At 71.1% G+C, this 57551-nt stretch carries 47 protein-coding genes and 1 pseudogene (1 of these 48 running past the window's edge); 17 read left to right on the plus strand and 31 right to left on the minus strand.

Features of this window, described 5'->3' with window-relative positions; genetic code table 11:
* The 3 genes from Air01nite_RS06345 to Air01nite_RS06355 all read right to left on the minus strand — a co-directional run.
* Positions 1-1909, minus strand: a 1909-nt coding sequence (locus tag Air01nite_RS06345; protein WP_203700930.1) for an ATP-binding protein, incomplete at its 3' end; no start/stop codon positions are given.
* A gap of 76 nt (positions 1910-1985) precedes the next feature.
* Positions 1986-2966 carry a tryptophan--tRNA ligase gene (gene trpS, locus Air01nite_RS06350; RefSeq protein ID WP_203700933.1) on the minus strand — a complete coding sequence of 327 codons (981 nt, stop codon included), beginning with the start codon at positions 2964-2966 and terminating at the stop codon, positions 1986-1988.
* Between the two features lie 175 nt (positions 2967-3141).
* Positions 3142-3771, minus strand: a complete 630-nt coding sequence (locus Air01nite_RS06355; protein ID WP_203700935.1) for a CGNR zinc finger domain-containing protein — start codon at positions 3769-3771, stop codon at positions 3142-3144.
* Between the two features lie 79 nt (positions 3772-3850).
* Between Air01nite_RS06355 and Air01nite_RS06360 the strand changes: the two genes are divergently transcribed.
* The 4 genes from Air01nite_RS06360 to Air01nite_RS06375 are packed head-to-tail and all read left to right on the plus strand — an operon-like array spanning position 3851 to position 7939.
* Positions 3851-5056 carry an MFS transporter gene (locus Air01nite_RS06360; RefSeq protein ID WP_203700937.1) on the plus strand — a complete coding sequence of 402 codons (1206 nt, stop codon included), beginning with the start codon at positions 3851-3853 and terminating at the stop codon, positions 5054-5056.
* A 29-nt stretch (positions 5057-5085) separates the two neighbouring features.
* Positions 5086-6363 (plus strand): sensor domain-containing phosphodiesterase, encoded by a 1278-nt coding sequence (locus Air01nite_RS06365; protein ID WP_203700939.1) that lies wholly within the window; start codon positions 5086-5088, stop codon positions 6361-6363.
* Between the two features lie 51 nt (positions 6364-6414).
* The gene (locus Air01nite_RS06370) at positions 6415-7227 is read left to right on the plus strand and encodes a hypothetical protein (RefSeq protein ID WP_203700941.1); all 813 of its coding nucleotides are present in this window, start codon (positions 6415-6417) and stop codon (positions 7225-7227) included.
* Positions 7208-7939: a hypothetical protein gene (locus Air01nite_RS06375; RefSeq protein WP_203700943.1), complete on the plus strand. Its 732-nt coding sequence runs from the start codon at positions 7208-7210 to the stop codon at positions 7937-7939. The genes Air01nite_RS06370 and Air01nite_RS06375 overlap by 20 nt, the downstream gene beginning before the upstream one ends.
* Before the next feature lie 7 nt (positions 7940-7946).
* On the opposite strand, the gene Air01nite_RS06380 is transcribed toward Air01nite_RS06375, so the two are convergent.
* A complete protein-coding gene (locus Air01nite_RS06380) occupies positions 7947-8891 on the minus strand; it encodes a hypothetical protein (RefSeq protein WP_203700945.1) in 945 nt (314 codons plus the stop codon).
* 18 nt (positions 8892-8909) lie between these two features.
* Complete coding sequence (locus Air01nite_RS06385; protein ID WP_203700947.1) at positions 8910-10697, minus strand: AfsR/SARP family transcriptional regulator; 1788 nt, start codon at positions 10695-10697, stop codon at positions 8910-8912.
* Between the two features lie 297 nt (positions 10698-10994).
* Here Air01nite_RS06385 and Air01nite_RS06390 point away from each other — a divergent pair, with 297 nt between their 5' ends.
* The 4 genes and pseudogenes from Air01nite_RS06390 to Air01nite_RS41850 form a co-directional block, all read left to right on the plus strand.
* Positions 10995-19580: a golvesin C-terminal-like domain-containing protein gene (locus Air01nite_RS06390; RefSeq protein ID WP_203700949.1), complete on the plus strand. Its 8586-nt coding sequence runs from the start codon at positions 10995-10997 to the stop codon at positions 19578-19580.
* Between the two features lie 17 nt (positions 19581-19597).
* Entirely contained in the window at positions 19598-20218 is a 621-nt protein-coding gene (locus Air01nite_RS06395) for a hypothetical protein (protein WP_203700950.1), read from the plus strand.
* 126 nt (positions 20219-20344) lie between these two features.
* Positions 20345-20770 carry a hypothetical protein gene (locus tag Air01nite_RS06400; protein WP_203700951.1) on the plus strand — a complete coding sequence of 142 codons (426 nt, stop codon included), beginning with the start codon at positions 20345-20347 and terminating at the stop codon, positions 20768-20770.
* A 142-nt stretch (positions 20771-20912) separates the two neighbouring features.
* A pseudogene (locus Air01nite_RS41850) lies at positions 20913-21245 on the plus strand (Imm7 family immunity protein); the annotation flags it as partial.
* A 94-nt stretch (positions 21246-21339) separates the two neighbouring features.
* On the opposite strand, the gene Air01nite_RS06410 reads toward Air01nite_RS41850, so the two are convergent.
* Positions 21340-22584 carry an endonuclease/exonuclease/phosphatase family protein gene (locus tag Air01nite_RS06410; protein ID WP_239090532.1) on the minus strand — a complete coding sequence of 415 codons (1245 nt, stop codon included), beginning with the start codon at positions 22582-22584 and terminating at the stop codon, positions 21340-21342.
* Between the two features lie 293 nt (positions 22585-22877).
* On the opposite strand from Air01nite_RS06410, the gene Air01nite_RS06415 reads away from it, so the two are divergent.
* Positions 22878-23624 carry an endonuclease/exonuclease/phosphatase family protein gene (locus tag Air01nite_RS06415; protein ID WP_203700952.1) on the plus strand — a complete coding sequence of 249 codons (747 nt, stop codon included), beginning with the start codon at positions 22878-22880 and terminating at the stop codon, positions 23622-23624.
* 419 nt (positions 23625-24043) lie between these two features.
* On the opposite strand, the gene Air01nite_RS06420 is transcribed toward Air01nite_RS06415, so the two are convergent.
* Entirely contained in the window at positions 24044-24439 is a 396-nt protein-coding gene (locus Air01nite_RS06420) for a nitroreductase/quinone reductase family protein (RefSeq protein WP_239090533.1), read from the minus strand.
* Positions 24440-24535: 96 nt separating this feature from the next.
* Here Air01nite_RS06420 and Air01nite_RS06425 point away from each other — a divergent pair, with 96 nt between their 5' ends.
* Positions 24536-25087: a DUF899 family protein gene (locus tag Air01nite_RS06425; RefSeq protein ID WP_203700955.1), complete on the plus strand. Its 552-nt coding sequence runs from the start codon at positions 24536-24538 to the stop codon at positions 25085-25087.
* Here Air01nite_RS06425 and iolD read toward each other — a convergent pair.
* The 7 genes from iolD to Air01nite_RS06460 form a co-directional block, all read right to left on the minus strand.
* Entirely contained in the window at positions 24999-26879 is a 1881-nt protein-coding gene (iolD, locus tag Air01nite_RS06430) for a 3D-(3,5/4)-trihydroxycyclohexane-1,2-dione acylhydrolase (decyclizing) (protein WP_203700956.1), read from the minus strand. The genes Air01nite_RS06425 and iolD overlap by 89 nt on opposite strands.
* The gene (gene iolB / locus Air01nite_RS06435) at positions 26876-27754 is read right to left on the minus strand and encodes a 5-deoxy-glucuronate isomerase (protein ID WP_203700957.1); all 879 of its coding nucleotides are present in this window, start codon (positions 27752-27754) and stop codon (positions 26876-26878) included. The genes iolD and iolB overlap by 4 nt, the downstream gene beginning before the upstream one ends.
* Positions 27751-28623, minus strand: coding sequence for a Cgl0159 family (beta/alpha)8-fold protein (locus Air01nite_RS06440; RefSeq protein ID WP_203700958.1), 873 nt, complete (start codon positions 28621-28623; stop codon positions 27751-27753). The genes iolB and Air01nite_RS06440 overlap by 4 nt, the downstream gene beginning before the upstream one ends.
* Positions 28623-29570: a 5-dehydro-2-deoxygluconokinase gene (gene iolC / locus Air01nite_RS06445; protein ID WP_203700959.1), complete on the minus strand. Its 948-nt coding sequence runs from the start codon at positions 29568-29570 to the stop codon at positions 28623-28625. Before iolC ends, Air01nite_RS06440 begins: the two co-directional genes overlap by 1 nt.
* Complete coding sequence (locus Air01nite_RS06450) at positions 29567-30448, minus strand: TIM barrel protein (RefSeq protein ID WP_203700960.1); 882 nt, start codon at positions 30446-30448, stop codon at positions 29567-29569. Before Air01nite_RS06450 ends, iolC begins: the two co-directional genes overlap by 4 nt.
* Before the next feature lie 5 nt (positions 30449-30453).
* Entirely contained in the window at positions 30454-31500 is a 1047-nt protein-coding gene (locus Air01nite_RS06455; RefSeq protein WP_239090534.1) for a Gfo/Idh/MocA family protein, read from the minus strand.
* Between the two features lie 97 nt (positions 31501-31597).
* Positions 31598-32551, minus strand: a complete 954-nt coding sequence (locus Air01nite_RS06460) for a sigma-70 family RNA polymerase sigma factor (RefSeq protein WP_203700961.1) — start codon at positions 32549-32551, stop codon at positions 31598-31600.
* A 107-nt stretch (positions 32552-32658) separates the two neighbouring features.
* On the opposite strand from Air01nite_RS06460, the gene Air01nite_RS06465 reads away from it, so the two are divergent.
* The 3 genes from Air01nite_RS06465 (at position 32659) to Air01nite_RS06475 (ending at position 35137) form a co-directional block, all read left to right on the plus strand.
* Positions 32659-33204 carry a dihydrofolate reductase family protein gene (locus tag Air01nite_RS06465; protein WP_203700962.1) on the plus strand — a complete coding sequence of 182 codons (546 nt, stop codon included), beginning with the start codon at positions 32659-32661 and terminating at the stop codon, positions 33202-33204.
* Positions 33205-33301: 97 nt separating this feature from the next.
* Positions 33302-34276, plus strand: coding sequence for a hypothetical protein (locus Air01nite_RS06470; protein ID WP_203700964.1), 975 nt, complete (start codon positions 33302-33304; stop codon positions 34274-34276).
* 9 nt (positions 34277-34285) lie between these two features.
* Complete coding sequence (locus Air01nite_RS06475) at positions 34286-35137, plus strand: hypothetical protein (protein ID WP_203700966.1); 852 nt, start codon at positions 34286-34288, stop codon at positions 35135-35137.
* Here Air01nite_RS06475 and Air01nite_RS06480 read toward each other — a convergent pair whose 3' ends face one another.
* The 4 genes from Air01nite_RS06480 to Air01nite_RS06495 all read right to left on the minus strand — a co-directional run bounded on the left by Air01nite_RS06480 (position 35138) and on the right by Air01nite_RS06495 (position 39206).
* Positions 35138-35428: a ScoMcrA-related endonuclease gene (locus Air01nite_RS06480; protein ID WP_239090536.1), complete on the minus strand. Its 291-nt coding sequence runs from the start codon at positions 35426-35428 to the stop codon at positions 35138-35140.
* A 58-nt stretch (positions 35429-35486) separates the two neighbouring features.
* On the minus strand, positions 35487-36410 hold the full coding sequence (gene egtD, locus Air01nite_RS06485) for an L-histidine N(alpha)-methyltransferase (protein WP_203700968.1): 924 nt from the start codon (positions 36408-36410) through the stop codon (positions 35487-35489).
* Positions 36410-37651: an ergothioneine biosynthesis protein EgtB gene (gene egtB / locus Air01nite_RS06490; RefSeq protein ID WP_275408184.1), complete on the minus strand. Its 1242-nt coding sequence runs from the start codon at positions 37649-37651 to the stop codon at positions 36410-36412. Before egtB ends, egtD begins: the two co-directional genes overlap by 1 nt.
* Positions 37652-37814: 163 nt before the next feature.
* Entirely contained in the window at positions 37815-39206 is a 1392-nt protein-coding gene (locus tag Air01nite_RS06495) for an FAD-binding oxidoreductase (RefSeq protein ID WP_203700972.1), read from the minus strand.
* Between the two features lie 113 nt (positions 39207-39319).
* Here Air01nite_RS06495 and Air01nite_RS06500 point away from each other — a divergent pair, with 113 nt between their 5' ends.
* On the plus strand, positions 39320-40285 hold the full coding sequence (locus Air01nite_RS06500) for a LysR family transcriptional regulator (protein ID WP_203700974.1): 966 nt from the start codon (positions 39320-39322) through the stop codon (positions 40283-40285).
* Between the two features lie 92 nt (positions 40286-40377).
* Here Air01nite_RS06500 and Air01nite_RS06505 read toward each other — a convergent pair whose 3' ends face one another.
* From Air01nite_RS06505 to Air01nite_RS06540, 8 genes are all read right to left on the minus strand, one after another.
* On the minus strand, positions 40378-41109 hold the full coding sequence (locus Air01nite_RS06505; protein ID WP_239090537.1) for a DUF3159 domain-containing protein: 732 nt from the start codon (positions 41107-41109) through the stop codon (positions 40378-40380).
* Positions 41110-41361: 252 nt separating this feature from the next.
* Positions 41362-43446 carry a PQQ-dependent sugar dehydrogenase gene (locus tag Air01nite_RS06510; RefSeq protein ID WP_203700976.1) on the minus strand — a complete coding sequence of 695 codons (2085 nt, stop codon included), beginning with the start codon at positions 43444-43446 and terminating at the stop codon, positions 41362-41364.
* 35 nt (positions 43447-43481) lie between these two features.
* A complete protein-coding gene (locus Air01nite_RS06515) occupies positions 43482-44435 on the minus strand; it encodes a LamG-like jellyroll fold domain-containing protein (RefSeq protein ID WP_203700978.1) in 954 nt (317 codons plus the stop codon).
* 78 nt (positions 44436-44513) lie between these two features.
* Positions 44514-45248 (minus strand): ABC transporter ATP-binding protein, encoded by a 735-nt coding sequence (locus Air01nite_RS06520; protein WP_239090538.1) that lies wholly within the window; start codon positions 45246-45248, stop codon positions 44514-44516.
* The gene (locus Air01nite_RS06525) at positions 45241-45963 is read right to left on the minus strand and encodes an ABC transporter ATP-binding protein (RefSeq protein WP_203700981.1); all 723 of its coding nucleotides are present in this window, start codon (positions 45961-45963) and stop codon (positions 45241-45243) included. Before Air01nite_RS06525 ends, Air01nite_RS06520 begins: the two co-directional genes overlap by 8 nt.
* Positions 45941-47011 carry a branched-chain amino acid ABC transporter permease gene (locus Air01nite_RS06530; protein WP_239090539.1) on the minus strand — a complete coding sequence of 357 codons (1071 nt, stop codon included), beginning with the start codon at positions 47009-47011 and terminating at the stop codon, positions 45941-45943. The genes Air01nite_RS06525 and Air01nite_RS06530 overlap by 23 nt, the downstream gene beginning before the upstream one ends.
* The gene (locus Air01nite_RS06535) at positions 46995-47882 is read right to left on the minus strand and encodes a branched-chain amino acid ABC transporter permease (protein ID WP_203700983.1); all 888 of its coding nucleotides are present in this window, start codon (positions 47880-47882) and stop codon (positions 46995-46997) included. Before Air01nite_RS06535 ends, Air01nite_RS06530 begins: the two co-directional genes overlap by 17 nt.
* A 5-nt stretch (positions 47883-47887) precedes the next feature.
* Positions 47888-49114 carry an amino acid ABC transporter substrate-binding protein gene (locus Air01nite_RS06540; protein WP_203700985.1) on the minus strand — a complete coding sequence of 409 codons (1227 nt, stop codon included), beginning with the start codon at positions 49112-49114 and terminating at the stop codon, positions 47888-47890.
* 125 nt (positions 49115-49239) lie between these two features.
* On the opposite strand from Air01nite_RS06540, the gene Air01nite_RS06545 reads away from it, so the two are divergent.
* Positions 49240-50271 carry a LacI family DNA-binding transcriptional regulator gene (locus Air01nite_RS06545; protein WP_203700986.1) on the plus strand — a complete coding sequence of 344 codons (1032 nt, stop codon included), beginning with the start codon at positions 49240-49242 and terminating at the stop codon, positions 50269-50271.
* Here Air01nite_RS06545 and Air01nite_RS06550 read toward each other — a convergent pair.
* The gene (locus Air01nite_RS06550; protein ID WP_203700987.1) at positions 50268-51977 is read right to left on the minus strand and encodes an Hsp70 family protein; all 1710 of its coding nucleotides are present in this window, start codon (positions 51975-51977) and stop codon (positions 50268-50270) included. The two genes, Air01nite_RS06545 and Air01nite_RS06550, sit on opposite strands and share 4 nt — an antisense overlap.
* A 23-nt stretch (positions 51978-52000) precedes the next feature.
* Positions 52001-53047, minus strand: coding sequence for an L-glyceraldehyde 3-phosphate reductase (gene mgrA, locus Air01nite_RS06555; RefSeq protein WP_203700989.1), 1047 nt, complete (start codon positions 53045-53047; stop codon positions 52001-52003).
* Between the two features lie 93 nt (positions 53048-53140).
* Between mgrA and Air01nite_RS06560 the strand changes: the two genes are divergently transcribed.
* The gene (locus tag Air01nite_RS06560; protein WP_203700990.1) at positions 53141-55009 is read left to right on the plus strand and encodes a diguanylate cyclase domain-containing protein; all 1869 of its coding nucleotides are present in this window, start codon (positions 53141-53143) and stop codon (positions 55007-55009) included.
* Here the strand turns inward: Air01nite_RS06560 and Air01nite_RS06565 are convergent.
* Together Air01nite_RS06565 and Air01nite_RS06570 are read right to left on the minus strand one after the other, a co-directional pair.
* Complete coding sequence (locus tag Air01nite_RS06565; RefSeq protein ID WP_203700992.1) at positions 55006-55980, minus strand: LCP family protein; 975 nt, start codon at positions 55978-55980, stop codon at positions 55006-55008. The two genes, Air01nite_RS06560 and Air01nite_RS06565, sit on opposite strands and share 4 nt — an antisense overlap.
* A 54-nt stretch (positions 55981-56034) precedes the next feature.
* Complete coding sequence (locus Air01nite_RS06570; RefSeq protein ID WP_203700993.1) at positions 56035-56730, minus strand: DUF4386 domain-containing protein; 696 nt, start codon at positions 56728-56730, stop codon at positions 56035-56037.
* Between the two features lie 82 nt (positions 56731-56812).
* On the opposite strand from Air01nite_RS06570, the gene Air01nite_RS06575 reads away from it, so the two are divergent.
* Positions 56813-57475, plus strand: a complete 663-nt coding sequence (locus Air01nite_RS06575; RefSeq protein ID WP_203700994.1) for a TetR/AcrR family transcriptional regulator — start codon at positions 56813-56815, stop codon at positions 57473-57475.
* Positions 57476-57493: 18 nt separating this feature from the next.
* On the opposite strand, the gene Air01nite_RS06580 is transcribed toward Air01nite_RS06575, so the two are convergent.
* A protein-coding gene (locus tag Air01nite_RS06580; protein ID WP_203700995.1) for a hypothetical protein crosses the window boundary here: on the minus strand, positions 57494-57551 show its 3' end. 1043 nt of this gene lie beyond the right edge of the window; the window shows 58 of its 1101 coding nt (coding positions 1044-1101); its start codon lies beyond the right edge, outside the window — the gene reads right to left on this strand; its stop codon occupies positions 57494-57496.

Consider the following 57551-nt stretch of genomic DNA (forward strand, 5'->3'; position numbering starts at 1 on the left):
GCGCGCCCTGGTCGTCGCCGACCTCCCGGGCCGTGACCGCCGCCGTCCACAACAGCTCGGCCTGGGCCTGGGTGTCGAGGCCATCGACGGTCGGCAGGAGCGCGTCGATCCAGTCCCGCGCCTCGCCGAGGTGGTCCCGCTGCGACCAGAACGGCCACAGCACGCGGAACAGGTGGGGCAGCGGCTGGGGGTCGTGGTCCAGGTACCAGCGCACGGCGGCGGCCAGGTTGCCCGCCTCGGCCTGCAGCCGCTCGACCCACTCGCGCTGGCCGGCACCGCGCAGCCGGCGGTCCGCCTGCCGCGCCACCGACTGGTAGTGGTCGGCGTGCCGGTGCCGGATGCGCGCGACGTCGGAGCGGGCCGTCAGCCGCTCGGCGACGAACGCGCGGACGGTCTCCAGCATCCGGCACCGGGTGCCGAGCTCGGTGTGGTCGAGCTGGATCAGGCTGTGCCGGGCCAGCGCGTCCGTCAGGTCCAGGGTCTGTGTCTCGCCGAGGTTGGCGACGTCGGCGGCGGCTTCGACGGTCCAGCCGTCCACGAACACGGCGGTGGTCTCCAGCAGCGAGCGCTCGGAACCGTCGAGCAGGTCGATGCTCCACTCGACCGTGGCCCGCAGGGTGCGCTGCCGCCGCGGGACGTCCGCAGCGCCGGTGCCCAGCGCGTCGAGCGACGTGGTCAGCCGGCTCAGCAGGGACGCCGGGTCCAGCAGCCGGGTGCGCGCGGCCGCCAGCTCGATGGCCAGCGGCAACCCTTCGAGGCGGCGGCAGATCTCGGCCACCGCGGCGGAGTTGCGGTCGGTGAGCGTGAAGTCGTAGCGCACCGCCCGGGCGCGGTCGACGAACAGCGCCACCGCCGGTGTCGCGGCGAGCTCCTCGATGGACATCGTGCTGGGTTCGGCCGGCAGCGGCAGCGGCGGCACCGGATATTCCCGCTCGGCCCGCAGCTCCAGCACCGTGCGGCTGGTGGCCAGGATCGTCACGCCGGGGCAGCGGGCGAGCAGCTCGCCGAGGTCGGCGGCGGCGTCGAGCGCCTGCTCCATGTTGTCGAGGATCAGCAGCCAGCGTTCGTCGCCGAGGTGCCCGGTCAGCGCGCGCAGCGGGGTGTCCGTGCCGGCCAGGTCGGCGCCACACTGGCGGGCGATCCCGGCGATGACCTGGTCGGGTTCGGTCGCACCGGCCAGCGGGACGAACACGACGCCGGCTGGGAAGCGGTCGCGCGACCGTTCGGCGGCGGCGATCGCGAGCCGGGTCTTGCCGACACCGCCGGGACCCGTCAGCGTCACCAGCCGCTCGTCGGTGCGGGTGAGCAGGCCGGCCACCTCCTGGATGGCCCAGCCGCGGCCGACCAGCGAGGTCCGGCCCACGGGCAGCGGTGCCGTGGTGCGCGGCGGCGGCTCGCCGGCCGGTGCGGGGCGCCCGGCGGCGAACCGTTCGCTGAGCAGTGTGGCGAGGTCGTGGCTGACCAGCCGGCTCAGCTCGGCGGCGTCGCGGAACTGCCGGTAGGAGGACGGCGCCGCGTCGCGGATGTGCGCGAGCAGGTCGGCCAGGCGGGAGTCGCGCTCCGGTGCCGGTTCCTTGACGTACACGAGCCGGGGCAGGGCGCGGGCCAGGTCGAACTCGTCCTCGAGACCGGAGATCTCCATGCCGGAGCCGATCCAGCCGTACTCCTGCCAGTAGAGGCCGACGAAGATGTCGCTCTGCGCCAGGTAGGCGCGGTAGACCGCCTGCGGCGGATGGGGTCGGGCGCCCTGCTCGAACATCACGGGCGTGAGCCGCAGCGCGTTGATGGCCTGCGCGACCGCCATCCGCTCGTCGGCCAGCTCCCGCAGCGTCGAGCTGACGAAAACCCGCAAACGTTGATCCGGGGTACGGATCACCGCGTCGAACTCCTGTGCTGCTGGCCTCCCCACGGCACCAGTGTCGTGCGAACCCGGCGCCGGTGGGCACGGATCGGCGGTGACACGATGCGTATGTGACCACTGCGACTCACGTGGGCAGCAGACCGATCGCCGCCCGGGTCCGGCGCACCGTTTCGCCGGCTCGTTCCCGTGCGCGGCCGGCGCCGGCGCGCAGCACGTCGCGGACGTGGTCGGGGCGCGCGGCCAGCTCTCGGTAGCGCTCCTGGATCGGGGCGAGGGTGTCGACCACGGCGTCGGCGACGGCCGTCTTGAGCTCGCCGTAGCGGTCGAACGTCTTCGCCAGGTCGCGCGGGTCGTGGTGCGTGCAGCCGCCCAGGATGTCGAGGAGGTTGGCGACGCCGGGTGAGCGCTCCGGGTCGTAGGTGACCGTGGTGCCGGCGTCCGTGACTGCCCGCATGATCTTGCGGCGGAGCTGGTCGGGTTCGTCGAGCAGGCGCAGCGCGCCGGCCGCCGACGACGTCGACTTGCTCATCTTCTCCTTCGGCGCCGACAGGTCCATCACCCGCGCGGCGACGGCCGGGTTCACCGCGCGGGGCACGGTGAACGTCTCGCCGTAGCGGGCGTTGAACCGGGTGGCCAGGTCCCGGGCCAGCTCGACGTGCTGGCGCTGGTCTTCGCCGACCGGCACCTCGTCGATGTCGTACAACAGGATGTCGGCGGCCATCAGGATCGGGTACGTCAGCAGCGAGGTGCGGATGTGTTCCTGGCGGCGGGACTTCTCCTTGAACTGGATCATGCGCTGGGCCTCGCCGTACCCGGTGACGCACTCCAGCAGGTAGTGCAGTTCGGTGTGCTCGGGCACGTGCGACTGGACCATGAACAGGCACGCGTCGGGGTCGACGCCGGCGGCCAGGAGCAGCGTGGCGAACTCGAGCGTGCGTCGTCGCACGTCGGCGGGCTCGTGGTCGAGGGTCAGCGCGTGCAGGTCGGAGACGAACACGACCGTGTCGGCGTCGTGCTGCGGTCCGATGATCGGGCGCATGGCGCCGAGGTAGTTGCCCAGGTGGAGGTCGCCGGAGGGGGTGAATCCGGTGATTCGTCGTGGCATCGGTTGGCTCCCGTCGTGCGGTGGGTGCCGCCGTGCTCGGGGTGACCGAGGCGCTGGATAGCGCGAAAACGGCCGCCCGAACCGGGCGGCCGCGTGGTGAGTGCGCGGATGGTCTGTGCCGCCCCGGTCAGGAGCGCCACCAGCCATTGAGGGTCATCCGCATGCCACGACGATATCAGGCGGGCCGCGTCGCCCGCGTCCGTCGGGCGGTCACGTAGCGGCGCATCTTCTCGGCGGTGCCGCAGTCGTCCATGCTGCACCAGCGGCGGCTGCGGTTCTTGCTCTCGTCGTGGAACAGGAAGCGGCAGCCGCCGCAGCCCTTGATCCGGTCGAGGGTGCCGGTCCGCAGCAGCGCGACCGCGGCGTGGATCACGGGTCGCAGCGGGCGGGCGAGGGTGTGGTCGTCGCGCCAGGTCCAGCCGAACGTGTCGGTCGTGCGCACGAGTCGGGCGTGGCCGAGGGCGTCGGCGGCGTCGTCGCGCAGGCGGATCAGCGCCTCGCCGTCGGGGCTGCCGCCGTCGGCGAGCGCGCGGAAGAGGTGGTCGAGGTAGTCGCGGGTGTCGTGCGCGCGCGCCAGCGCGTCCCGGGCGGCGTCGGGGTCGTCGCCGGCTGTTCGCAGCAGCGTCGCGGCGTCGGGTTCGTCGAGCGCGCCGGCGTGGACGGCCCAGGCGGCGAGGCTCGCGTAGTCGGTGAGCAGGTCGTCGTCCGGCGGCCCGACCGGTGGGCCGCTGCGGCTGTTGACGAAGTCCAGCGCGAGGTTGCCGCCCACCAGGCGCATCCGGGTCACGTCGCCGACTGTTTCCATCAAAACTCACTTTACCAGTTGACCCCTGTCGCGCGCGCCTCTAGCGTTTCTCCCATAACCTGTTTAGGAGGAAACAGCTATGCGGCGAGCAGTCGGAGCGCTGGTCGGCCTGGCCGGCGGGACCTTCCTCTACACCGTGGCCGAGGCGCTGCCGATCGGGCTGCTCCTCCCGATGGCCGCCGACCTGTCGGTCGCGCCGGCGCGGGTCGGCATGCTGATCACGGTGTACGGCGCCGTCGTCGTGATCGCGTCGATCCCCTTGACGGCGCTGGCCCGCCGAGTCCCGCGCCGGCTCCTGCTGTCGGCGCTGCTGGCGGGCTTCGTCGTCAGCACCGCCGCGATGGCCGTCGCGGACACGTTCGCGCTGCTCGTGGCGGCCAGGGTCGCGACCGCTGCGACGCACGCGCTGTTCTGGGCGGTCGTGGTGCCGGCGGCCGCGGAACTGTTCCGGCCCGGGCTGCGCGGCCGGGTGGTCGCGGTCGTCTTCGCCGGCGGCAACGTCGCACTCGTGCTGGGTGTGCCCGCCGGCACCTGGCTGGGGGAGCGCGCGGGCTGGCGCGCGTCGTTCCTCGCGGTGGCCGGGCTGGGCGCGCTGGTGCTGGTCACGGTGGCGGCGCTGCTGCCGTCGACGCGCCCCGACGAGGGCCACGCCGCCCGCGGTTCGGCACCCGACGCGCGCCGGTTCTGGCTGCTGGTCGGCGTCGCCGTGCTGACGACCGCGGGCGCCATCGCGGCGTACACCTATGTCGCCCTGTTCGTCACCGAGATCAGCGGGCTGCCCGCGCCGTCGGTCGGCGCGATCCTGCTGGTCCGCGGCATCGCCAGTGTGCTGGGCATCCTGGCGTTCGGTGCGGTGGTCGACCGCGACCCCTGGCGCGCCCTGGTCTGGACCGTCGGGCTGCAGGCGGCGGCCCTGATCGGGCTGTTCGCCCTGGGCCACCAGCCCGCCGCGGCGGTCGTCCTGCTGTCGGTGTCCGGCCTGGCGTTCGCCGCGTTCACGGCGGCGCTCGGCGGCCTGGTGCTGCGGGTCGCACCCGGCCGGTCGGACCTGGCCGCCGCGACACTCTCGGCCGCGGTCAACGTCGGCATCACCGCGGGCGCCTTGTGCGGGAGCCTGGCGCTGCCGGCGCACGGTGTGCGCAGCACGGTCCTGATCGGCGCGGCCTTCGCGGTCGTCGCGCTGGTGCTGGCGCTGGCGGAACGCGTGGTACCGCGCCCGGTATCGGGCCGGGGCGCCGTGTTTGCGGCCGATGAGCGGATTGCCTGTGCGCGAAGTCGTGGGTGAAGGACGCGCTTTTCGCGCATTGTTGAGGTATGGCCGTCGACGAAGAGTTTCTGCCCGATGCCGAGTTCGAGGCCATCATGCGCGATGAGCTCATCGAGACGGTGTTCCAGCCCGTGGTGTCGCTTGTGGACGAACGACCCGTGGGGTTCGAGGCGTTCGCGCGCGGGCCCGAGGGGCGCTATCACAGCGCGGCCGCGCTGTTCCAGGCCGCTGCCGACGCCGGGCGGGCGATCGAGCTCGACGAGCTGTGCGCGCATCTGTCCACAAGGGAGTTCCGGGCCGCCGGGATGACCGGGCTCGCGCTGTTCGTCAACCTCAACCCCGAGACGCTCAGCAGCGAGCCGGGCGACAGCGTCGCACCCGCGTACGCCGATCTCATGGACGAGGCCGACGTGGTCGTGGAGATCACCGAGCACGCGGTGACCCGCCGCCCGGCCGGGTTGCTCGACGCGGTGCTGGACGCGCGGCGGCGCACCGCCCGGATCGCGCTGGACGACATCGGCGTCGACCCGGCGAGCCTGGCCGCGATGCCGCTGATCAACCCGGACGTCGTCAAGCTCGACCCCAGCATCATCCGGGGGACCACCGGCTCCGTCTCGCACGTCATCAACGCCGTGCTCGACGACGCGAAGCGGCGGGGTGCGCAGATCGTGGCCGAGGGCGTGGAGAAGCCCGAGCACGTGAAGACCGCGCGGGCGCTGGGCGCGACCTTCGCACAGGGTTTTCTGTTCGGCCGGCCCGGACCCCTGCCGGAGATGATCCGCCCGTCCGACCAGCGACTGGCCCGGGTGGAGCCGCGCAGCATCGCCCGGGCGACGCCGTACGACGTGCTGGTGCGCACCGAGGCCGTGCACCCGACCTCGGCCGGGCAGCTCAACGCGATGTCGGCGCAGATCGAGGACAGGGCGCTGGAGGCGACCGACCCCGCGATCCTCGTCGTCAACATCGGCGACCTGGTCAACCTGACCGACGACAGCCTGATCCGGTACGCGTACCTGAACAGCATCGGTGTCGAGGTCTTCCTGCTCGGCCACGGCATCCCGTTCACGCCGGGCGGCCGGGTGCGCGGCATCCCGCTCGCCGAGGACGACCCGCTGCGCCGGGAGCGGGCGACGCTGCTGGTCGGCACCCGCTACGGCAGCGGCGTGTTCGCCCGCCGGCGGCGTGGCGGCGACGGTCCCACCTATGACGCGGGCACCTGCTACGACTGGGACCGGGTCATCGAAGCCACTCTGCCTCTGGTCAGCCGCGTGAAGAACGAGCTCGCCTCGCGCGGTGACGACGCGCCGCCCGGTGACGCTAGGTAAGCGGGCGCCACCCCAGCCCTGGGGCGCCGTCGCGCCCAGAGGGAAGGGGTCATGGAGGGGTTCCTGCACGCCCTGGCGTCGTTCGGGCCCGGTGGCGCCGGTGAGGTGGGGCGGACCTGGCTGCGGTCGGGCGCCGAGCGCCTGCTGGGCAACCTGGCCGAGCTCGACGGGAAGACACCGGGCGTCGCGGGCCGGATCATGGTGGCGGCACGACCGTCGGATCCGCTGCGTTCCCGCCCCTTCTCGCGGACCGGTTGGGAGGCGGCCCTGGCGGCGTCGGCCACGGACCCGGTCCACGTCTCCGTGGGCCTGTTCTCGCGAAGCCCCGACGCCGTCTACACGTCGATCACCGTGGGCGTCGCGGCGGCGCGGTTGTTCGTCTCCGCCAACCCCGGGCCGGGCTTCGACCCCGCGGTGCACGCCGGGCAGTGGGTTGACTTCCTGTGCGCCGTGCTCGACACCGCGGACCCGGCGTACGCCCAGATCAGCGACCGGGTCGGCAGCGAGGTCGACACCGCGCTGGAGATGTTCCTGAGCCGCTCACGGATCTCCGCGGCGGAGAGCCGGAAGGCCTTGCGCGGGTACGCGTGGGTGACGGTGGTGCCGAAAGAGCTCGTGGACCATCTCGGCGGCGCGGCCGCGCTGGCCCGTTCGGACGCGGTGGTGCTGGCCCGCCCCTTGTCGGCCGGCGGGGTGCTGTTGCAGGCGACACCTACGGCGGCGGACTTCGACGACGACGCCCTGCACCGCCTGTTCCGCCTGCTCGCACCGGTCCTCCCGGCGGGCCTCCCGCGCCCGCTGCCCGGCTGGGAAGGCCTGCCGGTCGTCATCGAGGACGCGCGTCGTGTTGACGCTGCTGGATGAGCAATACGCCCCGATCACCAAGCGGATCGGGTTTCTCCGGGTGCCGCTGGACGTTGCAGCTGAGGGGTTGGCCGCCTGGCGGCACGAACTGCACGGGAAGGCCGCCGCCGAGCCGGTCGACGGAGACCTGCCCAGCGCCCTGCGCACCCTGGAACCACTGACTCTCACCGTCCGGCCGCGCGAGCTTCTCGTGGCGACGCGGTCGGACTGGACGGCGTACTTCGACTGCGGTGCGAACGGCTCGGACCCGATCAGCGCGGTGGGCTACCTGTCGCGGCGGTTGAAATGTTCCGGCCTGGCCATCTGCAGCGCGCCGCACACGCTGGGCACCGGCCTCGAGGTGGGTGGACGCTACGGCGCCGTGCAGTTCGAGCTCTTCGGACCGGAGTGGACCGACTTCATCAACTACGTCCGCACGGTGTCGGTCGCGCACGACGGTGACAGCCGCTGGAGGTTCGATGCCGCGGGACAGGTGCAGGAGTTCGAGGACGTCGAGAGATACGCCCTGCGGCGGGTCCGCGATCGGTTCACCAGCGAGATGTTGGCCAGCTACTGCGCCGCGCTCGGGATCCGGCCTTTCGACCCTGACTTCTACGCCGGGCCGGGCGTGCTGGTGACCAGCCCCGCACCCGACGCCCCCGAGCTCACGCTCCAAGACGCCCAGGAACGGCTGGGCATCAAGCCGGGGGTGGCCGCGCAGATCCCGGGTTGACCGGGCGCTACGGCACCGGGATTGCCGGCCTGATCAGCACGCGGTCGAGCAGGTCGCTGTCCGTGCGCAGAAACTGCTCGTAGTAGGGGTCCCGGTAGGCCGTGGCGAGGGTCAACCACGCGGGGAACCCACCGATTCCCGAGTGCGCCATGGCCCCGCCGTCACCGCCGCGGGCCACGGCCGGCTCGGCCGTCCATTCGTCGTCGTACGGGTTCTGGCCGATCTGGAGCCCGAACAGGTTGGGCTCCCGGTGCGGGCCGACCGACAGCGTGTCCGATGCCCCTCGAGGTGCGGTGTCACCCCACCGGAACAGCGTGGTCGCGCCGGCACCGCACGCGTGCTCCCACTCGTCCGCGGTCAACAGGCGCCGCCCTTCGCGGGCCAGCCGCTCGACGACCTCCGCGTGGGTCGGTGTCCGGATGAACCACGCCCGTTCGATCGTCCAGTCGTCGCGGACGACGGCGGCGGCGCGGCCCGCCGACTTAACGTGGTAGTGCCTCTGACCGCCCAGGTCGCCGCGCACGGCGCGCGCCTCGGTGACCAGCTTGACGATCATGGGATCGTCGACCGGTGCCGGCACCGCCGCGGCGTCGACGGCGCTCACGGCGACGAGCAGCGACGGCACCACGACCTGGCGCGCGGGCGAGGTCCTCGCGGCGACATAGGCCTGAATGTCGTCAACGACGTTGAGTTGATCGGCCACCGCCGCGAAACTGCGTCGCTGCCGCTGGTCGGGTGCGAAGCGCCCCGCGTCGAAGCCGACGGTTGTCGGCCCACCTGGAACGAACGCGAATGGCGTGCCGTCGACGTCGAAGAGCGCGACCTTTCCACGCCGTCCGGCGAACGCGTGGGACCGGACGCCGAGCAGCCGGATCCCGACCTCGTCAGCGATCGCGGACGCACGCCGCAGGGCCGCGGCGTGGTCGAGCGCCGACCATTCCGCCGAATCCATCGTGTGCTCTTCCTTCGGTCAGGCGACTCGCTCCCGGCGGGTGGGAGTCGGCGCTGTGGACACGAGGCGGGGCTGTCGGCTGCTGGGGCCCAGGGCGGACAGTTCGCGCGCGTAGTCGTGGACGAGGTCCGGCAGGACGTAGGCCGACGGGCCGCACAGCACCGCCAGGTGGCCGTCCACCAGGGTGTCGAGGGCGCGGACGGCGTGCATGGTCGGCATCGACAGGCGGGCCGCCAGCCGGTGTGCCGGCGTGGGCGTCGGCCGTTCGGATTCGCCCAGCACCGCGAACGCGCGGGCGGCCTGGTGGTCGTGGCGCAGGGTGGCGTAAGCGGTGGCCAGGCGGTCGCGCACCGACAGGTCCTCGTAGACGAGCCAGTCGAGCCGCTGCCGCTGGTCGCCCAGGATCGCGACCACGGCGCCGATCGACAGTGCCGGGCGTTCGGCGAGGCGGGCGGCGGCGATCCGGAGCGCGAGGGGTGATCCGCCGCAGGCGCGGGCGAGCTCGTGCGGCACCGACGGGTCGACCCCGATCCGGCCGGCGGCGGTCACGAGGGCGCCGGCCTCCGCCGTGGACAGTGGGCCGAGGACCACCCGGCGGGCGCCCTCCAGGCTGCCCAGGCCGCGTTGGGAGACCACGATCAGGGCGGGGCCCGCGGTCGCGGGCAGCAGTTGGCGCACCTGCGCGGCCTCGGTCACGCCGTCGACGACCGTCAGCAGCCGGCGGTCCGCGACGAGCGAGCGGAAGGCGCCGGCCTTCTCGTCGAACCTCGCGGGCACGTCGTCGGCCGGCACGCCCAGCGCGCGCAGGGCACGGGCGATCAACCCGTCCGGCTTCTCCTCCCTGTATCCGGCGTCGATGTAGATCTGGCCGTCCGGGAAGTCCGCTTCGAGCAGGTGCGCGGCCCGCACCGCCAACGCCGTCTTGCCCGCGCCGGGACCGCCGGTGACCACCACCGCGGCAGGATGGGCCGTCCGCGCGGCATCGACCACGCGATCGAGCTCGTCCGCCCGGCCGACGAACGTCGTCGGGTTGGCCGGCAGCTCGCGCGGCACGGCTCGCCGGCTCCGGACCGCGCCGGCCCGCCGGCCGGCGGGCGCACCGCGCGCCAGCTCCGGTGCCCGCGCGAGCATGGCCTGGTGCAGGCGGGCGAGCTCCGCACCCGGCTCGATGCCGAGCTGCTCGGTGAGCACGTCGCGGGCCTCCCGATAGGTGGCCAGCGCCGCCGGTGCGTGACCGCCGCGGTAGAGCGCGCGCATCAGCTGCCCCCACGCGCGCTCGCGCAACGGGTTGGCGGCCAGGTGCCGGCGCAGGCCGCCGACCAGGTCCTCGTCCTCGCCCTCGGCGAGCCGCGCTTCGGTGAGGTCCTCGACCACGTGGACCCGCAGCTCGTCGAGGCCGGTCCAATGCGCGTCCAAGGTGGTGCCGCGGGGCAGGCCGTCGCCGGCGGCGCCACGCCACAACGCCAGCGCGGCGGTCAGCGGTGAGACGGCGGCGTGGTTGTCGCCGGCGGCCACCGCGGCCCGTCCCACGCCCACCAGCCGGAGGAACTCAGTGGTGTCGAGCTCGTCGGCGCCGAGCCTGAGCTCGTATCCGCCGGGGTGCGCGACGACCCGGTCTCCCATGAACTGCCGCAGAGCCGCGACGTGGGTGCGCAAGTTGGGCACGGCCGACGGCGGCGGCGGGCCCGCCCACGCCATCTCGGCCAGGCGCCGCAGCGACACCGGCCGGTTGGCGTCCAGGGCCAGGCCGGCGAGCACCGCACGGCGCTTCGCCGAGCCGAGCGCGGCCCGACTGTCGTCGACCATGAGCTCTACAGTGCCCAGTAATCGAACCTCACAGCGCATGTCCCGGCCTCCCCGTCCGACCACGGAACGCGGCCTCAGGCTAGAGACGCGCACGCAAAGACAACAAGACGTCACTAGGTGCAGCAGGCGTGATAAATGTCAATGTCCTGACGCGGCGTGTCCGGTGACGGCATCGAGGCGAGAAACGCTGCGGACATTGCTCGACATATATCGGTGAAGGTAGATCGGATATAGCCGCCGATATATCTCTCGTTCCTAGTCTCGGTCCGACCTGTTTGCGGGGACCGGAGGTACGGGGTGAACAAGAGACTTCGCGGGCTGTTGATCGTGGCGTTGGTGCTGGCGTTGGTCGTCTCGGTCGGTGGGATGGAGGCGCTGCCGGGGCAGCAGCGTGACCGCACGACCGACTCGGCCGGCGGCGGTTTCGTCGACCGGCTCAGAGACACGGCCCGCGGGATCGTCGGCGGTGGACGATCGTCGGCGCCGCGGTCCGAGGCGGTGAGCGCCGGCATCGCGATGGACCAGCCGGCGCCGGCGGCGAGGGCGTGGCCGGCGCAGAAGCGGGTGAAGGAGCTGCCCGCGAAGCGGACCGCGAACAGTCGGGTGTACGAGCTGTCGGACGGCCGGACCCAGGCGGAGATCTCGGCGACGCCGGTGCACTACCGCGACGCCAAGGGTGCGTACCAGCCGATCGACACGCGGGTGCGGCCGACCCGGCGTGACGGTTACGTCCAGGGCAACTCGACCAACACGTTCACCAGCCTGTTCGGCGACAGCTCGGACCAGTTGGTCCGCTTCACCCGCGACGGGCGCAGCATCTCCCTCGGTCTCGCCGGTCGCACCTCGGCCGCCGTCCCGCGGGTCGACGGCTCGACGGTCACCTATCCGGGCCTCGCGGGCGGCGCCGACGTGGTCTACGACGTGACGTCGAGCGCGTTGAAGGAGAAGATCGTGCTCCGGCGCGCGCCGAGCGGCCCGGTCTCGTACACGTTCACGCTCGACACCGCCGGGCTCGACGCACGCCAACAGGACGACGGTTCCATCGCGTTCGTGCGACCGTCCGGCGGTGCGCCGGCCTTCGTCATGCCGCCGCCGTTCATGTACGACGCCAAGGACGACGCGTCCTCGCCGCACGGCAAGGTGTGGAGCGACAAGGTCACGCAGAAGGTCGACGGTTCGACGGTGACGATCACCGCCGACGCCGCCTGGTTGGCCGACAAGGCCCGCGTCTACCCCGTGGTGATCGACCCGACGATCAAGGTCCAGCCGGTGCCGGCCGACGCGCAGGACACGATGATCTACTCGGCCGAGCCGGCCGTCCCGCGCAACAACACCTACCAGATGCCGGTGGGCACGACCGGATCCGCGGTCTACCGGGCGCTGGTGAAGTTCGACGTGTCGTCGATCCCGCAGAACACGCCGATCGACGACGCGCAGCTGAGCTTGTACTACTCGCAGACCCACACGCAGTACGCCTATGACGTGCCGATGGAGGCGCGGCGGGTCACGGCGGCGTGGGACGAGGGCACGGCGACGTGGAACAACATGAACGCCAACATGGCGGCTCAGCCGGCGGCCAACGTGGTGACCCAGGACGACGGCGACCCGGGCACGTCGGTCTCGGGCACGTGGCCCTACTCGGCCAACGGCACGCTGACCCCGAAGGCGATCAACGCCGACTACCGGTCCAACAGCGACGCGGCGACGGGCAACACGCACACGTGGGTGCCGACGCTGACGGAGTCCGGTGACTACCAGGTCGAGGTCCACTACGTGGGCGCGTTCGACCGGGCGACCAACGCGCCGTACACGGTGTATTTCAACGGCGGGTCGAAGCAGTATTCCGTCAACCAGACCACGCCGGACAGCGCTGGTGCCTGGGTCACGCTCGGCACCCACCCGTTCGTCGCCGGCACGACCGGCCGGGTCGTCCTCGGCGACGTCGCCAGCAAGGCGGTGATCGCCGACGCGGTGCGGTTCACGAAGGCCGGCGCGGTCAAGAAGAACGCGAAGTCCAGCGTGTGGAACACGTTCCCGGTCCGGAACACGGTGCAGGACTGGGTCAACCGCACGTACACGAACCACGGCTTCATGATCAAGGCACTGGACGAGGCGACCAAGAACCGCGGCGGGCCGATCTACGAGGCCTCCGAGTACGCGTACATGAACGACCGGCGGGACTACAACCTGCCCAAGCTGGTCGTCACCTGGGGCAAGCCCGGCGTGGCGGTGAACCCGCCCACCACGGTCACGGCGACGGGTGCGGTTCTGGACTGGCCGGCGTACACCGGTCCGGCGTCGGAGGTGGCCGAGTACCAGGTCCACCGCAGCGTCCACCAGCAGTTCACGCCGTCGTCCGTGACGTTGATCGCGCCGGTCTCGTCGAGCGCCCGCTCCTATCAGGACACGACGGCGGTGCCGACGGCGGCGGACGAGACCGACCCGATGAAGCGGAAGTTCTACTACTACATGGTCGCGGTGAAGCTCACGACCGGTGAGCTGATCGCGGGTCCGACGCAGGCGGCGATGTTGCCGAAGGCCGGCCAGATAACCCGGATCTACCGCACCGGCACCACCGACACCACCCTGTCCGCCGCGCGTCCGACCGAGAACGTCGACGTGTACGACGGGGACCCGTACGTGGGGCCTGGCAACAACTCCACCGTGTACGGCGACAGCCGCGGTGTGGTGACGTTCCCGACGCTGACCGGCATCCCGGCTGACGCGCGGGTCGTCGACGCGCAACTGCGCATGTTCAACACTTCGCTGTTTCCGGGCACGGACACCGACGAGTACATCGACGTCTACCGCCTGACGAAGACGTTCGACGAGACCACCGCGACCTGGCAGCGGGCGTCGACGGCGACCGCGTGGACAACCGCGGGCGGCGACTACGACACGTCGTGGAAGGCCGGCAACAACGGGTTCACGAACGACCCGGAGTGGGCGACGTGGGACGTCACGCCGCCGGTGAAGGGCTGGGTCTCCACCCCGACCAGCAACACCGGCTTCCTCCTCCGGATGCGCGACGAGGTCGGCGCCACCGCCCGAGCGATGCTGCTCTCCTCCGAGAGTGAGGAGCCGCTGCTGCGCCCGACGCTCGAGGTCACGTACCTCGAGCAGAACGCCGAGTCGACGTACTACGCCGCGACCACACCGAAGATCGTGGCACCGACGGCGACGTACAGCGTGCCGGTCAGCCTGTCGAATCCCACCTTGGCGGACTGGAACCCGACCGACTGGGAGCTGTCGTACCAGTGGAAGACCGCTGACGGGCAACTCGTGCAGGACGCCTCCGCCCAAGCGGTGACCGCCCTGCCGCGCACGGTGCCGCCCGGGGGCACGGTCGACATGACCGCACAGGTCAAGACACCGCCGTCGTCGGTGGACGGCAACAAGCGCACCGACTTCACCCTCAACTGGCAGCTGCGTAACAAGCTCACCGGCAAGTGGCTGTCGGAGACCACCCCCATCCAGGCGTTGCCACAACAGGTCGCGGTCGAGGAGCCGACCTCCGACCAACTCGGGCTGGAGAAGTTCTACAACTACGCGGGCAAGAGCACCGGTGCCGGCGGCACGCTGATGAACAACCTCTATGCCGGCAACACCGTCTGGTCGTACGACGCGTTCACCAACCCGTCCCGTGGGCTGTCCACGTTCGTGCGGCTGGCCTACAACTCGCTTGACACGTCGGACACGGTGGCGGGTTACGGCTGGTCGTTGCAGGCCAGCAGCCTGATGCGGTTGGGCACCCCGCTGGACTTCCATCCCAACCCGAACCCGACCAAGGTCACGCTGACCGACGGTGACGGCACGAGCCACTGGTTCACCTGGGACGCCGCCGCGGGGGAGTGGAAGAGCCCGAAGGGCGTCCACCTCTACCTGCAGCGCAACGCGTCGGCGGTCTGTGACAACAAGTCGCAGGACCGGCGGGCGTGGTCGATGACGCGGCCGGACCGCACGCAGTTCTTCTTCGACTGCGACGGCTATCTGTCGGTGGTCGCCGACAACAACGGCAACGAGATGACGTTCACGTACGAGGAACGCAAGTCGAACAACAAGCCGACGAAGTTCCTCAAGTACCTGACGGACCCGACCGGCCGGCAGACGCTGACGATCGACTACTACGCCAAGGGTCAGGGTTACTCGTACATCGACGACGTCACGTGGACGAAGAAGTCCGCGACGAACCTGACCAACCCGAAGATCATCGACCACGTCTCGGCGGTCACGGACATCTCCGGGCGGAAGATCACGTTCACGTACACCGACAAGGGACTGCTCGGTGAGCTGATCGACGGGTACGGGTCGACCAAGGGCGCGCCGAAGGTCTTCGCGTTCCGGTACGACATGACGCAAGGCAACAAGAACGTCAAGCTCGTCAGGGTCACCGACCCGCGCGGCAACGCGACCAACCTCGCCTACTACTCGCCGCCGCAGGACGACCCGAAGTTCCACTGGGCGACCAAGACCTACACCGACCGGCTCGGCTTCCCCTCCACCTTCGCCTACACCGACCCGGACGGGCCGCAGGGCAAGGCGATCCACACCACCGTCACGGACGCCGAGAACCACGCGACGGCGTACCAGATGGATGGTTTCGGTCGTCCGGTCCAGACCACCAACGCCAGAGGCGAGACCACCGCACTCCAATGGGACGACGACCACAACGTCATCCGGCTCGAAGAGGACAACGGCGCGGTCTCGACCTGGGTGTACGACCAGAAGACCGGCTACCCGACCGAGACCAGGGACGCGGAGGCGGTCCGCAACGGCACTCCGGGCACGGTGCTGACCTACCAGCGCCAGCTCAACGGCTACGTCGCCGATCTCACCACGAAGGTCAGCCCGGAGGGGCGCACGTACACCTTCGGCTACGAGACCGACGGTGATCTCGCCTGGACGGTCGACCCGATCGGCAACACCACGACCGACCCGGACGACTACAAGACCTCCTACACCTATGACGCGTTCGGGCAGATGCTGACGGCGACCGACGCCAACGGCAACGTCACGAAGAACGACCTGTTCGACGCGAACGGCTACCCGCGGAAGATCATCGACGCGAAGACGAAGAAGACCGACTTCGTGTACGACGAGCGCGGTCAGGTCAAGACGGTCACCGACGCGTACGACAAGGTGACCTCGCAGGAGTACGACACCTTCGGCCGCCTTCTGGAAGGCCGGGTGCCGAAGGACCAGGCGGCCGGCGACTTCGTGATCACCCCGGCGCCCGAGTACGACCAGAACGACAACATCGTGAAGTCGTTCGCCCCGAACGGCGCGTTCGGCACGGCGTCGTACGACCCGGCCGACCAGATCGAGTACACCCTCTCGCCGGTCGACCAGGCGGGCGACCCGCAGCGCAAGACGTCGTTCACGTACGACAAGGTCGGCAACCTGAAGACCACGACCGAGCCGAAGGGCAACCTGAGCCCGGAGGCCGGCGACTTCGTCACCACGAACGCCTACGACGAGATCTACCAGCTCAGCAGCGTGACCAACGCCAAGGGCGAGAAGGTCACCTACGAGTACGACAGCGTCGGCAACGTCAAGAAGGTGGTCGACCCGCGCAAGAACGCGTCGGCCTCGACCACCGACTACACGACCGTCTACGACTACGACTCGGCACACCGGGTCACGAAGGTCACCGACGCCATCGGCAAGTTCACCACCACCAGGTACGACCGGGACGGTCTCGTCACCGCGAAGACCGACCAGCTCGGCAACACCACCGAGGCTCTCCTCGATCGGCGGGGCAAGCCGAGCGAGGTGAAGGTGCCGCACAAGAACGAGAGCGGCGTCATCACCTACCGGATCACGAAGTACGAGTACGACGAGGTCGGCAACCAGACGCGGGTGATCAGCCCGCGGGGTGTGGCCACCACCGACGATCCGGACGACTTCGCCGCGGTCACCGTCTACGACGAGCTCAACCGGGTGAAGGAGACCCGCACCCCGTACGACAAGGACGACGCCCGCTACAAGACCGCGAACGTCACCACCTACGACTACGACGACGTCGGCCGCATGACCCGGCTCAGCGCGCCGCCGTCATCGGGCGAGTCGACCCGCAACGACACGACGTACACCTATTTCGACAACGGCTGGACGAAGGCCAGCACAGACCCGTGGGACATCCTGACCACCTACGACTACGACAAGCTCGGCGGACAGACCCAGCGGACGGTGACGTCGGCGGGCGGCTCGTCCAACCGGGTGATGACGTGGTCGTACTTCCCCGACGGGAAGCTCGCGGGCCGGACCGACGACGGCGTGCCGGTCGGCAAGCAGGTCGTCCTGGTCGACAACTCCGATTTCAACAACGTCGCCACCACCGGCACCTGGACGGCCGCGACCTCGGCGGCGTCGAAGTACGGCCCGAACTACGCCACCCGCCCGGCGGGAACCGGCGCGAACACGTTCACCTGGGCGCTCAACGTGCCGCAGGCGGGCACGTACGAGGTGTTCGCCCGCTACCCGCAGGTGACCGGCGCCGCGACCGACGCGAAGTACACCGTCAGGCACGGCGGCGGTTCCACCGTGAAGACGGTCAACCAGGCCTCCGGCGCCGGGGCGTGGGTGAGCCTCGGCTCGTACAGCTTCACCGAGGGCAACAGCCACGCGGTGTCGCTGTCCGACCAGGCGAACGGCACCGTCGTCGCGGACGCGGTCAAGGTGGTCCGGACCAACACCGGGGAGACCGACGACGAGAAGGTCACCTACGCCTACCGGTACGACGCCAACGGCAACGTGGAGACCATCACCGACTCGTCGCCGAACGCCCGCATCGACACGTACGCGGTCGTCTACACCGGACTGAACGAGGTCAGGTCGGTCACCGAGAGCAAGTCGGGGACGGTCAAGAACACCACCGCGTTCACCTACAACGAGAACAGCGCACCGCTGACCACCGAGCACGACAAGCAGTTCGCCAGCTACGGCTACGACGAGCGCGACCTGGTGTCGACGGTGGTCAACGGCACGTCCGCCACGGACCCGGGCAAGAAGACGACCACCTTCACCTACACCGACCGGGCTGAGAAGGCGAAGGAGACGAAGGGCAACGGCAACACCGTCGAGTACACGTACTACCTCGACGGTCTGCAGAAGAGCCAGGTCGAGAAGAAGCAGCCCAGCGGGTACGTGGTCGCCGAGCACTCGATGGCGTACGACCTCAACGGCAACCGGGTCTCGGACAACAACAAGAAGATGCGGGCGGACAACGCCTCCGCCTACGTCTCGAACAACACCACCTACACGTACGACCCGCTCGACCGGGTGGTGTCGGTCAACAAGACCGGTGACACGCCGGGCGACGAGACCTATGTCCACGACGCCAACAACAACGTCATCGACCAGACGATCGCGGGCACCAGGACCACCTTCAACTACGACCGCAACCGGCTGCTGACCGCGACGACGGGCGGCACCACCGCCTCGTACAACTACGACCCGTTCGGCCGGTTGGACACCGTGACCGCGGCCGGCCTGGTGATCGAGAAGAACCGCTACGACGGGTTCGACCACATCGTCGAGAACCGCAGGAACGTCGGCAGCGGCACCACGGTCACCAAGTACACGTTCGACCCGATGGACCGGACCTCCACGAAGACGACCGACGCCGGCGGGGCGAAGGAGAAGACGACCACCTTCAACTACCTGGGTCTGTCGTCGGAGGTGCTGGACGAGGAGGTGGCCGGCGAGCTCACCAAGTCCTACCAGTACTCGCCGTGGGGTCAGCGGCTGTCGCAGATCACGTACAAGGACGACGGGACGCAGGAGGCGGCGTACTACGGGTACAACCCGCACACCGACGTCGAGCAGCTGACCGACGACACAGGCAACACGAAGGCCACGTACGGCTACACCGCGTACGGCAAGGACAACGAGGCCGAGTTCACCGGGATCGACAAGCCCGACGCCGCGGACCCGACCAAGGAGCCGTACAACGCGTACCGCTACAACGCCAAGCGGTGGGACCAGGCGTCCGGCTCGTACGACATGGGCTTCCGCGACTACAACCCGGGCCTGAACCGCTTCCTCTCCCGGGACAGCTACAACGGCGCCCTGTCCGACATGCACCTCGGACTCAACCCGTGGACGGGCAACCGGTACGCCTTCGGCGGCGGCAACCCGATCAGCATGATCGAGCTCGACGGCCACGTGCCCGCCGACGACGTCCTGCCGATCAGCCTGTTGGGAGCCGCGGCCCTCGCGGCCGGCGCCGCGGCGCTCGGGACCGCTGCCCTGGTGGCGCTCCCCGTCATCGCGGTCGTCGGCGTCACCATCTGGGCGCTGAACCAGGACCAGTCCGCCGAGGAGGCGGCGGACGCGGCGGGCATCCACGGCACCCAGGAGGGCGCCGAGGAGCTCCAGGGAATCGCCAAGGAGCTGCAGGACACGCGGGTGCGTATCAAGACGGACGGCACGGAGGACGACTGGGCGAAGCGCAACGGAACCACCTCCGTCATCCGGGTCTGGGACGCGGAGACCGGCGAGTACGTCATCAAGGTGGCCGTCGAGGACCAGGCGATCAAGGCCATGCCGGACGGCTGGGAGGAGATCATCCGCAAGACCGTCGGCGCCGACGTCAAGATCGAGTTCATCCAGAACCTGGGCCATCTCGGGAACGACGTCAGCGCCCACGCCGAGCTGAGCATCCTCGCCACCCTCGGAGCCGGCGAGGTGGTCGTGGAGGGCGGCACGTCGCGGAACATCTGCATAGCCCAATGCAACGCGGCGTTGCAAGGGCGGGGGCTCGAAGTCAACGGGCAAACCTGGCCCGGAGCGTCCGACAAGACCCCATATCGAACGTTCTGGCGACCCATGAACAGCAACAGTTATCCTGTCGGGAGTGGCGAATGGGGCGCAACGCCGTGACGGGAAGAGAGTCACTCGTGGCAATACCGGTTGACGCGGGCCGCCCAGGCGACATCTGGCGACTCCACGCCGACGACCTGCCGGTCCGGATCACGAAGCGACGCAAGGACATGGTGGTGTTCCGGTCGGACGCTGACCCGGCACAGTCGGGTCAGGGGATCGACTCGGCGGACTGGGGCCACACCCTGCAGCGCTTTCGCGAGGATCTGGAAACGCTCGACGCCGGCGACCAGGCGCACGTCTACGTCCCGGAGACGGAGATCTACATCCTCGAGATCGCGACGAACGCGTACAAGGCGTCCGGGAAGGGCTGGGTTGCCTGGAGAGTCGGGCAACCACCCACATCGGAGTTCGCCGACCACGGCCTGTTCTTCGACCCCGCATCGGAATGGAACCTCGACGGTGAGCTGGTCCACCGCCCCTTCCCGATGCTGGACGACGGTGCCCGGGTAACTGACTCCGAGGGTCGTCGGTGGACGTTCACCGCACCCTTCTCGTTCACCGCCGAGAACGGGCGGCGCGGCACGCCGGCCTGGCCGCTGGCGAACGGCGCCGGTGACAGCGACCAGAAGGCCGAGTGGAGCACACGCTCAGGCGTGGGCCCGGACGTCTTCGATCTCGAGTTGCCCAGCTGGTAGGGCTGGCGGCGGTTGCCGGTGAGGTTTCGCCTCACCGGCAACCGCCGCGCCCGACTCCGGAGGGAAGATGCCCCACCTGCGTGGCGGACCTCGCTGCCGTGGCAGGGGACAGGGTGGTGAGAGTTCGTGTCAGATGAGCGGGCGCGGGCGGCCCGAAGCCGTCGGTCCTACCGGTTGCTCGTCCTGTGCTGGCGGGGTTTGTTGATCTCGGCCGCCGTCGGCGCGGCGGCTCAGATTCTGGTTGCCAGCGAACTGATCGGGCGCGGCATATTCCTGGCCGTGATTCTTCCGTGCGTCCTGCTGTTCGTCGTCTGCTGGTTTGTGGTCATGGTGGCGTTCGGCCGCAGATCGCTGTCGCGAGAGGACGCCGTCGAGCTCGCTCGCCAACACTGCATCGCGCAGGGATACGAATGGGTCGCGCCGGTCTCGGTCGCCTGGGGGCTGTTCCGCTACGGGATACGAACCAATGCCGAGCACCGAGGCGGGAACTTCTTCGCCACCGTCGACCGCCGCTCGGGGGAAATCGTTCGCTCGTCTTTCGCCCGCCGGTGATTCGTGGCGACGCCCACCGACGGAGGTCATGGTGGCAGTTCAGGTTGACGCGGGTCGTCCTGGGGCCTGGCCGGCCTTCCGGCCGCCGACCTGCTGAGGATCTCGTCGGCGCCCGCGAGACCGGACTGTCGAGGAGACTGAAATGTACGAGGTGCGCGGCTGGATCGTGCTGTCGACATCCACTGATGGGGACCTGGAAGACCTCCATGGCAATGTTTCCCCAGAGCTGAGGTCTCTCGTCGCAGATGTCAACTCTGCGTCTGTTTGGGCCGATCTTCGCGTTGCCAACGGCGAGGTGACTGTCCTGATCTCCGGACTCGCGAATCGTCGCAGGAAAGAGTCGGAGTCGATAGACGAACTGCTGCTTGCCGTTGCGCGTTCGCTTCCCGGGTCCTGGGGGTTGATTTACGATCGCGATGACGAGACCGAATTGCCTCCTAGGCCCAACGCCTACCGGGTCAGAGTTCTTGCCAGAGGCGTGGTCGAGGTCGGCCGACCATCGAGGACTGACTCTCGCGAGAGGACGCGGTTGCCGGTGAGGTCTGGGCCTCACCGGCAACCGTCGCGAACTACTTCGTGCGGAGGTCGAGCCAGACCAGGCGGTGGTCTGAGCTCGGGAACGGGAACACGCCGGTCAGCCGGAACAGCGGGTCCGACTGGGCCGGCCAGAAGACGCCGCCGCCGCGGATGGACAGGCCCTGGCGCGACGGGAGGACGTAGTCCGCGCGCAGGTTGCCCGGTGCCGTGTCGGCGAAGTCGGCCGTGTCGAAGCGGGGGTCGCTGCGGTGCGTCGCGTTCGCGCCGCCCTGCAACGTCGCCGCTTCCGGTGCGCCCGCGCTCGACGGTGCGAACGCGTCGTCGATCCAGCGGTTGTCCAGCAACTGCTGGGCCGCCCCCGAGATGCTGTCGCCGTCCAGCGGGTCCGAGTTCTGGTCGCCGGCGATCACGAACGACGAGCCCGGCTTGATGCCGCCCCGCCGGCCGCGGTCGTCGTAGATGTACTTGCCCTTGCCCGGCGTCACGTAGTCGGACCAGAAGCCGATCTCGTCGAAGTTGCGCCGCCCGTTGCGGTCCTCCGGGCCGTCGAAGACCGGCGGCGTCGGGTGGGACACGAGGAAGTGGACGGTGCGCTTGCCGATCTCGATCGGCAGGTCCCAGTGGCTCTTCGACGACAGCGGCAGCACCCGCAACTCGTCAGCCGAGTAGAAGCCGTCGGGCAGGAGTGCGCCCGGCATGTCCTTCCACTTGAAGTTCTGGAAGGTCCGCGCGTCCCGCTTGTCGATCGGGAAGCGCGAGTAGACGACCATGCCGAACTGCCCCGGGAACGCCCCGAAGCCGAGCGCGTCGTCGCCGTAGCCGGCCGCACCCGGCGTGGTGACGACGTTCCCGTCGTTGTTGAGGTCGAAGCCCGACGCGATGCCGGTGTTGCTCGGAGCGATGAAATGGTACGGGTAGCGAACGGGCTGGGCCCCGTTCTGGCCGACGGCCAGGTAGTTGTCGCGGAACAGCTCGGCGGCCCGCGGGTCGTAGTCGAACTCGTTGATCAGGACGACGTCGGGCGCCGCCCGCTGGATGATCTCGGCGATCACCCGGGCCTGTGCGTTGTCCGGAGTGGACAGATCGGCGCGGAGCTGTCCGGCGACGCCGCGGTTGAGCGACGCGTTGAACGTCGCGAACCGCACCGACTCACCGGAACCGGAATGCCCGCCGTGCCTGTCGCCGGCCGTGGCCGCCGAGGACCCGCTGAGCAACACGATCGTGGCGATCGCCGCGCCGGCCGCCATGCGCGGCAGACGCGCGAAGGTCAACGACACGATTTCTCCTCTCATGTGGTTGGTGCGCATGGTGACTGTCGTACGGATCGCGGGCCGGCACAACCGCTGAAGCCCAGGCGACCGCCAGCACAACTCTGCGTGCGATCACCGCTGATGACGCCCGCCCGGCGCGCGGACGTCATTCGGCACGACATCAACGTTCACCGATTGTCGGTACGGTCGTCACAGCGAGTGTCGAAGGTGGCGGCCATCCGGCGCGGGATCGGCCGCGAATCGAGGTTGTGAGCGGCACATCGGGTGGTCGCTCGTGGACGGAGCGTGGGGAGGGGTCGATGTTTCGTCGCCTCGGCCGGTGTCTCACAGCGTTCGGGATAACCGCCAGCCTCGTGCTCGCCGTCGTGGACGTCAGCCACGCCCGGGGGCCGCGGCTGCTCGACATGGTGCAGATGAACCTGTGCAACAGCGGATGGGCCGGCTGCTACACGGGCCGGTCGGTGGCCACCGCGGCCGCGGTGATCCGGGCCGAGCGGCCCGACGTGGTGACCCTGAACGAGATCTGCCGCGGCGACGCGGACGCGCTGGCCCGCGCGGGCGGGATGGCGGTCGCGTTCCAGCCCGCTGTCGACCGCCGGATCGGCCAACCGATCGTGTGCCGCGACGGGGAGCCGTACGGGATCGGCCTGCTGGTGCGGGCGCCGGGCGACCAGCCGGCCCGTGGCGGCACGTACCCGGTCCAGGATCCTGGTGGCCCGGAAGGGCGCGCCTGGCTGTGCGCGCCGACCGCCGGCGGGTTCGTCGCCTGCACCACCCACCTGGTCAGCACGAACCCGTTCGTCGCCCTCGCGCAGTGCCGGCACTTCTTCACCGTCGCTGTCGCGGCCTTTCCGGGCCGGGTGGTGGTCGGCGGCGACTTCAACCTCGGCGACCTGACGCCCTGCCTCCCGCCGAACTACGTGACGGACTCCGACGGCGGGGTGCAGCACGTCGCCGTCGCCGGCGCGGCACGCACCGGCCGGCAACGCGTGATCGACATGGCCGGCACGACCGACCATCCGGCGTTGTCGGTCACCTGGCTCTAGACGATCTATTCCGAGGGATTGCAGGCGATGTGGTTGACCCTCTGCGCTTCGGGCTGTTCGGCTTCGGGTTGTCCGGGCTGATCATGTGCGGCTGGTCAGCCCGGGATGGGTGCGCGTCGAATGATCCGGTGCGGTTGGTCTGCGCGACACGCCGCCGGGTCACCTGATCCCGCACACCCGATCAGGCAGGTGGGGTGTCCTGATCCGGTGAGGTTCACACGATGATGAGCCGGTCCGGTCCGGTCCGAGCCGGTCCGAGCCGGTCCGGTCCGGTCCGAGCCGGTCCGGCCTGACCCGAGCCGGTCCGGCCTGACCCGAGCCGGTCCGGCCTGACCCGAGCCGGTCTGGCCCGACCCGAGCCGGTCTGGCCGATCGACATGGCCGGCACCACCGACCACCCGGCGCTGTCGGTTAGCTGGTTATAGCGGCTCGAAGACCACGACGGCGGTCTCGCGGGAGCGCAGGGCCGCGTACCCGTCGAGGTTCTTGTCGACCGTGCTCCACAGCTCCCACAGCCGGACGCGCTCGTCGCCCGACGCGGCGCGGGCGCGGATCGGCTGGGGGCCGCCGCCGAGGTCGATCCGGGCCTCCGGATGTGCCTTGAGGTTGAGCCACCAGGCCGGCTCGGGCTCGCCCCAGCCGTTCATGGCCAGCGTGGTGTAGCGCGGACCGTCCAGCAGGTAGGCGACGATCACGCCGCGCTCGCGACCCGTGCGCCGGCCAGTGGTGGTCAGGCGCAGCAACCCGTACTTGTTGCCGCGCGGCCGGGACAGGCCCAGCCGGCCGCCGCTGCCGCGGTAGATACCGCGATGCACGGCCCATGCGCTGCGAACGACCCAGCGGGGCGGAACCCGGGCGGGTTTGGTCTCCGACATTGCTCCAGAGTGGCCGACCCGAGCAACCCCTCGTACATGAGGAACCTGCCAGAGGTCGTCTCGTTCGACGGACGGCCGCAGCTCGTCATGCACCACTTCATGTTCGGGCCCGACTGGGATCTCGCCTGCCCGAGCTGTTCCTCCGCCGCCGACCAGATCGGCCGGCTGCGGCAGTTGCACGTCCGCAACACCACGCTGGTCGCCGTGCCGCGGGCGCCCTACCCCAAGCTCGCCGCCTACCGCGAGCGGATGGGCTGGGTGTTCCCCTGGTACTCGTCGTTCGGCAGCGACTTCAACTACGACGACCGGGTCGCGCCGGTGCTGCTGCACTTCCGCACCGAGGCCGAGCTGGCCCAGGTCGGCACGCCGTGGTCGGGCAGCCCGTGGACACCCGACCTGCGCGGCACGGAGATGCCGGGCATCAGCGCCTTCCTGCGGAACCACTCGGCCTGCAGGTCGGCGGCCCGGCGATGCGCGTACCCGATGAATACCCGACGGACTAGTTCGACGGGTCGAGCAGCGGCCGCTGGGCCTTCTTCTCCGCGACGTAGGTCTCGTAGGCCGCCCGCGTGGTGTCCAGCTCGCTGACCTGGCTGACCGGGACGTCCCACCACGAGTCGCTGTCCGGCCCGTGGACGGTGGGGTCGGTCTCGACGTGGATCACGACCGGGCCGCCGTCGGTCGCCTTCGCGTCCTTGATCGCCTGCTCCAGCTCGGCCCGGCTGCGCGCCTCGATCACGGTGGCGCCGAGGCTGCGGGCGTTGGCGGCCAGGTCGATCGGCAGCTTGCCGCCGTCGAGGCGGCCGGTCTCCGGGTCGCGATAGCGGTACGCCGTGCCGAACCGCTGTGAGCCGAGCGACTCGGACAGCGAGCCGATCGAGTGGAAGCCGTGGTTCTGCACGATCACCACGATGATCTTGACCCGTTCCTGGACGGCGGTGACCAGTTCGGTCGGCATCATCAGGTACGAGCCGTCGCCGACGAGGACGAACACGTCCCGGTCCGGGGCGGCCAGCTTCACGCCGATGCCGCCCGGGATCTCGTAGCCCATGCAGGAGAAGCCGTACTCGACGTGATAGGCCTTGCGGTCTCGGACCCGCCACAGCTTGTGCAGGTCGCCGGGCATCGACCCGGCCGCGCAGACCACCACGTCGCGCGGGTCGGACAGCTCGTTGACGGCGCCGAGCACACTCCCCTGGGTGAGCACGCCCGCGGCGGTCGTCCCCGCCGCCGGATGGTAGGCCGCCTCGACCTTGGCGTCCCAGTCCCGCCAGAGGCCCGCCTGGCGGTCGCGATAACCAGAGTCCACTGTGTAGCCGGAGAGGGCGCCGGTCAGTGCCGTCAACGCCTCGCGGGCGTCGCCGACCACCGCAAGGCCCGCCAGCTTGCCCGCGTCGAAGCCCGCCACGTTGACGTTGACGAACCGGACCTCCGGGTGTTGGAAGGCGGTGCGCGAGGCGGTGGTGAAGTCGCTGTAGCGCGTGCCGACGCCGATCACCACGTCGGCCTCGCGGGCCAGCGCGTTGGCCGCCGTCGTGCCGGTCGAGCCGACGGCGCCCATCGCCTGCGGATGGCCGTGCGGCAGGGAACCCTTGCCGGCCTGGGTTTCCGTGACCGGGATGCCGGTCGCGGCGGCGAACGCCGCCAACTCGGCCTCGGCGCCCGAGTAGTGCACGCCGCCGCCGGCGACGACGATGGGCGTGCGGGCGCCGCGGACGATCGCGGCGGCGTCCTCGATGTCGACGGTGTCGGGCCGCGGGCGCCGGATCCGCCAGACGCGCGCGTCGAAGAGCGATTCCGGCCAGTCGTACGCCTCCGCCTGCACGTCCTGCGGCAACGCGATCGTCGCCGCACCGACCTCCGCCGGGTCGGTGAGCACCCGCATCGCACCGAGCAGCGCGGCGGGCAGCTGCTCGGGCCGGTCGACCCGGTCGAAGAAGCGCGAGAGCGGCCGGAACGCGTCGTTGACCGTGACGTCCCCGGCCTGCGGCACCTCGAGCTCCTGCAGCACCGGCCCGGCGACTCGGGTCGCGAACGTGCCCGACGGCAGCAGCAGCACCGGGAGCCGGTTGACCGTGGCCAGCGCCGCGCCGGTGAGCATGTTGGTCGAGCCCGGACCGACGGAGGCGGTGCACGCCCAGGTCTGGAGCCGGTCCTTCTGCCGGGCGTACGCGACCGCGGTGTGCACCATGGCCTGCTCGTTGCGGGCGAGCACGTAGGGGAGCCCGTCGTCCTGCAGCAGCGCCTGGCCGAGGCCCGCGACGTTGCCGTGGCCGAAGATCCCGAGACAGCCCGCGAACAGCTTCTCGCGGTGGCCGTCCCGGGACGTCCACTGGTTGCGCAGGAAGCGCACGACGGCCTGGCCAACGGTGAGCCTCATCGGCGTCCTCCGATCGGGAGACGGGGATCGACGGCCTGGCCGGCCCAGGTCCCACGCACCCAGCCGTGCGCCGGGTCGTCGCAGATCAGCCAGGCGCGGGTGGCGCCGGGACCGGCCATCACGTTGAGGTAGTAGAGGTGGTAGCCCGGCGGCGCCATCGCCGGGCCGTGCCAGCCGTGCGGCACGAGCACCACGTCGCCGGTGCGGACCTCGGCGAGCACGTCGATCGGCCGGTCCGCGGTCCCGTAGACGCGCTGGTAGCCGACCGGGTCCCCGACGCCCTCGACCGAAGCCGCCACCTCGAAGTAGTAGATCTCCTCCAGCGCGGTCTCCGCTCCGGGCCGCTCCTCGTCGTGCTTGTGCGGCGGATACGAGCTCCAGTTGCCGGCCGGCGTGATCACCTCGCACGCGATGATCGAGTCGGCATCGAGCACACCGGGGATGCCGAAGTTACGCACCTCCCGCGAGGCGGTGCCGGCCCCGCGCAGCTCGACGGGCACCTCGGCCGCGGCCAGATAAGAGAACGGCAACGACTTGCGCGCCTTGGCACCGCACAGCGCGACCCTTGCCGTTCCCGGCCCGGGGTTGTGCACAGTCAACACGTCGTCGCGGGGCACGTAGGCCACATCGGTAGGGCCGGCGAAGACGTTCGCGCGCCCGGCGAGGCGGGTCCCGTTGACCGCGGGGCTCCCACTCAGCGGAACCACGACGAACTCGCTGTCAGTGGTCCGCAGCGAAACCTCGTCGCCCGGCGCGAGCGTGACCACCCGAAGGCTGGTGTGCTCCCAACCGTCGACCACGTCGGTGATCGACACCTCGAACGGCCCTTCGACGGCCGTCCCAAGTGGTCGCACCCAGCGGGCGTTGTCGCTCATCCGTGCACCAGACCCGCCGCGGTGTCCACGGCCGCGGCCACGTCGCCGTCCGGCGGGAAGAGCAGCGCCCGCCCGACCACCAGACCCCGGACGGCGGGCAGGTCCAGGGCGCGACCCCAGGCGGCGTACGTCTCGTCGGGATGACCGCTCGGGTCGCCGCCGAGCAGCAATGTCGGCAGCGTCGTGGCGTCCATGACCCGCGGCAGGTCGTCGACGACCGGCAGCTTCAGCCACGTGTGCCGGCTGGTCGCGCCGAGCCCCGCCGCCACGTGGATCGAGGTGATGGTCGAGTCCGGGTCGAGCAGGTTGCGCACCTTGCCGTCGTCGCGGACCGACAGGAACGGCTCCACCATGGCCATCAGGCCGTGGTCGGCCAGCGCCGTGATCGCCTGCCCGCCGGCCTCCAGCGTCGCCGCGGTGGCCGGGTCGCCGAGGCAGATCCGGGTCAGCATCTTGCCGCCGTCCAGGCCGCGGGCCACGATCTCGCCGGGCGTGTACGCGGTGAACCGGTCGTCGAACTCGAACACCGCACCCTGCAGGCCGCCCCGGTTCATCGAGCCGATCGCCACCTTGTTCTCCAGGGCGCCCATCAGCAGCAGGTCGTCGAGGACGTCCGGCGTGCCGAGCACCCCGTCGACACCGGGCCGGGACAGCGCGGTGGCGAGACGGGCCAGCAACGCGGTGCGGGACGCCATGGCCAGCCGGTCGCCCCGGACCCCGAGCGCGGCGCGGGCTGGGTGGTCGGCGGCCACGATGAGCAGCCGGCCGTCCGCGCCGACGAGGTCGCGGCGTTTGCGGGCGGCCCAGCCGTCGACGATCCGGCGCGGTTCGCGTACCCGGATCTCGGTCAACCCGGCGATGTCCGTCATCATCCATCCTTCTGGGCGATCATCGCGTCGACCTCGGACGAGTACGGCATGGCGCTGGAGCACTCCAGCCGCGAGGCGACGATCGCGCCGGCCACGTTGGCGAACGTCAGCGTGCGGCGCAGGTCCCACCCGCCGATCAGCCCGTGCACGAGCGCACCCCCGAACGCGTCGCCGGCGCCGAGGCCGTTGACCACCTCGACGGGGAACGGCGGCACCTCGACCCGCTCGTCCGCGGTAGCGGCGAGCACACCCTTGGGGCCCTGCTTGACGATTGCCAACTCGACGCCGCGCTCCAGCAGCGCGTCGGCCGCGCGCTGCGGGTCGGTCTCGCCGACGGCGACGGCGCACTCCTCGCGGTTGCCGACGGCGACCGTGACGTGGTCCAGCGCGCGCCCCACCTGGGCGCTCGCCTCGGCCGGGTCGGGCCAGAACATCGGCCGGTAGTCGAGGTCGAGCACGGTGTGGCTCCGGCGGCCGCGGGCCTGCCAGGCGGCGAAGTGCGCGGACCGCGACGGCTCCTGTGACAGGCCGGTGCCGGTCGCCCAGAAGACGGCCGCGTCGCGGACCGCGTCGACCGGGATCTCGGCAGGCTCGACCAGCAGGTCCGGCGCGGTGGGCCAGCGGTAGAAGTAGAGCGGAAAGTCGTCCGGCGGGAAGACCTCGCAGAAGGTGACCGGTGTGGGCGGACCGTCGACGGGGGCGACGAACGCGTCGTCGACACCGAACTCGCGCAGTGCCTTGTGGACGTAGCGGCCGAAGGCGTCGCGGCCGGTGCGGGTGATGATGGCGGCCCGGCGGCCGTGCCGGGCCGCGGCAACCGTCACGTTGGTCGCGCTGCCGCCGAGGAACTTCTCGAAGTGCTTGACGTCCTCGAGCCCGACGCCGTGCTCCAGCGGGTAGAGGTCGACACCGCATCGGCCGATCGCGACGAGGTCGTACGCCGTCATCGGTCGACCTTCGTCGTGGTGCCCAACAGCCAGTCGATGCTGGCCCGCACGGCCTCGACCGGGCCGTCGGCTTCGGAGGCGGAGAGGATCGTGTCCTGTTCGAGGACGTACCAGCCCTGGTAGCCCGCGTTCTCCAGCGCCGTGACGATCGCGGAGAGGTCGACGTCGCCCTGGCCGAGCGGCACGTACATGCCGGCCGCGACCGCGTCGGTGTAGGTCGCCGACCCGGCGCGGACCTGGGCGGCCCAGTCGGTGCGGACGTCCTTGAGGTGGACGTGCGCGATCCGGTCGGGATGCGCGCGGGCGACAGCGACCGGGTCGCCGCCGCCGATCAGCAGGTGACCGGTGTCGAGGCAGAGGCCGACGCGGCTGCCGGCGAGGACACGGGCGGTCTCGGCGCCGCTCTCGACCAGCGTGCCGACGTGCGGGTGCAGGGTGGCGGCCAGCCCTCGGGCGGCGGCCGCGTCGGTGATGCGGTCGAGGTTGCCGAGCAGGGTCGACCAGCCGGCGTCGTCGAGGACCGGGCGGTCGTCGTAGCCGTCCTGGCCGGTGGCGGCGGCGATCACGACGGTCGAGGCGCCGGCCGCGACGAGGCCGTCCATCGCCTGCTGGACGGCCGGGAGCGGGTCGTGGTCCGCGTCGTGCAGCACGACCGGGACGAACTGGCCGACGGCCGCCAACCCGTAGCGGCTCAACGTCGCCGCCTTGTCGGCGGGCGCGTCCGGGAGGAAGCCTTCGGGGCCGAACTCCGTCGCGGCCAGGCCCAGCTCGCGCATCTGCCGCAGCACGGTCTCCGGCGGGAGCTGGTGGCCCCAGCCGGGCACCTCGCAGACGCCCCAGGAGATGGGTGCGCCGGCGATCCTCCGGGTGATGCTCATCGGTCCTACAGCCCCTTGACCTCGGTGAGGGCGACCGCGCGATGCTCGGCCCGGGACAGCTCGCACGCCTCGGCGACGCGGAAGGCCTCGAGCGCGTCGCGGACCGTGCACGGCGAGGGCCGCTCACCCCGGGCGACGTCCGCGAACGCGGTCAGCTCCGCGCGGTAGGCGGGCCCGAACCGTTCCATGAAGGACCATTTCCGCGGCCCGCGCGGGAAGTCGACGCCCTCCTCGGCCGAGTCGAGGGCCAGCGAGTCGTCCAGCCCGACGGCGATGCTGCCGCGTTCGCCGAGGATTTCCATGCGTACGTCGTGGCCGGCGCCGTTGTAGCGGGTCGAGGACACGAGTGCGAGCGTCCCGTCGTCCAGGGTCAGCACGGCCGCGCCGGTGTCGACGTCGCCGGCCGCCGCGAAGAAGGCGGCGCCCTTGTTGGCGCCGGTCGCGTACACGGTCGCGACCTCTCGCCCGGTGACGAAGCGCAGGATGTCGAAGTCGTGCACGTTGCAGTCGCGGAAGATGCCGCCGGAGGTCGGGATGTACGCGGCGTGCGGCGGCGCCTGGTCGTTGGTGTTGGCCCGGATCGTGTGGACGAAACCGAGCTCGCCGTGCGCGACCGCGGCCCGCGCCCGCTGGTAGCCGGCGTCGAAGCGGCGCTGGAAGCCGACGTGCACCGGGACCTCGCCGGCCGCGACCAGGTTGGCCAGGTCGATGGTCTCGTCGAGGGTGGCGGCCACCGGCTTCTCGCAGAAGGTCGGTATGCCGGCCGCGATGCCCGCCCGGAGCAGCGCCGCGTGGCCCGGGGTGGGCGTGGCGATCACGAGGCCGTCGATGCCGCTCGCCAGCAGCGCCGGCGCGTCGTTCGCGATGCCCGCGCCCACCTGGTCGGCGAGCGCCTTGGCCGCCGCGGGCACGGCGTCGAACAGGACGAGGTCGTCGACGAAATCCAGCGCGGCGAGGGTCCTGGCGTGGAACGCCCCGATCCGTCCGACACCCGCGAGCCCGATCCGCATCCGCTTCCGTCCCTTGCTGTCGCCTTCGCGTCGGGCTGCCATGTTTGCCGCTGCGCCGATTGCCTGTCAAGGGTTTGTACTAACATACTGCCATGACGACAAGATACTAGCTTGTGGACGCTGGGTGACCATCGGGCGACTAGGGTGTCGGGATCGCGCGGGGCAGTCCGAAGCGGGCCAGGTGGCCGTTCTCGAAGCGGGTCAGAGCGCTGATCCGCCCGCCGTCGAGGGTGAGCACGTAGAGGCCGACGCCGTGGCTCTGGCCGTCCTGGGTGCGCAGGTAGGCGCCGAACGCCGGCTGGCCGTTGGCACGGGTCGCGACCAGGTCGAAGCGGCGGCCCGCGGCGAAGACGGTCCGGCTGAACTCGGCGACCGCCGCGCGGCCCTCGTACTCGAAGGGGATCGGCGGCATCGACATGAACACGTCGTCGGTGAGCAGCGCGACCAGCCCGTCGACGTCGGCCGACTGCCAGGCGGCGACGAACCGGGCCACCACGGCCTCCTCGGGCCCCGGCGTGGGCTGCGCCGGCAGGGCGGCGCGGGCGCGCTTGAGCGCGCTCTTCACCGACTCGACCGTGGTGTCGAGCATGTCCGCGACCTCGGCGGCGTGGAAGCCGAGCACGTCGCGCAGCACCAGCACCGCCACCTGGCGCGGCGGCAGCGTCTGCAGCGCGGTGACGAACGCCAGCGAGATCGACTCGGCCTGCTCGTAACGGGCCTCCGGGTCGAACACCGTGTCCGGGATCGGTTCCAGCCAGACCACCTCGCCCAGCCGGGACGGCTCGGGTGGGTCGACGTGCGGCACGTCCCACTCCTTGGCCGGGCGGCGGGCGGCCGACCGGCGGGCGTTGAGGCACCGGTTGGTGGCGATGCGGTAGAGCCAGGTGCGCGGCGCCGCCCGGCCCTCGTACCCGGTGATGCCCTGCCATGCCGCCAGCAGCGTCTCCTGCAGGACGTCCTCGGCGTCCTGTATCGATCCGAGCATCCGGTAGCAATGGACCAGCAGTTCCCGGCGGTACGGCTCCGTCAGCTCGCGGAACGCCTCGCCGTCGCCGGACCGCGCTCGCGTGATCACGTCGGTCACGTTTCCCATCCTTTCGCACTCACGGGTACGGACACCGGCGCGCGGCGAAAAGGGGCGCCGCCCCCTTCAGGTCGTGAGCGGTGTCGGTACCGGGTGACACCGGAAGGAGCACAGCCATGGGAAAGATCATCGTCAGTCACAACGTCACGCTCGACGGCGTCGGGCAGGACCCGACGGGGGAGGAGGGCATCGGCGGGTGGGCCAACCGGCTCAGCGACGACGACCGGGCCGCGTGGGCCAAGGTCGAGCAGGAGGAGGCGATCGCGTCGACGGCGATGCTGCTGGGCCGGCGCAGCTACGACTGGTTCGCCAGCCGGTGGGTCACGCGCACCGGCGAGTGGGCGGACCGGCTGCGGGACCTGCCCAAGTACGTCGTCTCCACGACCCTGACCGAGCTGCCGTGGCCCAACACGACAGTGATCGCGCTGGCCCAGGTCGAACAACTCAAGAGCCGGATCGACGGCGACATCGTCGTGTACGGCAGTCAGCAGTTGGCACACGCGCTCTTCGACCGTGGCCTGGTCGACGAGGTGCGCCTGATGGTTTATCCGTCCGTGGCCGGCGCGGGCGACCGCCTCTTCGCCTCCGCGACGGCCCTGCGTCTCGTGGACTCGCGGAGGATCGGCGACAACCTGGCTTTCCTCACGTACCGGACGGACTAGCCACTCCGGGTCACCAACGGTGGCACCCACCCCTTATGGTGTGGTCCCGTCTGTGGCCGACCGCGGCAACAGACTTCGATCTTCGGCCGAGGCGACCATGACCGATTGGACCCAGAACTATCCCAATCAAGGCGGCTGGGTGCCGCCCGGTGGCTACGAGCCGCCGCTGCACCAGCAGGCCGATCCGTTGGTCAGCCCGACCTACGGCGGCTGGTGGCAGCGCGGCGTCGCGATCGCCCGCCGCGGCTGGAAGCCGATCGCGCTGGTGCAGGTGGTCGGCCTGGCCGTCGCCCTCATGGTCCAGGCGCCGGTCGCGGTGTACGGCGCGCTCATCTCCGACGACCTCCAGCGCGGGTTGACCACCACCAACGACGTCGGACAGCTCGACATGGGCCCGCTGTTCGGCCTGTTCGGCTTCACCATCGCGGGCGCGCTGCTCAGCGTCATCGTGACGGGCATCGTGACGCTCGCGGTCGTGCACATCGGGGCGAGCGTCGCCGTCGGCGCCCCCGTGCGGATCGGCGACTCGCTGCAACTCGCCGTCCGGCGGCTCCTGCCGATGATCGGGTGGCAACTGCTCGCGGTCCCGATCTTCGTCGTCGGCCTGTGCCTCTGCGTGCTGCCGGTCTTCTACGTGTGGGCGGTGCTGGCCGTGCTTCCGGTCGTGGTCGCGGTCGAGCGGACGAACGCGATCGGCCGCTGCTTCACGCTCTTCCACAAGGACTTCGGCGCGTCGGCGGGCCGGCTGGCCACCATCATCGGCCTGACCATCGGCGTGAGCATCCTGAGCGCCATCGTCGGCGGCGTCTTCCAGGCGGTGGCCAGCGCGTCGCTCACCGGCGACACCGCGATCATCGTCGGCTCGATCGTCTCCACGCTGGTGGGCGCGGTGCTCGGCGGCGCCCTGGCGATCCTCGTCGCGCCGCTGACGCTGGCCGCGTACGCGGACATGCGTGCCCGGGTCGAGCCGACCAACGCGCTGACCATCACCTACGCCCTCGGCATCACGCCGCCACCCGCGCCGTGGTCGCCCGCGCCCGGCCTACCGACGTACCCCCCGCCGCAGCCTTAGTCTTCTCGCATGCCGAACGCCGCCGCGGAATGGGCCGCCGCCCAGGTCGCGGCGGCGCGCGACGATCCGGGCCGGCGCATCGCGCTGCTCGCGCGGACCTACCGAGGCCCGTTCGGGCGCGCGCCGCGTCACGTGCCGTTCCGCCGCGCCGCCCTGTCGTTCATGCGGTGGCAGGCCGACCGCGGTGTGCTCCACCCGGCTTCGGGCAGCCCCTGGTGGCGTGCGGTCAACGAACGGCTGCTGGTCGACGGCTGCGAGGCGATGGCCCGCTCGGGCGGCACGCCGGGCGCGTCCACCTCGCCGACCGTCGACCTGTGGCTGTCGTTCATCGAGCGACCCACACCACCGCACTGGTACCGGGCACACAACGCCAGCGTCGTCGCCGGCTACCTGGACCACCGGGCGCTCGCCGACCAGGAACCGGAGCTCGAACGCTTCTTCCTCAACGTCGCCCTGCTCCGGGTGCTCTACACCCACGCCCTGGTGTCGGCGCCGCGGCTGGCACTCGGCCGGCTCGCCGTGCTGGGTCGCTTCCTCGGCGACCCGCGCCTCGGCATGGCCGGCGTCTTCCTCGCGCTGCGCCGGATCCTGCCGGACACCTACCCGCCGCCGGGCGAGCTGCGGTCCTATCTGGACCGCGAGAACAAGCTCGGGCGCACGCTCGACTACGGCGTCATCCAACCCCGACTGCAGCGGTTGTACGAGTGGTCCGCCACCGAGTTGGACCGCCCGGAGCTGTGCGACCTCGTCCGCGACGGCAATCCGGTCTACGCCTGGTCCTATGCGGACCGGCACGTCTGGGCCGCACCGGGCGGCGCGTGGCCCCGTCTGCTCGCCCGCGCCACGGCGCCGCGGCCGTGATCAGGTGTGCTCGATGGTGAAGCCCATCCGGTCGAGCACCTTCACCGCACCGCTCTTGCCGCCCTCGAAGTCACCCGAGGCCAGCTTCTCGCCGGTGGCGAACTCGTACGCCGTGCCCAGGATCGCCTTCGGTGGATAGCGGCGTCCGTCCCGGACGAGCTGGTACGTCGTGGTGGGTGCGAAACCGTGCGTCGCGAAGAACCTGTCGGGCCCCAGCCGGTCGTACTCCTCGAGCGCGCGCACGACGTTGTCCTTGTCGACCCGGTCCCAGGCGGGAGTTTGTGCCATCATCTGCCCCCAACGTCCATCTGGGTGGTATGCCAGGAGGCACACCGCGGACAGGCCAACGCTAGTGCGCCCTGGCCAAGGTCAACGAGAAGTCGCCGGCCGCGTCGGTCCACGTGCGCACCGGCGCGAACCCCGCCGTGACCAGCTCAGCGTGGAGGTCGGGCACCCGGAACTTGACGCTGATCTCGGTGAGCATGCCGTCGCCGGCGGGCAGTTTCCAGTCGCGGCCCAGCGCGTGGAACCGGGCCGTCACGTCCCGGCGGGCCCGCAACCACATCTCGATGCGGTGCCGTTCGGGATCCCAGCGCACGGCGTGCTGGAAGTCGTCGACGTAGAGCCCCTCGGCGTCCAGCGTCGCCCGCAGCACCTCGATCAGGTTGCGGTTGAACTCGGCGGTGACCCCGACGCTGTCGTCGTACGCGGCGAGCAGCCGCGACGGCGCCTTGACCAGGTCGGCGCCGAGCAGGAAATGGTCGCCGGGCGCGAGCGCGGCCCGCTGCCGGGCCAGGAAGGTGGCCCGCTGCGCGTCGTCGAAGTTGCCGATGGTGCCGCCGAGGAACAGCACCAGGCGTGCGCCCGAGCGGCCCGGGAACGACGGCGGCTCGGCGAAGTCGGCGACCACCGGCTCGACGGTCGTGTGTGGATAGTCGCGGGCGATCGCCGCCGCCGCCTCGGCGAGCACGACGCCGCTCACGTCGACCGGCACGAAGTGGCGGGCGGCGCACGCGTCGAGCAGGATCCGGGTCTTGGTGGACATCCCCGCGCCCAGCTCGACCACCGTCTCCGCCGCGGCCAGGCGGGCGATCTCGGCCGCGTGCGCGCGCAGGATCTCGGTCTCCCGCCGCGTCGGGTAGTACTCGGGCAGCCGCGTGATCTCGTCGAACAGGCGGCTGCCCCGCTCGTCGTAGAACCACCGCGCCGGCAACGACGGCGGCGACGCCCACAGCCCGGCGAGCGCGTCGCCCGCCAGCCCGCCGCCGCTCATCAGGCGGCGCTCCGGGCCAGCCGCAACCCGCTGAACGCCCACCGGGAGCGGGCCGGGAAGAAGTTGCGGTAGGTGATCCGCTCGTGCCCCGGCGGCGTCGCGGCGCCGGCGCCGCGCAGGACGTGCTGGTCCGACATGAACTTCCCGTTGTACTCGCCGACGGCACCCGGTGCCGCCGCGAAGCCGGGGTAGGGCAGGTACGCCGACGCGGTCCACTCCCACACGTCGCCGACCATGGCCGAGCCGGCGCGGCCGGGATGCACCCGGTCCGGGTCGAGCAACTGGCCGCGGCGCTCGGCGCGGTGGGTCGCGGCCGTCTCCCACTCGAACTCGGTGGGCAGGCGGGCGCCGGCCCAGCGGGCGAACGCGTCGGCCTCGTAGAACGAGACGTGACAGACGGGCTCGCCCGGCACCACCGGCCGCCGGCCGGACAGCGTGTAGGTGGTCCACTGGCCGTCGACCTGCTGCCAGTAGCCGGGGGCGCGCCAGCCCTCGGCGTTGATCGTCGCCCAGCCGTCCGACAGCCACAGGCCGGGCTGGTCGTACCCGCCGTCGGCCATGAACTCGAGCCAGTCGCCCACGGTGACCGCACGCTCGGCGATCTCGAAGTCCGACAGCAGGACCTGGTGGCGCGGTCCTTCGTTGTCGAACGCGAACCCTCGCCCGTCGTGCCCGATTTCGACGATCCCGCCGGGCACCCGCGACCACGCCTGCGGCGCGGCCGGGCTCTGGTCGTCGGCTGGCCGCTCGACGTAGACCGGCCCGAAGGGGTGGATGGAGAACAGATGCTTGATGTCCATCACCAGCAGCTCCTGGTGCTGCTGCTCGTGGTGGGTGCCCAGCTCGATCAGCCGCTGGGCCGGCTCGCCCAGCCGTCCGCCGTCCAGCGCCCGCACCACGGCCTCGTCGACATAGGACCGGTACCGTCCGATGTCGACGATCCCCGGCCGGGTCACGAGCCCGCGCTGCGGGCGCGGATGCCGGGGGCCGACCGCCTCGTAGTAGGAGTTGAACAGGTAGCGGTAGCTCGGGTCGAACTCGGTGTAGTCCGGGTCCGCGCGCAGGACGAACTCCTCGAAGAACCACGTCGTGTGCGCCCGGTGCCACTTGGTCGGGCTGGTGTCGGGCATGGACTGCGCGGTCTGGTCCTCCGCCGACAGGCGCGCCGCCAGGGCGTCGGTCATGCGGCGGACATCGAGGAAGCGCTGAACAAGATCACGAGTATCGATGGCTAGCGTCATGGCAAGGCCCTCCTCGGCTGCCTTCTGTGTCCCGTGACGGATCGTCACGCGTGTCCGGCGGCTCCGGAGGGCCGCAGCGGTGTCGCAAAGATGTAGTTGGCGCCTTTCAGGTTAGCTCGCCGACCTGGACCAAACGAAAAAATCCTCAGATTCTGGACGCCGGTCAGCCCGCAGGCGGGATGTTCAGGTTCACGCGGAACAGGTTGGCCGGGTCGTAGACGCTCTTGATCCGGGCCAGCCGGGCGTACGCGTCGGGCTCGTAGCCCCGCCGCGCGCCGTCGGGCCGCATGTCGTAGACGGCCATGAAGTTGGCCATCGCGCTGCCGGTCGTCCACGGCTCCATCGCGTCGACGACGCTCGTCAGCGGCTGCCGGAAGGTCTCCACCGCGCCTGGCTCGCCGACGGCGCTCGCCTGGACTTGGTAGCCCGCGTCGCGGTGGCCGACCGCGTTGGCGACCCTTGGCGACCGGGCCAGCGCGCCGCCGAGCTGCCGGACCTCGATCACCTGCACCTGGGTGTCCACCGCCGGGCCGGCGGTGGCCAGCAGCGCGTCGGCGGCCTCGGCCGGGAAGTCCCGCAGCAGGGTCGTGGCCTCGTACCCGGGCAACGGGTCGACCGGGTCCGCGTGGATGGCGTCGATGCCGGTGAACGGCATCTCGGCCACCGTGTCGACGAGCCTCGGCGCGCTCGCCCGCAGGTCCGCGACGAGCCGTTCGCCGTCGGCGGCCGAGCCCAGGTAGGCCAGTCGCACGTGGACGGTGAAGCGGCCGCGCAGCGGCTCGGGCACGAAGTCCACCGGGGGCAGGCGCAGGAACGCGAGCGAGGTGGACAGCGCGTCCGGCGCCGCCGCAGTCAGCCGGCGGAACGCGTCCACGGCCTTCTCGGCGTGCTCGGCGGCGAAGTACATGCCTCCGCCGTACAGCCGGGTGATCGGCACCAGGTCGACGGTCAGCGAGGTGACCACGCCGAAGTTGCCCTTGCCGCCGCGGACCGCCCAGAACAGGTCGGGCTCGTGGTCCGCGTCGACCCGCCGCAGCTCGCCGTCGGCGGTGACGATCTCGAACGACCGCACGTGGTCGGCGGAGTAGCCGTAGGTGCGCCCCAGGGTCGGGCTGAGCCCGCCGCCGAGCGTGTAGCCGACCACGCCGACGTTGGGCGACGAGCCCGCCAGCGGCGCCAGACCCGCTTCGGCCGTGGCCTCGACCAGGTTCCGCGCCTCGACGCCCGCGCCGACGGTCGCCGCACGCGCCCCGGTGTCCACCGTGATGCCGTTCATCCGGCGCACGTTCACCATCACCGCGCCGTCCGAGTCGATCACCGCGCCGTGTCCCGTGGCGACCACCGCGACCGGGCGCCCGTGGCCGGCGGCGAACCGCACCGCGGCCCGCACGTCGCCGGCGGACGTGGCGCCGACCACGACGGCCGGTCGCTGCGCCTCGGACAGGTTCCAGGTGGCGGTCTCCGCGGCGTAGCCGTCCTCGCCGGGCAGCCACACCGGGCCGGCCACGCTGCGGGCCAGATCCGCCACGTCGTCTCGTACCGTGATGTCGGTCATCTCTTTCGAACCCCCGTTTGGTCTGACCGTTTCCGCGCAATGGTCGAGCCTCCGGCGCCGGCCGCCCACACAACTCCGGGATGGCGGCCATCGCGATCCGCGATAGTGAGGGAATGGAACTCCGACAGCTCGAATACTTCGTAGCCGTCGCGGAGGAAGGCACTTTCACCCAAGGAGCACATCGGGTACGCGTCGCGCAGTCGGCGGTTTCCGCGACGATCCGGAAGTTGGAGCGGGAACTGGGCTCGCCGCTGTTCAGCCGCAACACCACGACCGCGCTCACCGACGCGGGCCAGGCCCTGCTGCCCGAGGCGCGCGCGGTGCTCAGCTCGGCCGCCCACGCCCGCGACGCGGTGGCCCAGGTGCGCGGCGGCCTGCGCGGCACGGTGCGGGTGGGTTGCCCGGCCTCGTTCGGCACGGTGCAGGAGGCGCAGGAGGCGCTGCGCATCGACCTGCCGGCGATCCTCGGCCGGTTCCACGACACCCATCCGAGGGTGACGATCCGCCTGCGGGGCGCGCCACGCGGATCGGAGGGTCACCTGGCCGACGTGGCGGCCGGCGGGCTCGACCTCGCTCTCGTCGGCACCATCGACCGGCCACCCGGCATCCGCCTGCACGAGTTCGGGACCATGCGCTGGTACCTGGTCTGCTCGCGCTCCCACCGCCTGGCCGCGTCGCCGTCCGTGACACTGGCCGACCTCGAGCACGAGACGTTCGTGGACTTCCCGCAGGGTTGGGGCAGCCGCACGCTGGTCGACCGGGCGTTCGCCCGCGCGGGCATCGTCCGCGACGTGCCGTTCGAGGCCTCCGACCAGGCGGGCGCGCTGGGTCTGGTCCGCAACAACCTGGGCGTCGCGTTCCTGCCGCGCACGGGCAGCGAAAGCGCCGACACGTCGGTGATCGAGGTGGCGGGCGCCGCACTGGACCTCTCGGTTGGTCTGGCCACCCCGGCGGACCGCCCACCCTCACCGGCCACGGCGGCGCTGATCGACGCGATCCTCGACGCCGCAGCCCACCCCCGGGGGTGGGGTGGGCTGGGCTCGGGGGTTTCGGGGGGTGGGCCTGGCTCTGGGGGGTGAGCCAGGCCCCCGATCTGGTGAGCCGCCCTGGGGTGGGCTGGGCTCGGGGGGCGAGCCCGGCTCCCGGGGGAGAGCCGGGCTCGAGGTGGGTCTTACGCCGCGGCCAGGGCCGGGGTCATGGCCGGGACCTTGGGCCGGCCGAACCGGAAGCTGAGGTCGGGCATGCGGCGGATTGCCCGGATGCCCCAACCCGCGCAGATCGCGATCATGACGACGGTGAGCGTGGCGCTGAGGACGCCGCGGGACAGGACGGCCGCGTCGACACCCATCCGCAGGAACGCGATGCTCATGCCGGCGTCGACCAGGCGGCCGAGGCCCCACAGGGCGGCGGTCTGCACGAACACCTTCTGCAGCCCCGCGTGGTGGCGCAGGTGCAGCGGCAGCGCGACGAAGTCGCGGGCCAGGCGCCTGGTGATCGGCCGGCCGAGCAGGGCACTGCCGAGGAACAACGCCGCCATGAACACGGACGCGATCACCGGCTGGACGAAGTAGACCAAGGCGCTGGACAACGCCAGCGCGACCGACGCGCGGGCCACCATGGCGCCGGTGCAGACCAGCAGCGTGCCAGGGAGGTGGCGGCCCTTGATCCAGCGGATCGTCACCGTGAGCACCGACCACCCGATCACCGCCGCCAGCGCGGGCAGCAGGCCGGCGGTGTGCATCACCAGGTAGAGGATGCCCGTCGGGACAAGCGCGGTCTCGGCGAACAGGCGAGCGGCGCGGACCAACGCGGGCTTGATGGCGCCTAGCTCGATGACGTGGGGACCTGCGTCGTGGCTGATGGTGTCCAACTCCCAGAGGAGATCGTCCGGCGGATCACTCACGGTAGCCGGCCAACCTGAGATCGCATTCCTAGGAAGCGGTCAAATCCCTCGCATGCTGGCCTCGCCGGCGTAAACCGCCCAGGCCGCGGGACTGCCGAGCGGCGCATTTTGCCTGGTCAGGGGCCATATTCAGATTGTTCCGGTGGTGGCCGTCACGGGGCCGAAAGCCCTCACTCACGGTGAGGGGCCGGCTACCTACAGACCGTGACGGGCGCGGTGCGAGACCGCGCCCGTCCGTTCCCTGGCCCAGGATCAGGCCGCGGGAGTGCCCTTCACCTTCAGCTCACGCAGCCGGCCGATGTTGTCGAACGAGCCGAAGCCCACCCGACCCGAACCGAACGTGGTGTCCTTCGCGGTCATCAGCGGGTCCTTGACGCCGTCGATGTAGACCGCGATCTCGCCGGTCGCCGGCAGGTGCTTCACCCGCACCGTGTGCCACTTGGCGTCCACGATCGCCGGGTTGGCGCCGAGCGACCGCCCGTTCCACTGGTAGTCGATCCGCTCGCGGTCGGCGTTGTTGACCTTGAAGATGCCGTTGTGCGGGTAGATCGTGTTGTCCGTCGAGACGTGCGCGTAGTAGAACTCCGTGTCCGACCGGTAGCCGAACACGATGATCACGTCGCGGTTGCTGACCTCGACGGGCGTGTCGAGCCGCACCTCGGCGGTGACGTCCACGGCACCGAACACCGGGCCGGCGGTCAGCACCGCGTACTCGAAGGGCCGCCGCGGACCCGGCCGTGCCACACCGGCCTCGGCGAGGATGACCTGACCGTTCTCGAAGCGCCACTTCGACGGGGTGACCGGCGCCCAGTTGGTCGGGCGCATCGTGTCCCGCACGGAAACGTTGCCGGCGGCGCCGCTGGCGTACTCCCGCGTGCCCGTCACCTTCCAGATCCTGCCGTTGGCCTTCGCCAGGATGTAGAGCTCGCCCTGCGCGTCGGTGCCGAACCGCAGGTCGACCCGGTTGGGGTCGCCGGGCGCACCCGGGCCCGAGAGGTCCTGCATGCGCACCGGCGTGCCGGCCGCGTCGAACAGCGCCAGCCGGTGGATCGTCGCCGGCGTGCGGCCGCGGCGCATCTCGCTCGCCTCCGTGTACAGCACGCGGCCGTCGACCAGGTCGCCGAAGACGTACTTGCCGTGCAGCTTCGGCACGTCCCTGCCGCGGTAGACGAACCCGCCGGCCACCGCGACACCGACGTCCGAGGTGCAGTTCCAGCCCGGAGCGGGGTCATGGTCGTAAGCGGCCACCGGGTAGGTGTAGCCCGCGTCGTCGGCCGGCAGCGGGAAGATCTTGTCGCACGCGTTGGTCGACGTCTTGTCGAAGACGAAGGCGCCCTCGCGCTCGCTCCAGCCCATGTTGTCGCCGGCCCGCACCTCGTAGATCGCCTCGATGGCGTGCTCGCCGATGTGCCCGAGGTACATCCTGCCGGTGGCCCGGTCCCAGCTGAACCGGTGCGGGTCGCGGTAGCCGTAGGCGTAGACCTCACCGAGCTTGCCGGCCTGACCGACGAACGGGTTCGACGGCGGGATGCCGTACGCCCCGTTGGCCGCGTTGGTGCCCAGCGGGTCGATCCGCAGCAGCTTGCCGTGCGGGACCGCCAGGTTCTGCGGGTCGGTGTTGCGCACGCCGAGCCCACCGTCGCCGACGGCCAGATAGAGCATCCCGTAGTCGGCGTCACCGCGCCGCGCGGTCGGGTTGAAGTTGATCTCCTGGATGCCGTGCACCTGCCCGCCGAACCCCACGCGCAACACCTCACGCCGGCTGCCGGCGAACGTGCCGGCCGCCGGGTCGGTCGCGGTCCACTCGCTGATCACGCCGTGGAACAGCGTGCCGGTCTGCGCCCAGTCGGGCACCTCGGTCGTCAGCGAAGCCTGCTCGGTGTGGATGGTGTAGAACTTGCCGTTGCGCTTGAAGTCGGGATGGAACGCGACGTATCCGAAACCCTGACCGAGCCCCCGCCCGGAGAAGAACTGCGGCGCGAAGGTGGCGGCGACGTCGAGATAGACGTGCGGCACGCCGTCCTCGACGAAGTAGAGCTTGCCGTTGAGATCCGGCACGGCCCGGCGGCCGGACCCGTCCGGCAGCTCCATGATCGTGTTGATCCGGGCCTGCCGCATGAGCCGCATGTCGGTGGGCGCCGGCGTGGGGTCGCTCTTGGGGAACGAGGTGTACTCCTCGAGGACCAGCCCGAGCCGACTCTGCACCTGCGCGGTGGGCACAGGGTCGTAGATCGGTTCGGCGGCCTGAGCGGGCGCCCCGACGAGCAGCGAGAGGGCGAGGGTGGTGGCGGTGAGGGCGGCGGTGGTCAACGGTCTACGTCCGGTGGAGGTGCGCACGAAACTACTCCGTTCTCATGGGACGGCGGGGCGGGTCAGCGCCCACGGACCATGTGCCGGTACTGCTTCTCGACGTCGCGCGCCGAGACAACCGTGTCGAGGAACATCAGGGAGTCCATCCGGCAGTCGCACGGGTTCTGCTCACGGGTGTCCTGCGGGTAGCTCCCACCGATCTTGATGCCGCGTGGGTCCGACGCGGTGGTGACGTGTGGGCCCGGGCCGTTCACCAGCCACGGGTCGTCGGTGCGGGTGTAGAACCCGTCAAGGGGCTGACCATTCCTGTAGAGCGCCAGCGTGCCGTCGGCGAAGTTGAAGGTGGCTGCGAGGTGGACCCATTCACCGCGCGGCAGGACGGTCTGCCACGGCTGGTCCGCCGCGAACGTCTGTGAGTTGCCGCCGTCGATCCGCCGGCCGAGAGCGACCAGGCGCAGTTCGCCGTTGACGTCGATGAGCTCCAGCAGGGCCCGCACGCCGTGGCCGTCCGAGTCGCCGGTGAGCACGCCCGCGAGGCCGATCGCGTTGAACCGGTCGGCCGGGTCGGCGGTGTTGGAGTTCAGGGCCGGCGCGTCCATGTCCACTTTGAACCAACCCATCACGGTGGTACCCGCGACGGCGTTGAACGGGCGGAGGGTGCGCACACCGGGCTGGGCGTAGATGCCGGCCTTCCAGTCGTCGTTGCCGGCGAGCGCGGGCTCGACCTGGCGGGTCTGCAGAGCGTTGCCGCTGCCGCGGTACGCGCGCTCGCGCACCCGCATGTCGGCACCGCCGTTCACGAGGTCGATCTCGGTGCCGGACCGGCCCTGGTCGCGCTCCAGCGCGGCATCACCCTTGGCCGGGTGGTCGAAGTCGTAGTAGGCGACCAGATCGTCGCGCAGCGACGGGTGGACGTCGCGCGGCCCGTCGTTGCTGGCGGACGCGGGCATGGCGGCGGTGCCGGCCAGCAGGCCGGCGACGAGGACGGTGGCGGTGGCGAGGACGGCTTTCCGCATGGATGCCTCCTGGGGATGAGTTCGGCGGCATGGGTCGGGGCGGCGGGTGGCCGCCGGTGGGCGTGGGGCCGGTTGCCGCTAGTGCAGTGGCTCGGCGGGACGGCCGCCGAGGTAGAGGTCGGCCAGGGCTGGGTCGGCGAGCAGCTCGGCCGCCGGGCCGGAGATGTGCACGCGGCCGAGGTCGAGGACGCAGCCGATGTCGGCCGTTTCCAGGGCGCGGCGGGCGTTCTGCTCGACCAGCAGCACGGCCGTGCCGGCGTCGCGCATCCGGACGACCTGCTCGAACACCGTGCTGGTGGCCTTGGGGTCGAGGCCCATGGACGGCTCGTCGAGCAGCACCACCTTGGGGTCGACCATCAGTGAGCGGGCGAACTCGACCTGCTTCTGCTGGCCGCCGGAGAGCAGCCCGGCCAGCGTGGTCCACCGCTGCGCGACCACCGGGAACAGGTCACGGACGAAATCGCAGCGCCGGGCGACCCGCGCCTTGTCCTTGATGGTGTACGCGCCGAGGAGCACGTTCTCGGCCACGGTCATCTCGGCGAACACGCTGTGCCCTTGCAGCACGTGGGCGACGCCGCTGGCGAGCATCCGCTGTGGACCCTGGCCGGTGACGTCGACGCCGCCGACCCGGATCGCGCCGGACCGCGGCGCCAGCAGGCCGCTGGCCACCTTGAGGACCGTGGACTTGCCGGCGCCGTTGGGGCCGACCAGACAGACGATCGTGCCGGCGGGCACGGCGACGGACAGTCCACGTAGGACGGGAGCGGCGCGGCCGTAACCCGCCTGCACGTCGACGAGCTCGATCTCAGACACCAAGGTAGGCTCCCAACACGCGTTCGTCGGAGCGGATCGCCGCCGGCGGGCCCTCGGCGATCGGCCGGCCGCGGTCGAACACCACGATGTGGTCGCTGATGCTCATCACCAGGTCCATGTTGTGCTCGACGATGACGAACGTGCGGCCCTCGGCGTTGAGCTCCCGGACCAGGCCGCCGATCCGGTCGAGCAGCGCCGGGTTGACGCCGCCGGCCGGCTCGTCGAGCAGCACGGTCTCGGGCTCGCTCATCAACACGCCCGCCAGCTCCAGCAGCTTCTGCTGGCCCCATGACAGGTTGCGGGCCTCGGCGCCGGCCAGGTGCTCGATGCCGAGCTTGGTCAGCCAACCCCGGGCCCGGTCGACCTCGGCGCGTCCGCGGGCACCCCGGAACAGGTTGGCCGGCCTGGCCGCCGCGAGCACGTTGTCGAGCACCGTCATCCGCGGGAAGACCCGGCAGAGCTGGAACGTGCGGCCGATCCCGGCGCGGGCGATCGCGTGCGGCGCGCGGCGGGTGATGTCGGCGCCGCCGTACAACACCCGGCCGCTGTCGGGCCGGATCATCCCGGTGACGCAGTTGAAGAACGTCGTCTTGCCGGAGCCGTTGGGCCCGATCAGCGCGTTCACCTTGCCGTGCCGGAAGCTCACCGTGGTCTTGTCGAGCACGACGTTGCCGCCGAACGCCTTGGTCAGCTCAACCGTTTCGAGACTGCGCATGCTGTTCACCCCCGATGCGCTGCGCCGCCAGCTCGGCGGCCGTGACTTCGCGGATGGAGCTGTCGGTGGTGCGGTCGAGCCGGCGCAGAAGAGAGCCGAGCGCGGGCAGCACGCCGTCGGGCATGAACAGCACGACGAGCGCGAGCAGGACGCCGGTGGCCACCAGGTGCAGCGGCGTGTTGCCGAACTCGACCTTGAAGTATTCGAGGGCCACACCGACGACCAGGGCCCCGACCAGTGGCCCGAACAGGTTGCGGACGCCGCCGAGCAGCGCCATCAGCACCATGTAGGAACCGGTCAGGATCGAGAACTGGAAGATCGGGTCGAGGTCGCCGAACCAGAGCGCGTAGAGCCCGCCGGCCAGCCCGGTGAAGAACGCCGAGACCACGAAGACGACCAGCTTGTACGCGAACGTCGGCGTGCCCAACGCCTCGGCCTTGTCCTCGTCCTCCCGGATCGCCTTGAGGCCGAGCCCGAACCGCGAGCGGTCGATCAGCCACCAGACCAGCAGCGCGACCGCGAGCAGCGCGAGGAACAGGTAGAAGAACACCCGGTGGTGCTCGGGGCGCAGCATGCCCGGGAACGGGCGCGGCACGTTGAGCCCGCGCGAGCCGCCGGTGAACGACGCCCAGCTCTGGAACACCAGCAGGGTGACGAGCACCAGCGCGATCGAGACGATGACGAACGAGGCGCCGCGGACGCGCAGGGCCGCGTACCCGATCGGCACCGCCAACGCCGCCACCAGCAGTGCCGCCACCACCAGCGCGCCGAAGCTCGGCAGCCCGCCCTTGGTGACCAGCAGGCCGGTGCCGTAGGCGCCGAGACCGGCCAGGGCGCCGTGGCCGAGCGAGATGTAGCCGGTGAACCCGCCGACGAAGTTCCAGCTCGTCGAGAGCACCGCGTAGTTGAGCACCACGATGCCGACGGACAGGAGATAGGGATTGGGCGCGATCGACGGGTACGCGAGGGCGACCGCGGCGAACGCCACCAGCGCGACCCCACCGGCGGCCCGGCCCGGCGTCACGAGCCGCTCAGAAACGCTGGGCAAGGCGACCTCCGAAGAATCCCTGCGGCCGCACCGCGAGCGTGAGGAACAGCGCGATGTAGAACACCGTCTGCGCCCAGGTGGTGCCCAGCTCGATCTGCAACAGGCTCTGTGCCAGCCCGAGCACCATCGCCGCGGCGGCCGCGCCCGGCACGCTGCCCAGGCCGCCGACCACGATGATGGCCATCAGCGGCCCGATCCAGTGCCAGTGCAGCGACGGGTAGATGGTGGTGTCGAGCGACAGCGCCGTGCCGCCGATCGCCGCCGTGGCCAGCCCGAGCCCGAAACCGAAGCCGGCGACCCGGTCGGTGTCGATGCCGACGAGCCGGGCGGCGTCACGGTGCTGGATCGTCGCCCGCAGCGCCCACCCGAACGCGGTCTTCTTCATGACCAGGTAGAGCGAGAGCAGGGCGACCGCCGCGAGCCCGAACGCGATCAGCTTGACCACCGCGATCCGGGCACCGAACAGCTCGAGGCTCGCCGAGCCGTAGCCGAGCTGGATGCGCCGCTGCGTGCCCGAGAACACGTAGCCGAGCAGGCCCTCGATGACGACCGCGATCGCGAACGTGAGCAGCACCGACATCATCGTCAGGGTGACCGGCCGCAGCCGGGCGAGCAGCAGCCGTTGCAGCAGCACCCCGGCGGCGAAGAACAGCGGGACGGTCACGACCATCGACAGCAGCGGGTCGACGCCCAGCTCGGTGTGCGACCACCAGGCGAGATAGGCGGCCAGGATGAGGAACGCCGAGTGGGCGATCATCACGACCCGCATGATTCCGAAGTAGAGCGTCAGCCCCGCCGCCAGGAGGGCGTAGAGCCCTCCCAGCAGCAGGCCGAGGATGACGCTCTGGAAGAGCAGGGCGCCGGACGGCATTGCGCTCACCAGGCCGGCTTCGGGTAGACGACGTCGGTCTCCTTCGCGTCGGCCGGCAGCACGATCTTGATCTCGCCGCCGACCCACTGCTGGATCATGTGCGCGCCCTGCGGCTTGCCGGTCTCGTCCCAGGACAGCGGGCCGACGACCGTCTCGACCTTGTTGGCGCGTACCCAGTCGACCAGTTTCTTCTGGCAGTCGCCCTGCTCGGCGCAGCCGACCGCGGTGATGGCGGCGGCCACGACCTGGCCCGTGGTGTAGGCGTTGGCCTCGTCCTCCTCGGGCGGCGACCCGAACTGCGCCGTGTATTTCTCGACGAACTCCTTGTTGCTCTCGTACGGCGCGTCCTGCGTGTAGCCCGTGGGGGACAGGATGCCCTCGGTCTTGTTGCCGATCGCGGCCGCGAACTCGGGGCTCGTCGGCGCCGTCGAGAACGCCGCGAGCTTCGGCTGGTAGTTGAGCTGCTGCAGGGCGACGATCAGGTTGACGCCGTCCTGATATTGCGAGCCGCCCACCACCATGTCGGCCTTCGACGTCGCGATCTTCGCGGCGATGCTGCTGAAGTCGGTGGTGTTCGGCGGGTAGACCTCGTCGACGACCGTCCTGACGCCGCCCGCCTCGAGCTTGGCCTTGAGGCCGTAGGCGGTGCCCTGTGCGAACGGGTCGTCCATGGCCGCGTAGGCGACCGTGGTCGGCTTCTGCCCGGCCGGCAGGGCGAGCAGGTATTCGGCGAGGTGGTTGTAGTGGTCGCTGGCCACCGCGGGCGCGGCGTAGAACAGGTTCTTGAAGCCCTGCTGGAAGACCTCGGCGGCCGCGCCGGCCGGCTCGACGAAGAGCATGCCGTATTCCTCGGCCACGCGGGCGGCCGGCACGACCAGGCGGGTCGAGAACGGACCCACCACGATGTCGACCTGGTCGCTGCCGATCAGCTGCTCGTAGTCGGCCACCACCCGGTCGGCGTTGGACTGGTCGTCGAGGACCTTCAGCTCGATCTGGCGGCCGAGCAGGCCGCCCTTGTCGTTGGTGATCTTCGCCCAGGCCTCGTAGCCACGCTGGACACCCTTGCCGGGCTCGGAGAAGTCTCCGGTCAGCGGCAGGGAGATGCCCACGACGATGGGATCGTCGGTGGAGGCCTGTTCTGGTTCGTCGCCGCCGCAGGCGCCGAGCGCGAGTGCGAGGGTCGCGCCGACTGCGGTGGCCCATCTCGTTCGTTTCGTCGTGCGGATCGTCATCTCCGGACGCTCCTTCGAGCCGGGGACGGAAGCGCTTGCGAAAGCGCTTTCGTAGCCTAGGCTGTGTCATGCGCCACTGGCAATAGTCAAAGGTGTCGTTGCATCGATGTTCGCCGGGAGAGCAGATGCCCAAGCCTGGTCCACGGTTGCGGCTGGTCGACGTCGCGGAACGCGCGGGCGTCTCGCTGGCGACCGCGTCCCGCTCGCTCACCGGCCGCGACGGGGTCAGCGAGGAGGTCGCGAGCCGGGTCCGCCAGGTGGCGGCCGAGCTGGGCTACGTGGCCAACCCCTACGCGCGGACGCTCGCGGGCGGCGCCAGCTCCTCGGTCGGGCTCGTCGTGCACCAGGTCGACGACCCGTACTTCTCGGAGATCGCCGGCGGGGTCATCCAGGTCGCCGGCGAGCAGGGGCTGATGGTGCAGATCTGCCACTCCGGCCGCGACCCGCACTACGAGCTGCGGCAGATCCGCCACCTGATCGCGCAGCGGGTCGGCGTCATCGTCATCGCGGGCTCCGGCTACAACGACCCGGCGATCGAGGCCGAGACCAAGGCGGAGCTGACCGCGTTCCAGAACCTCGGCGGCCGGGTGGCGGTGATCGGGCGGCACGCGCTGGGCGTCGACGCGGTGCTGCCCGACAACGAGGCCGGCGGCCGGGCGCTCGGCGCGCACCTGCTCGACCTGGGCCACCGCCGGATCGCGGTGGCGGCCGGCACCGCGGGGCTGACCACGGTCACCGACCGGATGGCCGGGGTGCGGCGGGCGGTGCGGGAGCGCGGCCTCGACCCCGACGGCCTGCCCGTGGTGCACACGGACTTCACCCGTGACGGCGGTTGCCAGGCGGCGGAGCGGATCCTGCGCGACCATCCCGACACGACGGCCGTCATCGCCCTCAACGACGCGATGGCGATGGGCGTCCTGTCGGTCCTTCGTGGACAGAAAATTTCGGTGCCGAAACGCATGTCCGTGGTGGGGTTCGACGACGTCTCGGTCGCGGCCGACCTGGCACCCGCCCTGACCACCGTCCGGCTGCCGATGACCGACATGGGCCGGATGGCGCTGGAGCTGGCCCTCAAACCGAAGTCGGCCCGGGCCCGCCGCCGCTCGACCGGCCACACCCTGGTGGTCCGCGACTCGACCGGCCCGGCGCCGCGCTAGCCGATCTTGGCGTACTCCTCGGTGCCGTTGCTGTAGTAGAACGTCAGCGAGTTCTCTTCGCAGGCATACTTCGCCCGGTCCGTGAGGAGGTCGAGCGGGCCGGAGTTCCGGCGCTGGCCGTTGCGGGTGAAGTACCAGGTGCCCTTGGCCTTGATTCCGCTGATGTACTCGTAGCCGCGCTCGTGCCGCACGTTCGCCGTGGCGCTGCCGCGGTAGACCAGCCGCCATTTGGCGCCGTTGACCGTCGCCTCGAACGCGCCGCTCCTGCTGTAGTCGTTGGTCACCGTGCCGTTGGCGCGATAGGTCGCGACCTTGCCCGCGCCGCCGTGGAACTGCGTGGCGTTGCCGTCGATCTCGTTGGTCAGGGTTCCCGACGTCAGCCGCCAGCGGCCGAGCACGCAGGAGTCCACCTTGGACTGAGCCGACGCCGACGGTGACGGGGTGCCGGGCGACGACGCGGCCGGCGCGGGCACGTTCGTCGTCGCGGCGGCACTCGGGTCACCGCCAGGGCCGTCGCCGAGCGTGGGCACCAGCGCGATGCCGCCCACCAGCAGCACCGCCAGCGCGAGCCCGGACCACAGCGCCACCCGCTTGGGCCGTGCCCGCGCGGCCACCGGTGGCGCGGCCGGGTCGGCGCTCTCGGGCTCGGGCGACCCGCGCAGGCTGCCCTCGGCGACCACCAGCTCCGGCTGGTCCACCTGCGTGGGCGTGCTGCCCAGCTCCCGGTGCAGCAGCGTGCCGACCGACGGCATGCGGCTCGAACCGCCGGCCAGATAGACCGCGCCGAGCTCGCGGTCGGCGACACCGGCCGCCGTCAGCGCCGCCCGCGTCGCCGCGACGGTGCGGGCGAGGATGGGCGCGGTCAGCTTGTCGAGCTGCTCCCGGCCGAGCGGCACGTCGGCGTCGATCAGCGGCACGTGTACGAGCGTCGTGGTGGCGCGGGAGAGCATCTCCTTGCCGGCGCGCACGTTGTCCCAGAGCTGCCGGCTGGCCCGGCGTTCCGCCACGTCGGACGGGTGCGTCAGCCGCCGCCAGCTCGCCTCGTCGCGCCGGCCCACCGTGCCGCCGAGGTGGTCGATGATCGCGGCGTCGACGTCGAGACCGCCGCAGTCGGCCAGCCCCTCGGTCGCGACCGTCTCGAAGCCCGTGGTGTGCCGGCGCACCACCGACGCGTCGAACGTCCCCCCGCCGAAGTCGTACACCAGTGCGCACTGGCCGACGGGCAGTGCCCGATCCGCGAAGAAGCTCGCGGCGGCCACCGGCTCGGCGACCAGGCGGACCGCCGGCAACGTCCGCTCGGCGACCGCCCGCAGCAGGTCGCGGCGCTGCGTGCCCCAGGCGGCCGGGAAGGTCAGCGTCGTGCTCGTGACGGGCCCGGCCGCAACCCGCTTCGCCTCTTCGAAGACCCGGCCCAGGACCGCGGCGACCAGCTCTTCGACCGCAACCTCGCGCTCGCCGAGCAGCACCGTGCCGTCGTCGATGCGGCGTTTCGGCGTGGGCTCGAACCCGGCCGGCATCGACAGCCCGAGGTGGATGGCATCGCGCCCGACCACGAGCCGTCCCTGCGGGTCGAGGCAGACCGCCGACGGCAGCAGCGGCGAGCCGTCGAACAGGATCGTCCGGGCGGGCTCGCCCGGTGAGGCGAGCACCGCGACCGTGTGTGACGTCCCGAAGTCGATGCCGAGCCGTGCCCCGTAGTCACTCACGGGTCAACGGTATCGAAGATCAGCTAACCAGCCTGCGACGAGCGGGCCCAGATGTTGAGGTCGGATTCCGTGGCGTAGCGGTCGATCTCGGCGAGCTCGTCCGGCGTGAAGTCCAAATTGTCCAGTGCGGCCAGGCTGTCGTCGAGTTGGGCCACGCTGCTCGCGCCGATCAGCGTCGAGGTCATCCGCTTGTCGCGCAGGGTCCAGGCCAGCGCGAGCTGGGCCAGCGACTGGCCGCGGCCACGGGCGATCTCGTCGAGGGCCCGGATCTTGCCCAGGTTCTCGTCGGTGAGCCAGGCCGCGTCGAACGAGCCCGGCCGGGCGGCGCGGGAGCCGTCCGGGATGCCGTCCAGGTACCGGTCGGTCAGCAGGCCCTGTGCCAGCGGCGAGAAACCGATGCAGCCGACGCCCTCCCGGTCGAGCACGTCGAGCAGCCCGTCCTCGATCCAGCGGTTGAGCATCGAGTACGACGGCTGGTGGATGAGCAGTGGCGTGCCCATCTCCCGCAGGATCCGGGCGGCCTTCTCGGTCATGGCCGGGGAGTACGACGAGATGCCGACGTAGAGCGCCTTGCCCGCGCGGACGGCCGCGTCCAGCGCGCCCATCGTCTCCTCCAGCGGCGTCTCCGGGTCGAACCGGTGGGAGTAGAAGATGTCGACGTAGTCGAGCCCCATCCGGGCCAGGCTCTGGTCGAGGCTGGCCAGCAGGTACTTGCGGGAGCCCAGGTCGCCGTAGGGGCCGGGCCACATGTCGTAGCCGGCCTTCGTCGAGATGACCAGCTCGTCCCGGAACGGCCGCAGGTCGCTGGCCAGCAGCCGACCGAACGCCTCTTCCGCCGACCCGTACGGCGGGCCGTAGTTGTTGGCGAGGTCGAAGTGCGTGACGCCGCGGTCGAAGGCGCGCCGGACGATCGCGCGCTGGGTCTCCAGCGGCCGTTCGCCGCCGAAGTTCTGCCAGAGGCCCAGCGAGATGGCGGGCAGCTTGAGGCCGCTGCGGCCGCTCCGGCGGTAGGACATCGCGGCGTAGCGGTCGTCGGCGGGGGTGTAGACGGAGGTTCCGATAGCGGGCATGGCGCCACCCTAGGCCTGCCGCCGCCGGGGCGGATTCGCGTACCCGGCCCATGTGGGACAGCCCGCGTGGTCTGATGAATGTTTGCGAGTTCGGTGACGGTACGGGAGTGGAAACTGCTACGCCAGGGTTGGCTGTGGGCGCTGTTGGCCGCGTTCGCCGCCGCGACCATCGCGATCGCGGTCGGCTCCGCGCCCGGGGTCGCCTCGTGGTCGACGCAGGCGGCCAGTTCGTTGGTGTTCACGTGGCTGTCGTGGCGGTTGTCGGTCGACGGCCGACGCCGCCCGGCGTCCCGCCGGTTCTGGCGCGCGGCGACGGTCAGTGGGGTCATCTTCACGATCAGCTCGCTGTTGCGCGCGGTCGACGTGGTCGTCGAACCGACGCGGAACAGCGCCGTCTGGACCGCACCATCGGCGCTGCTGACCATCGGCTCGGCCTGGCTGCTGTATTTCATGCTGGGTCCCTTGCCGCCCGATCGCGGCCGGGAACGGCGCGGGCTGTGGCTCGAGGCCGGCTGTGTGCTGGTGGCGGCCGCCGTTTTCGTCTGGACCGTCGCGCTCAGCGGCGCGCTGCAGGCCGAGTCGCACGAGCAGCGGGCGTGGACGGCGATCGGCGCGATCATCATGCTGGTCTCGGCCTTCGCGGTCGTCCGCCTGCTGGTGACGGGCGAGGCGCCGTTCACGACGCCCGCCGGCCTCGCGATAGGGGCCGCCTTTACGCTGCACGGTCTCGAACGGGCGCTGAACCCGCAGGTCGCCGGCGTCGACGACCTGCGCGCGGTGCTGATCGCCCGGCTGGTGCCGCCGCTGCTGCTGGCCGCCGCGCCGTGCCTGGAACGCGTGGGGCGAAAGCGGCCGGCGGGTCCTCCCGGCCGGCGGGCCCGGCTGTTCGTGCCGCTGGCCGCGCTCGCCGTCACCCAGGTGCTGCTGGTGGGGCAGTTGGCGGACGAGGGCTTCACAGTGCGCAGTTGGGCCGCCGCGATGGGCACGGTCGTCATCGCCGGGTTGATCATCCTGCGCCAGGATCTGTTGCTGATCGAGAACGCCCGGCTGGTCGGCCAGCTCGACCGGTCGATCGACGCGGTGGGCCAGCAGGAGCGCTGGTTCCGGTCGCTGGTGGAGCACTCCTCGGACGTGACGCTGGTGCTCGACCCGGGCGGGACGGTCACCTACGGGACGCCCGCCCTGCGGCCCGTCCTCGGGCAGGACCCGGCCGCGGCGGTCGGCCGGCGGGCGGGCCAGGTGGTGCGGCCCCGCGACCGCCGCCGCTTCGATCGGCTCCTCGCGCCGGTGCTGGCCGGGCGGGCGGACAGCCGCTCGTTCGAGCTCGAAGCCCGGCGCGGGGACGGCGCCGCCGTCTGGCTCAACGTCATCGCCACCGGTCGCGTCGCCGACCCGGCGGTCGGGGGAGTCGTGCTCAACGTCCGCGACGTCACCGACACCGTGACCTTGCGGAACCGGCTCCGGCACGACGCGAACCACGACCCGCTGACCGGCCTGGCCAACCGCGCGCTGTTCAACGAGCGGGCCGAGGCGCTGCACGACCCCGGCGCCCGCGGTCAGGGCACCGCGGTGCTGCTGCTCGACCTCGACCGGTTCAAGGAGGTCAACGACCGCCTGGGCCACCAGGCCGGCGACGACCTGCTGCGGGTCGCGGCCAGGCGGCTGCGGCGCAGCGTGCGCCCGGCCGACACCGTCGCCCGGTTCGGTGGTGACGAGTTCACCGTCATCCTGGCCGACACGACCGCGCCGGCCGCGATGGCCACCGCCCGGCGCATCGTCGAGGTGCTCGGGCGGCCGCTGTCGATCGGCGGCCGGACGATGCGTCCGGGCGCCAGCGTCGGTGTCGCGGTCAGCACCGACAAGCCGATCGAGGCTCTGCTGCGCGACGCCGACGAGGCGATGTACGAGGCCAAACGCCGGGGCTCAGGCACCCGCCTGTTCCACGAGCCCGCGACCCGCTAGGTGTTGGCCGCCAGATACTGCTGGATCGTGTCGTCCGCGACCGCCTGGTAGAGGGCGCTCGCCTTGGTCTTGTCGGAGAGCACCACGCTCTGCCCGTTGCGGGTCGCGGTGCCGGCGCTGGGGCTGCCCATGAAGGTCAGGTCGGCACTGCGCAGGCCGCGCAGCTCGACCGCGGTGCCGACCAGGTCGAAGTCCTGGTCGACGGTGAGCGACTTGGTCACCGCCTGGAGGAAGCCGTTGAGCTTCACCGGGTTGGCCACCGTGCCGGTGCTGGTGGCCTTGTCCAGCAGCGCCTGCAGGAACTCCCGCTGGTGGCGCTCGCGGCTGAAGTCGCCGTCGGCGAACTGGTAGCGCTGGCGCACGTAGTCGAGCGCCTCGGCGCCGTCGAGGTGCTGGGTGCCCTTCTCGAACGTCCGGTACGGCTTGTGGATCGACTTGATGGTCTTCTCGATCTTCATATCCACGCCACCGAGCGCGTCGGTCACCTGCGCGAAGCCGGCGAAGTCGATCAGCGCCACGTGGTCGATGTGCACGCCGGTGAACCCCTCGACGGTCTGCACGGTCAACGGCGTGCCGCCCCAGGCGTACGCAGCGTTGATCTTCGCCATGGTGTTGCCGTTGCGCCCGTCGGGGGAGGTCGGCACGAACACCCAGGTGTCCCGGGGGATCGAGATGAGCTCGGCCTTCTTGTGGTCGGCGTCGACGTGCATCAGCATGATCGTGTCGGTGCGGGAGTCCGACGTGTTGTCGGGGTCGCGGGAGTCGCTGCCGAGCAGCAGCACGTTGAGCGCGCCCTCGACCGCGGGCGTCGGCCGGCTCGCCTCGGGGACGCCCTTGAACGCGTCGGTGCGGGCCACGTGGTTGTTGAGCGAGCGGGCGTACGCCCAGCCCCCGATCCCGCCGCCCGCGCCGAGCACGAGAAGTGTCGCCAGCACACCGATCAGGATCCGTCGTGATCTGCGTCGCCGCATCGGTCCAACCCATCCGTCACACCGGCACCACGTCGGCCCCGGACGTGAAGGAGATTAATGACTGATCCTGTGAACTCCCTGGTCAGCGGCTTCAGGGGGCACGCTGGACGCATTGCGTCGCACGCCGCGCAGGAGTAGGTAGCCGACGATCCAGAGCTCGCCGACCGTCGCCGGATAGGCCAGTGCGTCCGCGAGCGGCTCGCCGCCCGGGAGGGCGTACCGGATGAAGGCGCTGAGCACGTAGCCGGCGCCGCCGCCGATCAGGATCCAGCCCAGGGTGCGCGGCATCCAGCCGGATTCCAGCACGCACCAGCCCATCGGGATCAGCCACAGGCCGAAGAACAGGCCGCCGACCGACCATAGGTTGCCGCTGATCAGGTAGAGGAGCTGGACCGTGGCGGCGTCGCCCGTGACGTCGAGAGCCGTGGCCAGCAGCGCCGCGCTGACCAGGATGGCGACCGCGTTGACCAGGCCGAAGGCGGCTATCGCGGCGGCTGCGTAGCGGTTGACCTGGTGGAACAGGCGGTAGAACCACGCGGCGGCCAGCGCCTGGGTGAGCACCGTGAGCACCTCGAGCGCGACGCCGGTGCGGGCCAGCGCGCCGTGGTCGAGCAGGTTGGCCAGGGTCGCGGCGGGGTCGTCGGCGACGAAGAGCCGCGACCGGACGAACAGGAAGCCGAGGCCGCCGGCGACGGCGAGCCCCAGGTAGAACAGCCCGGTCCACCGGGCGGTGCGGATCAGCGGATGCATGGTCGTCGCTCCCGTCGAAGAGTCGCCTTACCTTGTAAGGTGCCTTACATGGTAAGATGACCGGGAGGTCAATGGGAAGCTGATGGCAGTGAAGACATTCCGGGAGCCGCTCAACCGCGAGAAGGTGCTCGCCGCCGCCGTCGACCTGGCCGACGCGGAGGGCATCAAGGCGCTGACGATGCGCCGCCTCGCCACCGACCTGGGCGTCGAGGCCATGTCGCTCTACTTCTACGTGCCGAGCAAGGAAGCGCTGCTCGACGACGTGCTGGCCGCGGTGCTCGCGGAGATCACCGCCGCGGCCGACCCCGGCGGCGGCGACTGGCGGTCCCGGTTGCGGCAACAGTTCCTCGCCGCGCGCCGGGTCATGCTGCGCCACCCCTGGGCACCGGGCCTGCTGACCACGCGCCGCACGATCCCCGCGACGGCCTTCGCCTACTACGACGGCATCGTCGGCACGCTGGTCGCCGGCGGGTTCTCACACCATCTGGCGCACCGGGCGATCCACGCGTTCGGCAGCCTGCCGTTCGGCTTCGCGCAGGAGGTGTTCAGCCCCGCGGCGGCCGACACCGACGCCGCCGAGGCCGACCTGGCGGCGATGGCCGAGGCGTTGCCCAACCTGACCGCCATGGTGGCGCACGAGCTGCACAGCGCCACCGACCCCACCCTCGGCTGGTGTGACAGCCAGGTCGAGTTCGAGTTCACAGTGGACCTGTTGCTCGACGGGCTGGAGCGCCTGCGGGATTGAGGCGCTCCAGCCCGGCGGTCACGGCAGGGCGGCGGTGACCTCGGTCCAGGTGCGGTCGTCGGAGACGTCGCCCAGG

The organism is Asanoa iriomotensis (assembly GCF_016862515.1).
Classification (GTDB): Bacteria; Actinomycetota; Actinomycetes; order Mycobacteriales; family Micromonosporaceae; genus Asanoa; species Asanoa iriomotensis.

Bases quoted from the DNA above. Each gene is read 5' to 3' on its own strand.
- Air01nite_RS06385 (WP_203700947.1), bottom strand. From the start codon at position 10,697: ATGGTCGACGACAGTCGGGCCGCGCTCGGCTCGGCGAAGCGCCGTGCG.
- iolB (WP_203700957.1), bottom strand. From the start codon at position 27,754: ATGAGCGACAACGCCCGCTGGGTGCGACCACTTGGGACGGCCGTCGAA.
- egtB (WP_275408184.1), bottom strand. From the start codon at position 37,651: ATGACGCTAGCCATCGATACTCGTGATCTTGTTCAGCGCTTCCTCGAT.
- Air01nite_RS06460 (WP_203700961.1), bottom strand. From the start codon at position 32,551: ATGGGAAACGTGACCGACGTGATCACGCGAGCGCGGTCCGGCGACGGC.
- egtD (WP_203700968.1), bottom strand. From the start codon at position 36,410: ATGAGCGGCGGCGGGCTGGCGGGCGACGCGCTCGCCGGGCTGTGGGCG.
- Air01nite_RS06465 (WP_203700962.1), top strand. From the start codon at position 32,659: ATGGGAAAGATCATCGTCAGTCACAACGTCACGCTCGACGGCGTCGGG.
- Air01nite_RS06475 (WP_203700966.1), top strand. From the start codon at position 34,286: ATGCCGAACGCCGCCGCGGAATGGGCCGCCGCCCAGGTCGCGGCGGCG.
- Air01nite_RS06500 (WP_203700974.1), top strand. From the start codon at position 39,320: ATGGAACTCCGACAGCTCGAATACTTCGTAGCCGTCGCGGAGGAAGGC.
- Air01nite_RS06415 (WP_203700952.1), top strand. From the start codon at position 22,878: ATGTTTCGTCGCCTCGGCCGGTGTCTCACAGCGTTCGGGATAACCGCC.
- Air01nite_RS06440 (WP_203700958.1), bottom strand. From the start codon at position 28,623: ATGACGGACATCGCCGGGTTGACCGAGATCCGGGTACGCGAACCGCGC.
- Air01nite_RS06370 (WP_203700941.1), top strand. From the start codon at position 6,415: ATGGAGGGGTTCCTGCACGCCCTGGCGTCGTTCGGGCCCGGTGGCGCC.
- Air01nite_RS06425 (WP_203700955.1), top strand. From the start codon at position 24,536: ATGAGGAACCTGCCAGAGGTCGTCTCGTTCGACGGACGGCCGCAGCTC.
- Air01nite_RS06355 (WP_203700935.1), bottom strand. From the start codon at position 3,771: ATGGAAACAGTCGGCGACGTGACCCGGATGCGCCTGGTGGGCGGCAAC.
- Air01nite_RS06545 (WP_203700986.1), top strand. From the start codon at position 49,240: ATGCCCAAGCCTGGTCCACGGTTGCGGCTGGTCGACGTCGCGGAACGC.
- mgrA (WP_203700989.1), bottom strand. From the start codon at position 53,047: ATGCCCGCTATCGGAACCTCCGTCTACACCCCCGCCGACGACCGCTAC.
- Air01nite_RS06575 (WP_203700994.1), top strand. From the start codon at position 56,813: ATGGCAGTGAAGACATTCCGGGAGCCGCTCAACCGCGAGAAGGTGCTC.
- Air01nite_RS06515 (WP_203700978.1), bottom strand. From the start codon at position 44,435: ATGCGGAAAGCCGTCCTCGCCACCGCCACCGTCCTCGTCGCCGGCCTG.
- iolC (WP_203700959.1), bottom strand. From the start codon at position 29,570: ATGACGGCGTACGACCTCGTCGCGATCGGCCGATGCGGTGTCGACCTC.
- iolD (WP_203700956.1), bottom strand. From the start codon at position 26,879: ATGAGGCTCACCGTTGGCCAGGCCGTCGTGCGCTTCCTGCGCAACCAG.
- Air01nite_RS06535 (WP_203700983.1), bottom strand. From the start codon at position 47,882: ATGCCGTCCGGCGCCCTGCTCTTCCAGAGCGTCATCCTCGGCCTGCTG.
- trpS (WP_203700933.1), bottom strand. From the start codon at position 2,966: ATGCCACGACGAATCACCGGATTCACCCCCTCCGGCGACCTCCACCTG.
- Air01nite_RS06360 (WP_203700937.1), top strand. From the start codon at position 3,851: ATGCGGCGAGCAGTCGGAGCGCTGGTCGGCCTGGCCGGCGGGACCTTC.
- Air01nite_RS06470 (WP_203700964.1), top strand. From the start codon at position 33,302: ATGACCGATTGGACCCAGAACTATCCCAATCAAGGCGGCTGGGTGCCG.
- Air01nite_RS06380 (WP_203700945.1), bottom strand. From the start codon at position 8,891: ATGGATTCGGCGGAATGGTCGGCGCTCGACCACGCCGCGGCCCTGCGG.
- Air01nite_RS06565 (WP_203700992.1), bottom strand. From the start codon at position 55,980: ATGCGGCGACGCAGATCACGACGGATCCTGATCGGTGTGCTGGCGACA.
- Air01nite_RS06540 (WP_203700985.1), bottom strand. From the start codon at position 49,114: ATGACGATCCGCACGACGAAACGAACGAGATGGGCCACCGCAGTCGGC.
- Air01nite_RS06570 (WP_203700993.1), bottom strand. From the start codon at position 56,730: ATGCATCCGCTGATCCGCACCGCCCGGTGGACCGGGCTGTTCTACCTG.
- Air01nite_RS06525 (WP_203700981.1), bottom strand. From the start codon at position 45,963: ATGCGCAGTCTCGAAACGGTTGAGCTGACCAAGGCGTTCGGCGGCAAC.
- Air01nite_RS06450 (WP_203700960.1), bottom strand. From the start codon at position 30,448: ATGAGCATCACCCGGAGGATCGCCGGCGCACCCATCTCCTGGGGCGTC.
- Air01nite_RS06495 (WP_203700972.1), bottom strand. From the start codon at position 39,206: ATGACCGACATCACGGTACGAGACGACGTGGCGGATCTGGCCCGCAGC.
- Air01nite_RS06480 (WP_239090536.1), bottom strand. From the start codon at position 35,428: ATGATGGCACAAACTCCCGCCTGGGACCGGGTCGACAAGGACAACGTC.
- Air01nite_RS06365 (WP_203700939.1), top strand. From the start codon at position 5,086: ATGGCCGTCGACGAAGAGTTTCTGCCCGATGCCGAGTTCGAGGCCATC.
- Air01nite_RS06455 (WP_239090534.1), bottom strand. From the start codon at position 31,500: ATGGCAGCCCGACGCGAAGGCGACAGCAAGGGACGGAAGCGGATGCGG.